The sequence below is a fragment of the Mycoplasmopsis gallinarum DSM 19816 genome (genome assembly GCF_000621085.1).
In the GTDB taxonomy this organism is placed as follows: Bacteria; Bacillota_I; Bacilli_A; order Mycoplasmatales; family Metamycoplasmataceae; genus Mycoplasmopsis; species Mycoplasmopsis gallinarum.
Genome location: NZ_JHZE01000008.1, coordinates 57,672 through 115,342 on the forward strand (window position 1 = coordinate 57,672; position 57,671 = coordinate 115,342).

Genomic DNA, 57,671 nt, shown 5'->3' on the forward strand with positions numbered 1-57,671 from the left:
TGTTGCACAAAATTTAGAAATTTCAGGAGTTGTTTTTCTTGAAAAAGCTAAATTAATTACACAAATTATTAAATAGTATATTTTTATTTATATAATAAAAATATGATTGAATTAAACATAGAAAAAAACGAAGCAAAAAATTTCAATTACGAAAATGAATTTTTAGCTATAGTACAAAACTTAAAAAATTTTTTCAAAATTGATAAAACAATTATTTTAGATGTTTCTATTGTTAACAATAAAGAAATTCAATCTTTAAACAAAGAATATAGAAATAAGGATTACCCCACTGATATTCTTTCATTTGATTTTGGGTTTGATAATTTTAACGACGAATTACCTATTTTACATTTGGGAGAATTGGTAATAAGTTATGAAAAAGTCGAAGAACAAGCAAAAGAATTTGGACATTCAATAAAAAGAGAATATTGTTATTTATTTGCTCATGGTTTAATCCATTTAATGGGTTATGATCATGAAATTGAAGAAGAAAGAATTGAAATGAATAGATTAGTGGATGAAATCTTTTTGCCATTAAATATAACAAGAGGTTAATTATGGAATTTAAAAAGTTACAAGATTTAATGAAATATTCATATGCTCCATGATCAAAATTCAGAGTTGCTGCAATAGCAATTGATTCTGAAGGTAAAGAACACTATGGAGTTAATGTAGAAAATGCAGCATTTCCTTCAGGTTTATGTGCTGAAAGATCTGCTCTTTTTGGTTCAGTTGCTTACGGTGCTCAAGTTGGAACATTTAAAGAAATTCACATTATTGCATCAACAGATAGAATTACTTCACCTTGTGCAGGATGTAGACAAGTTATTACAGAATTTATGCCAGATGATGCTTTAATTTATTTATATAATCAAAATGGAACTGAAGTTAAAAAATTTACAGTAAGTGAAATAGTTCCTTTACCAATTAGAAGTGAACAAATAAAATAATGAAAATTTTATTTGCAAGTATTTTAGGTCGCCCTAATGTCGGTAAATCTTCTTTATTAAACAAAATTTTAAATTATAAATTGTCAATTGTTTCTCCAGTTGCACAAACAACTAGAGATCAAATAACAGGAATTTATAATGATGAAAATTATCAAATTGTATTTACTGATACTCCAGGAATTCACAAAGCAGAAAGTTTATTAGGAGAAGTTTTAAATAAAAATGCATTAAGCACAATAAAAGATGAAGATGTTGTGTTATTTCTTACACCAATAAATGAAAAAATTGGATCAGGAGACGAATTTATCATTGAAAAAATAAAATTAGCAACCAACAAAATTGCTGTTATAACTAAAATTGATTTAGCAAAATCTCCAGAAGAAATTCAAGAGAAAGTAAATGAATTAAATAAATTTGATTTTAATAAAATAATTTCTGTATCAGACAAAAATGAAAAATCTATTGATATGTTGATGAATATTTTAAAGGAATATGCCTATGAAGGTGATCCCTTTTATGATACAGACAGCTTTACAACAACATCAATGAGATTCTTAGCCAAAGAAATTTTAAGAGAATCTGCAATAAATCATTTATATGATGAGCTTCCACATTCAATTGCAATCGAAATAAACGATTTTATTGAATTTGAAGAAGACAAATTCCAAATAACAGCAACTATTTTTGTAAAAAAAGCATCTCAAAAAGGCATGTTAATAGGCAAAAATGGCTCAATGATTAAAAAAATAGGAATGGAAGCAAGAAAAAAAATGCAAATTTTATTTAATGGACAAGTAACTCTTCAAACAAAAGTAAAAATTGCTAATAAATGAATAAACGACGAAAAAGCCTTAAAAAAATTAGGGTATGAATAGAAGGAATAAAATGAATAAACAAATTTTAAACAAAGTATTTCAAAATTCTGAAATAGAAGCTATTGTTTCAGTTGCACCGCAAACTAGATTATGATATTCAGGAGTTCAAACTACTGATGGTTATTTAGTGATTGAAAAAAATGATGCGCATTTATTTGTAGATGGAAGATATATTGAATATGCTCAAGCTAATGCTAAAAATGTAACAATTCATTTATTAAAACCTGGTGTTTTAAAAGAATTTTTTGATAAAAAACAATATCAAATTGTTGCTTTTGAAAAAGATTATTTAATTTCTGAAAACTTTTTTATGCTTGAAAAATTAATACAACCTAAAAAAGTAGAATGAATTTCAGGACAAGAATTAAGAATTATTAAAAGCGAAGAAGAAATTGATTTATTGCAAAAAGCAATTGATATTTCTTTAAAATCTTATGAACAATTATTGAATGAAATAAAAGCAGGAATGACAGAAAAAGAAGTGGCTGCTAAATTGAATTATTTAATGAAAATTAATGGTGCTGACAAAGAAAGCTTTGATGAAATAATTGCAACAGGAGCATTTTCAGCTGAACCACATCATCATCCAACAGATAAAAAACTTGAAGAAGGAACCTTTTTAAAAGTAGATTTTGGCGCCTTATACAAAGGATATAGTGCTGATATTACTAGAACAATTATTTTTGGTGGAAATGAAAAAGCAAAAGATCCAAAAATGATTGAAATTATAGAAATAGTAAAAGCTGCGGCTAAAAAAGGAAGAGATGCTGTCAAGCCAGGAATTAAAGCTTCTGAAATAGATGAAATTTGTAGAAAATATATTGAAGAAAAAGGCTATGGACAATATTTTGTTCATTCAACAGGACATGGATTGGGGATAGATGTTCATGAACTTCCTTATGTTTCTAAAGCTTCAGATTATATTTTAGAACCAGGAATGGTAATAACTGTAGAACCAGGAATTTACATTGAAGGATTCGGTGGGGCAAGAAACGAAGATGACGTTTTAGTCACTGAAACAGGAAGAATTGTTTTATCACAACCAAATGAAAAATAAATTTTTAAAAGAATATGATAGTGTCATATTCTTTTAATTTCACATTTTTTTATTTAAATATTAAAAGGTGTTAAATTGTGTTAATATAATTTAGATTATGAAAGAATTAGAAAAAATTACGCCACTTGAAGTGGATTTTCCAAAATGATATATTGATGTTGTTAAACAAGGTTCATTGATTGAATATGGACCTTTAAAAGGAACATTAATTTTTAAACCGAATTCTTATGGGATTTGAGAACAAATTCAATTAAATTTGAATGAAATTTTTAAAGAAAAAGGTGTACAAAACGTTTATTTACCTTTATTTATTCCTGAAAAACTTTTTGCAAAAGAAAGAGACCATATTAAAGGCTTTAATCCAGAACTAGCGACAGTTACTCAAGTTGGAGATAAAAAACTTGACGAAAAAGTTTATGTGCGTCCAACTAGTGAGGTTTTATTTGCTGATTTATTTAAAAAATCAATCGTATCTCACAAAGATTTACCTCTTATTTATAATCAATGAGCTAATGTTGTCAGATGAGAAAAAACTACTAACCCCTTTTTAAGAAGTAGAGAATTTTTATGACAAGAAGGTCATACTTGCCATGCAAATCCTTTGGAAGCAAGAACACTAACTAAAACAATGATTAGTACATATGCTAAATTTTTAAAAAATTATTTAGCAATACCAACTATTATTGGCAAGAAAACGGCACATGAAAAATTTGCTGGTGCATGTAGCACATACACAATTGAAGCAATGATGAAAGATGGAAGAGCATTACAAGCAGGAACCAGTCATTATTTTGCTCAAAATTTTTCAAAACAATTTGAAATTTCGTTTAAAAACAAAAATAATGTTGAAGAATTCGTTTATCAAACTTCATGGGGTGTTTCAACTAGACTCATCGGTGCAATTATTATGACACATGGTGACAATCGGGGAATTATAATGCCTCCTAAAGTAGCTCCAATTCAAATTGATATTTTAGAGGTTTTTGCAAATAAAAATGCCAAAGTGCATGAAGTAGCTTTATTACTTAAAAAAGAATTGGGAAGAAAATTCAGAGTTCGCCTTGATGAAACAGATAAAAATCCTGGCTATAAAGCTTCTAATTCTGAAATTCAAGGAGTTCCATTAAGAATTGAAATCGGGCCAAGAGATCTTGAAAATAATATGGTTACAATCGTTAGAAGAGACACCCTTGAAAAAATTGTAATTTCAATTGATGATGTAAAAAACGAAGTTCCAATTTTATTAGATGAAATTCACAACAATTTATACGAACAAGCGAAAAATAGATTAGATAACAATCAAGTTCTTGTTAATAATTATGAAGATTTTAAAAAAGAAATTGATAATAGAAAATTTGTTATAGCTCCATTTTGTTGTTCAGGAAAAATTGAAGAGAGAATAAAAGAAGAAACTGGAGCTACAACAAGATGTATCCCTAAAAAAATGGATAAACCAGTTGAATTAGCAAAATGTATTTATCCAACTTGCAATAGAAAAACCAAGAGATATGTTATTTTTGCAAGAGCTTACTAAAATAAGAAGTGAGGTATTTTGCTAAATAGCAATTTAACTGATTTGAATAAATATAAAAGTGTTGCGAGTATTTGTCAACTTGAGATTGCAAGATCAAAAGTTGCAAAACAAGAAAATTTAATAAATGAATATAAAAATTCAAAAAGAGAAGATAAACCGTTAAGCGATTATTTTTCAGAACATTTTAAAAAGACACTTTTATGTTTGTCTGATTTAAGTAAATTAATAATTCAAGAAGAATTTTTAAATGGTTTGCACAAAAAAGAAAATTGTTGATTTGAAACCTATTTTTCTAAATCAACTTATTATAAAAAGAGAAAACAAGCTATTGATGAATTTTTATTTTACTATCTAGATTAGAAAAAACTGCTGTCTTTGGACAGCAGTTTCTTATTATGGAGGAAAAATGAACGACAATATAAAAAGATTTTTACTTTTCGCTAAAGAATTAAATTTGTCTAATCTTGATAAATTATCAAATGTAGAATTATTTGTAAAAAGAGATGAAGTTAGTCAAAAAATTAACTTTACTTTTAAATTTAATAATATTATTTACGCTAAAGATTTTTTCCTCTTTCTTTATGAATTAAGAAACAATAAACAATATGAAGACATAGTTTATAGTTTTGATTTTTGCGATGAGCAATATACAGAAGAATTAATTATTGAATTTTTAATCGCAATAATTAATTCAAAAAAGAAATTCATGAATTTAAAAACCCTTAATTTTTTAAATTCATTAAAAAAACAAGAAAAATTTAATTTTGTTTTTTGAATAGACAAAAAAGACGAAGACAAAAGTGAAATTATTAATTTATTATTTAATAACATAATCAAATATGGATATAAAAAATTAGCTTTTGAAGTTAATTTTAGAAAAGATAGTGAAAATGAAATATTTGATAATTCAGTAAATAATGAAACAGAGAAGAAAATATTTATTGAAAATCTGAAAAAACAAAAAGAAACAAAATCTATTAAATCTAAAGAGAATACTTATAAAGCAAATAATAAGGGTTGAATAAAAGATTATTCTTTTTATGAAAATTATAGTGAAATCCATGAATTGTATGAAAGAAGTTCTCTATCAACTGTTGGAGAAATTTTTGCTTTTGATTCTTCAAAAACTAAAACAGGAAAATTTATTTATTCTATTTCAATTACTAATTTTAAAGATGGATTAGAAATTAAATGATTTAAAAATGATGCATTAAGTGAAGAACAAATTAATGAATTAAAAATTGGTAAAACAATTAAAATTTTTGGAACTAAATCATCAAATAAATTTATTTATTTAGATAAATATAGTATAGAAGAGCCTATATTTAAGGAAAATATCGACTATGCGCCACTTGATGAAAAAAGGGTGGAATTGCATATTAGTTCAAAAATGAATACTATGGATGGTTTAATTGAACCAGAAGATATAATTGCTCAAGCCGAACAATTTAAGATGCCAGCAGTAGCAATAATGGACTTAAATGGCGCACAAGGATATCCTAAATTTTATAGTGCTGCCAAAAAAAGCAGTGTTAAACCGCTATTTGGAACTGCTTTTTCTGTAATTAATAAAAATAATCAAATAGTATTAGGAAATTTAAACAAAAAAGCCAATTTGCGTGATTTAGAATACATTTCTTTCGACATTGAAACAACAGGTCTTAGTCCAAAATTTAATGAATTAATTGAATTTGGGGCTGTAAGAATTAATGAGAATTTAAAAATTTCAGAAAAAACGCAATTTTTTGTAAAAGCTACGAAACCAATTTCAAATTTTATTGTGAATTTAACCAATATTACAAATGAAATGCTTGAAAAAAATGGAATAAGTTTAGAAGACGCACTTGATAAAATATTTAATTTATTAAATAATCAAGTTTTATTAGCCCACAATGCGAAATTTGATTTCAATTTTTTAAAAGAAAAATTTAGGCAAGCAAATAAAACATTTCCAAATATTTATGTAATTGATACTCTTAAAATTTCAAGATTACTTTTCCCTGATAACTCAAAACATAAACTTTCTGATTTAGCTTCAAGGGTTGGTGTAGTTTATGATGCGTCAATTGCTCACCGTGGAGATTATGATGCTGAAGTATTGGCTAATGTTTGAATTAATTTAATTTCTTTATTGGAAGAAAAGGGCTATTTCTCATTAGAACAATTAGTTGCAAGTGAAAATCCTGCTCTGTATAAAAGAGAATTTGCCTTTGAAATAAGCACTTTAGTGAAAAATCAAATCGGATTAAAAGAACAATTTAAAATGATTAGTAATTGTTTGACAACAAATTATTATGATTCCCCCAAAACATTTTGAAGTGATTTAAAAAAATATTCAAATATTTTAATTGGTTCTGGAACTTTGAAATCTAAGTTACTTGAGGATTATTTTTATTCATCACACGAAGAATTTTTAAATACATTGGATTATTTTGATTATATTGAAATACCTGCTCCGCAAGTATTTGAACATTGAATAATCGAAGAAAGATTTACAAGAAAAGAATTGATCGAAGGGTTAAAAGAAATCATTCAAATTGCCAAAAGTAAAAATAAAATTGTCGTTGCAACAGCTGATGTTAAATATAGAGAATTAAAAGATAAACAAATTTATGAAGTTTTAGTTTATTCAAAAGGAATAGGTAACGCAAGGCACTATCTTTACAGTTATAAAAATAGTAACTTTCCTTTACCAACACAGCAATTTTTAACAACAGATGAAATGCTAAGTCAATTTAGTTTTCTTAATGATCAAGAATTGCAAAAAGAAATAGTAATTAAAAATACGCAATTAATTGCTAATATGTGTGAAAAAGTGCAAGTTATTAAAGACGATTTATACAAACCAATTTTTGATGATTCAGCTAATAAATTAAAAAATTTAGTTTATGAAACAGCATATAAAAAATATGGGGAAAATCTACCATCATTAATTGATAAAAGAATAGAAGCAGAAATTAATCCAATTATTAAACATGGATTCGATATAGTTTATTGAATTAGTCACAAATTGGTGAAAAAATCTATTGATAATGGTTATGTTGTAGGAAGCCGTGGATCAGTTGGTTCATCTTTAGTTGCTACTTTATCGAATATTAGTGAAGTTAATCCACTTCCTCCTCATTATATTTGCAATGAATGTAAATATTTTGAAGTGGTGCAAAATCCAAAAACATCAAGTGGTTTTGATTTGCCTGATAAAAGTTGTCCTCAATGTGGAAACATGTTAGAAGCCGACGGACAAACAATTCCATTCGAAACATTTTTAGGTTTTGATGCCGATAAAGTTCCAGATATTGATTTAAATTTTTCTGGTGATTTTCAAGGAGAAGTGCATAACGAAGTAAAACATATTTTTGGCGAACACCATTCCTTTAGAGCTGGTACCATTTCAACAGTTCAAGAAAAAACGGCATATGGATTTGTAAAAAATTATGAAGAAGAAACTAAAAAAATACTTAGCGAAACCTATATTAATTATTTAACAAAACAAATTGAAGGTGTAAAAAGAACCACTTCTAAACATGCAGGTGGAATTATGATTGTGCCAAAAGAATTGGATATTTTAGATTTTACTCCAGTTAATTATCCAGCCAATGATGTCTCTTCTGATTGATTGACTACTCATTTTGATTATCGTGCAATTCATGATAACCTTCTAAAATTAGATATTCTTGGACATGATAATCCTGCTAGAATTACATTATTAATAAAATATACTGGTATAGACTTAAAAGATATTCCTAAAAATGATCCCAAGGTAATTGAAGTATTTTCCGGTTTAAGTACTTTAGGTATTAAGGCTGAACAAATAGGAAATGAACCTACTGGCGCACTCGGTTTACCTGAATTTGGAACACCATTTTCAAGACAAATGCTTTATGAAACCAAACCACAAAGTTTTTCGGATTTGATTGCTCTAACAGGATTAAGCCATGGAACTAATGTTTGATTAGGAAATGCGCAAGACTTATTAAAAGAAGGTTTTTCTTTAAATGATTTAATTTGTTGTCGGGATGATATTTTAAACAAACTTTTAGAAAAAAATGTCCCTAGATCAGACGCTTTTAAAATTATGGAAAAAGTTCGTAAAGGTAAAGGTGTTAATGAAGAAGAAGAAGAGTTATTGCTGGCTCACAATGTACCTCAATGACAAATTGAGAGTATGAAAAAAATTGAATATATGTTCCCAAGAGCTCATGCTGCAGCTTATTCAATTATGGGTTGATGAATTGCTTGATTTAAAGTTTATCATCCATTAGCTTTTTATGCTGCTTACTTAACAACTCATCCTAATGGAATTGATATTGTTAATATGATTGACATTAAAGGCGGCACAAAAGTTGACAAAAGAATAAAAGAACTTAATGCTAATATTCGCAATTTAAATACTAAAGAAAAAACTTCTATTCCAATTTTAGAATTAATTCGTGAAATGTATGCTAGAGGCTATAACATCAGCAATATCGATTTAGAAAAATCTGATAGTCATGAATGAAAAATCGATAATGAAAATAAATGCTTAATTCCTCCTTTTGAAGCAGTCGATGGACTTGGCGAAGCCGTTGCTTTATCAATTGTAAAAGCACGAGATGAAAAACAATTTAAATCAATTGAAGATTTTTCAGAAAGAACAACAGTTAATAAAACAATATTACAAAAATTGAGAGATTTAGGAGTATTTCAAAATCTCAATGAAACTAATCAGTTGACATTATTTGATTTTTAAATATCAAAATATTACAAAATAGTATTATTTTGTTATTTTTTTCTTTTCCTTACAAAAAAAAAAAAAAAAAAACTTACCTATATAATATAGGCAAAGGTATATATATGACAAGAGCAAGAAAAATTAAAATATTTAAAACTACATTATTATTATCGGGAGCTTTAGTTTCTACTGCTTCTTTAGTTAGTGCAGTGTATTTTTCAAGAAAAAAATCAGAGATTGAAAAATACAATACATTAAGTGAAAAAAATGTAACTCCTGCAATTACAAATAAAACTAATATTATTGTGGTTAAAGATTACGACTCGTTAACAGATAATCCTCTTGAAGAAATTATCACTACAATTAAATTTGTTTATGAAGATCAAGAAATTAAAAGAGAAGAAATCGTTTTAGAAGACGATGAAACTACTAAAATTCTTGATGCTGAAAATGAAATTCCTAAAGGATTTGAATTAGATCCTAAATTTCATGACGCAAATAAAGAAATTATTTTAGAATACGGAAAAGTTAATGTAATTCACATTAGACCTATTAAAATTGTGCCAATTACTAAAATTCAATTTAAGGCAAACAATGAAAATGTTGGTGGCGAACTTTCATTTCAAGTTGAAAATTTAGATGAAATTAAAGTTAATTCATATATTCCGGAAGGATATAAATTAATCGATAATTATGAAATTAATTTAAAAATTGGTGAAACCAATATTATTCCAATTGAAAAAATTAAAGTAATAGTAGCAACCAAATTAACTTATAAATTGATTAATGATAGTGTAATTTTCACCAAAGATTTTAAATCTGTTGAAAATACAGAATTTAATGCAAATGAATATATTCCAAGTGGCTATGAATGAGATGATTCTAAAGGAAGTCAAACTTTAGAAAATCTTAAAGCAGGTAAGGAATATACTTTTTACATTAAAAAAACGATTGTAACTTACAATACTAAAATAACTTATACTCATAAAAATAGCGAATTAACATCACATACTTTTACAACTCAAGGCTCAAGATTAATTTCAAAAGAAGAAATTAGTCAATATATTCCAAATTCATATCAGTTGGCAAGCACTTTTGATATTAATTCAATAAGAATTGGACAAGAAAATAGCATTGAATTAGTTAAAAGTCCAGTTGAAACAAAAATTATTTTTAAATTAAATGATAAAAATGGACAAACTATATATGAAAAGACTTTTTCAACTAGTCCTGAAGAACAAATAACTTATAAAAATTTAATTCCAAGTGGTTATGTGTTATCTGAAACTGCCCAACAACCAACTAATGAAGATAATTTACAAGCTGGAAAAACTTATACTTTCTTTTTAAGAGAAAAAATTAAAACTATTTTTACAACATTGGTTATAACCGCTAATAATAAAGAAGTTACAAGAAAAGTGCTAATCTCTGAAGAAGACGAAAAAATAACTATTGAAGATATTAGCAACTCCTTACCAAGAGGTTATAAATTAGATAGTAATTATCAAATTTCTACTTTGAAAATCGGAGAAGTTAATACAATTAATGTTATTAAAATTACTATAAAACATCATACTAGATTGATTTATCAAACTGCTGATGGAATAGTAATGAAAGATACAACAATTGAAACTGTTGATGATCAAGAAATTAATACAAATTTATATATGCCAACAGGATATAAACTTAAATCAGGAGAAAAGCCAATTATCATTGTGGATGATACAACTGGTAAAAATATCATTAAAATTGAAAGAAAAGAAGATGATAAACCAAAACCAATTGTTATTGAACCTGATACACCAGATCCTGAACCAGATCCAAATCCTACTAGACCTGCAGGTAAAAATTTAACTGCTGCTGAGATTAGAAAAATTATTTCTGATGGAGGTTCTACAGTTAATGCTTCAAGCAGAAGATATTCAAAGCCTTCAACTTTACCTACTGTAGAAAAGGCTGTTATTTCAGAAGCTAAAAAAGCAGAAATTAGAAACCAAATCAAAAAATTGCAAGCAATAGCAGAGAGAGTTATTAAAAAACCTGGAACTTTTACAGCTGCAGATTTTGAAGGAATTTTCCCTTACAAACAACCTGACGTGATGGAAAAATTTGTCAAATTAATGAATGGAACTCCAAAGAGAGAAATTGGATATGCTGATGCTTACGGTACAAGAGATATGACTGCTGAAGAAATCGCAATTGCTTTTAGAGATGCTTTAAGAGTAGCAGCTGCATCAGCAGAAAGAGAAATGGCAGAAGGCAGAGTAATTAGATGACCAAGTAATATTGGAGAATTTGTTCCTACTTGAGGATATGATAGTAAATATAATAATCCAACTTTAGTTTCATACATAAAAGCTAATGAAAAATTGGCTTTCCCAATTGCAGATCGTGAATATCCAAGAAATGGAGCACAACAATCAAAAGGGCAATATCCTGGATGAACTGATCAAGATATAAGTGGTACTTATAGAATACCTGGAGGGAAACCTTCATATGGTCAAACATCAAATGGAAGAGATTTCATTGATGGCGGTGGAATTGCAGTTAGAGAATACACTCCAAATAGCGATAATTCAATAGGACAAGAAAAAGGAAAACAAAAAGTTGCCTTTATGGATGCATCTAATCCTAATGCAGTGAACAATATTATTCAATTCCTTAGATCTAATAGAGATATTAGTGGATTGTTCATTAAAAATATAGGGTTGAAAGATGAAAATCAAGATATTTCAAATATTTTGAAACAAATTCCAAGTTCAATTGATAAATTGACTTTAATTTATGACACTGAAAAAATGATTGGAATTTCAGCGCTTAAAAACTTAAGATTAAAACAAGCTGAATTACTTACAACCTTACCTAATACTGACGATAATATCGGAGATGGTAATTTAAGTATTTACAAATTTGGTTGAGGTATTGATCCAATTGCTTTTAAAAACACTGAATTTGTGCCATATGATTTCCAAATGACTAGAGGTTGAGATAACTATAAATCAAATATTGTTTATACAGGGCCAATTCAATTTAATGTAATTAGACCTGATAAAGGAAGTACATTGGATGATATCAAAACTGGGTTTGATATGGTCTTAAGAACCAAAAAAGATTGAAGAGTCTTTAATGGACAATTTGGAGATCAAGGATACCCAATTAAAATCGACTTGTCATTGACTAAGTTTAATTCTTTAAAAGGCATCAATTTAGGTGAATATTACTTCAGAGTTATTAAATTACCTTCAAAAGGAAGCACATTTACCTTTAATATAGCTGATTTAGGAGCTAGCCAATTTAGTAAAGTTTTAGCTGATTGAGGTCCAACTGCTAAACCAATGATTGTATTTGGCGACTTACAAACCAGCAAGATTCATTTAAAAGGAACCGCTCAAGATTTTAGCGGCCAATGAAATAAAGAATTGCAAGGCTTTTTAACTGGAGTCTTAAATAATCAACAAGCAAGAGAAATTATTGTTGATGATAACAATGTTAAACAAATTATTACTGGTTCGCCTGGTTGAAAGAGTGAATTCAAAATCAGTATAGCGAGTGATAATAACGGAGGACTAAATTTTGAATAACACAACAAGGCAGAAAAAGTTTTTTCAACTTGATTGAAATAAAACAGGCTGAAAAACTGTGATATTAATTAGTGTGTTTAGTGTTTTATTATTGATTTTCTTTACATTTAATCGTTATATAGGATCAAGTAAAGTAAAAGAAACCAATGAAGTATTTTTAGGTTATTCAAATTTATTCAATTTTTCAAATATAACTTTCAAAAGTCGAAATTTTGCTGTTTTAATAGCAATTGTTTTGACATTTAGCAATTTAATTTATGCCACTTATAGTGCTTATCGTTTATGAACTAAGCATTTCAAAATAATATATTTAAATTTAATCAATTTCTGATTTTATTTATTAGCAGCAACAAGCATAATTTTGCTTGTAATTATGCCAATTCAATCAAACTTCCAGGTTTTTGGATTGGTATATTTTGCTATTCCTTTATTGATTACATTATTAAGTAATTTAATATTGCAAAGTTTAATTTACAAAGAAAATAAAAAACTAAATCCAAGTCAAAAAGCTTTGGTTTTAATGCCTTTAATAAGTTTAATCATTAAAAATATAATTTTTATAACTGGCTTTGTTTTATTAATTTATATAACAAAGGGAACAAATAAAATCGACACTTTACTAAGTTTAGAAAATGCAAATTACAAAAAAATAGATTTAATTTTTAACACAAAAAATAACACAAGTTGAATCTTTATTTCTTGAATCGCGATTTTCTTAATTGCAGCATTAATTTTAAATTTGTATCCACTTTGAAAGAAAAATAATAAATTTGAAAATAATTTATTATTTAAAGATTTATTATTATTCGGACTAACAACCTTATTAGCAACTTTAATTTTTGCAGCTGCAAATTTAATTAATTTAAAAAATGCTAATGGAATTTTTACTCAATTTAATACTAATCATTTAGTTTATGGGCTTTCATTATTATTCTTTATAGTAATATTTGTCGGCTATATATTGGTGGATAAATTAGTAATTAAAAACAATCAATTAAAATTAAATTCGTTTATTTTCTTAATCGCAAATTTCATTGTAATTGTTTACACTTTAACAATAAGAATTATTAATTTTGACAAAATAAATAATTATTTAATTCCTTTATTTTTAGCTCTTTATTTTATTGGAGTATTTGTTTATAAAAAATATTTCAGTAACCAAAAAGAAATTTTCACTTTTGTATTGATTACAACTTTATTAAGTTTTATTCTATTTTTCCAAACTCTTGATTTATTGATGTCAAATCAAGAAAATAACTTACTTTCTTCAATTTTTGTTTTATTCAACTTAATTGATTTACTTTTACTTGCATTGGCTTTGATAATTTTCATTCCTATTCTAAGTTTAATAGCAAACTGATTTAAGTTATTTATTTATGTGTTAATCAATCAAAAAAGTCAAAAATCAAAAAAGGAAGTAGGTAAAAATGTTTAATAAAAATAAAAAAAATACAGATCAAAATAATTATGAACAATTAATTTTTCAAAATTTTAATACTGTTAAAAACAGTTCAAATTTTATTGATTTTCAATCTTTTTTAAACCAAGTTTTAATTGTGTCTAATTTAAGTGAAAATGATGAAAATGTGCAGAAAATGTTGCAAAAAAGTCAAGAAGCAATTGCAAATAAAAATGAAATTGCATTTAAATTATTTGTTTTATCTTTTATTAAAGACACAAGATTTAGTGAAACTATTTTAGTACCTGAAATTTTAAAAGAAACGAATAGTAGATTAATAACAGTTAATTTTAAAGACTCAAAAAGTGTAAAAGAAGATTTATTTATTACAATTTATAATCAAACTTTAGAAGAATTAATTATAAAAAATAATAAATGAGTAGAATTCTTACCAAATTTAATTATTAATTATGACAATGTTTTAGACAAATACACAATTTTATTTAGTCAAGAAGTTTTGAAATAGTAGCTAATGAATATTAAAAAAATAAAAAGCAAAATTGAAAGTTATAATAACTTACATAATATTTTAGAATCGCAAAAAAACATTACTTTAATTAATATTTTAAAATTAACTAGAGAAATTGCTTCTTATTATTCAAGAGCAATTGAATGCAAAAAATATATTGATGAAATTAAACATAATTATTTAATTAATTCTCCTTTTTTAAATAATTCTAAGCATATATTTTCTAAATTTAATAATGCAATTAATACAATCTGAATTTACATCACGGAAGAAGAAAAATATGCAACTAATTCTTATGAAAGACATGAAAAATTTTTAACTGAAAACTATAAAAAAAATGATTTAATTATCGCAATTGGAGAAAAAGCAATTGAATTTGCAAAAGAAAATAAAATGCAAATTTTGCTCGCAAGATCAAAAAATGAAGTGGAAACCTTAGCTGAATTTCTTCCTAATCTTTTAGAAGATTTCATAACAAAAAAAGGATTTCACAAAATTAAATTCGTTTTAAATTCATCTAAATTAAAAACTCCGTTCTTAACTGTTTTGCCCTTTTCTGAATTAAACTTCAATTTAAATCAGAAAAACATTCATTTTGAAGATGAAATCGAAATTAGAAAAGTAAATATTTTTCCAAATATTGAAGAGTTTATTAATTCAGAAATTAATTTATATTTAACATATATAACATTAACTTTGCTTAATGAATCGGCTCTAATTTTTGAAAAATATAAATTGGTTGCAGAAACTCAAAAAATTAATAACCTTGAAAAAACTTTGCAAAAATTAAATTTAAGTTTAACAAGAAAAATCAGAGAACATGAAATTGAAGAAATGTCATTGCTAAATCCAAAGAAAGACTTATTACATGAAAAATAATAATCAACTTGTTTTATTAAAATTTATTTCTAGAAATTTAAAAAGTTTTACCTTAAAAATTAAGGAAATAGAAATTAATAATAAATTAGAAGATAATTGAGGAAAATTAGAAATTAATTCAATCGCTTCTTTAAAACAAAATCTTTTAAAAATCAAAACCAGCGATGACAAAATACTCTATTTGATTGCAAAAAATGTTTTCATGATTTATAAAAGTGAACATGAAATTGAACTTAGATATAAAAATATGCCAAAATTTTTTGAAGAAACTAATTTAAGCAAAGAAGAAATTAAAGAATTAAAGACACAGATTCAAAATTTAAAAAGAGAATTAGAATTAAATAAACTTTATGATTTAAATGATCTTTCAACAATTGAATTAAATTATTTTGAAAAACAAAATAATTTATTTGAATTAGAAGCAATTAGAAATTTTAGTTTAAAGAGAAAAGAGGCTCATTATGAAAATTAAAAAATTAAAATTAATAAGCCCCTTTATCATTAGTGCTCCTATATTTTTTAGTATTTCAGCAACAGAAAATGAAGAATCAACTCCAACTGTTGATCCTGATTTTGCTAATTTTAATAATGCAGTTAATGAATTAATAACTTCAAGATTATCTGAATCTTTGGATGCTAAAATTGAAGAACTAAAGACAGAAGCCAAAAATTTATTAGCTTCAACTAATGCAACTAGTCAAACTTTAGTAAACGCAGTTTATTATTTAAAAGTTGCAAACTTTTTAAAAGAAAATAAGGATAAAATAATCGCTAATCCTGCTCAATATGGATTAAATATTGTTTATCCAAAAGTTTTATCTAAAAATGAAGATATCTATAAAAGAGATATTACGTTTGATGGAATTACTTATGAAGGAGTAAGTGTAGGAACTCAGGATGGTACAAATTATGCTGATTTAACTGCAACTGCTCCAACTAATAAAAATGTTAATAGCATTAATTTAGAAGAATTAAAAACTAAAACCAATAATTATTTCGATGATATGCTTGGTTCATTTAGTGATATTTTTGCTAATGAAGAAGATGCGCCCGTTTTAGATGTTTCAGACAATCCATCTAGAGATAAAACTACTTTAGATTTCAACGAAGCAACTAATTCACTTTCAATTTCTTTACCTGAAAATTACAATAGTTGAGATGATTATATTAAAAGCAAAATTAACAAAAGATTCACTGCTTTTGATTTGTTAGAAAATACTAAAGATAGTGAAGAAGAGGAACCAGAAGTTCCATCAGTAATTCCTGACGAACCAATTGAAGATGAATTTGAAAAAGATGATGTAATTCAAAATATACCTAATTTAGTTCCTTATATTAATTATGAATATTATGATGAATTTGAAAGCAGCAAATATGACTTATTTATAAGCGAATTAAATACAGATCCAAATACATTAAATTCTAGATTTTTCTATAATAACCCAATTTTTACTAGATTTAATTATCGAATTGTTGCTTTAAATAAAACAGCTGATGGCAATTTAGAAGCAACAGTTAGAATAGAAGACAAAAATCAAATTTCTTCATATAGAGTTTACAATGTGAATGTTGGTAAATTAGAAAGTAAAAATTTTACTAAAGCTCGCGAAGCCCAAATTAATTTTATCGAAAACACAATGTTTAAATTTTATGATGCCTTAGGAATTGGCGAGAAAATCACACTTATTAAATTAGCTAATAATGATTTAATTCGTACAGTTTATAACTTAGTTCTAGAAGCCCAAAAAATTATTGAAGATCAGAAATTTCAAGATAAATTAATTGAACAAGCTCATCAAATTGAAAATAAATTGGCAGTAGCCCAAATTGAGAACGAAAGCGATCAAAATGATTTATTTAACTTATTTATAGGCTCATTAAATAACATTAATCTTAATTTTAAAACTGTTACCTATGGTTATTTTGAATATTTAGCTGCTACATATGCAAATTTATTAATTAAATATAAAAATTCATTGTTAGAGAATGAAGAACTAATGTCAATAATTAAAAGAAACTTTGACAGTTTACATTTTGATATTGAAAACTATGATAAAGCCTTAAGGGTTTTAAATTCAGATATTAGTTTAACCAAAGGAATTATTAATTCAAGTGAAATTAAATTAGAAAATAAATTTACTTCATTTTTACAAGTAGTTAGACAAATTCAAAAAACTTTTATTAATCTATCTTATTTATCTATTAATAAGCAATTTTCTAATGAGGAAATTGAAAAAGCTAATACAGAGGAAGCAACCAAAGAAATTCTTAATTTTGTCAATTCATATAATGAAATTGCCAAATTAGAACCAATTGGTCAAAAGGCTAAAAAACAAACTATTTATATAGTGTTAGCAAGCATTTTATCTACCGTTGCCTTACTTTTATTAGCTTTAACTGGTTTATTGTGAACAATTAAAAAGCTAAGAGAAAAATTAAATAAAAAACAATTAATTATTTTTGCTGGAATCTCGGTTGCCACATTAATAATTTCAATTTTATTAATATTACTAAGTCTTGGAGGATTATAATGAAACAACCAATTATTACAGCAATTTTTGATTATGTAGTTGAATTAAGTGGTGAATTCAAATACGAACAAAATCAATTTTTTAACCTTAAAAAAGATAATAGCATTCAGATGATGTTAATTTCAGCAACCGAAACTAAAGCTTATGCGTTAGTTAATAAAAAAATTGACAAAATCCAAATCGGTTCAGAAGTTGAAATAGCTAACCAATCAAATCAAGTTAAAACTAATAGAAATATGTTTGGAAAAATTGTAGACATTCAAGGGAATGTTTTATATCCAAATAATAATTTCTTAATTCCAATGCCATATGAAAAAGGACATGATATTTTTAATTCAACCAATACTTTATTAGATTATCAGCCTTTAAATGAACCTTTATATACAGGTTTAATTAGTATTGATTTATTAATTCCAATTGGTAAAGGGCAAAGAGAATTAATTATTGGAGATCGTAAAACTGGAAAAACTCAAATTGCATTAAATACAATCATTAATCAAAAAGGCAAAAATGTTAAATGTATTTATGTAGGAATTGGACAACAACAAGCACAAATTGCTAATGTGTATAAAACTTTGAGTGAACATAATGCAATGGAATACACAATGATTATTGATGCTAATTCAAGTAATCCATATGATCAATATTTGGCTCCATATATTGGAATGGCACATGCTGAAAATATCTCTTATGAGGAAGATGTTTTAATTATTTTTGATAATTTAACTAATCATGCGAATATCGTGCGTGAATTAGCTCTTTTAATTAATAAACCTGTAGGTAAAGAGGCTTTTCCAGGTGATATGTTCTACTTACATTCAAAACTACTTGAAAGAAGCGGTAAATTTAAAAATAGAAAATCAATTACTGCCTTCCCAATTATTCAAACAGTTGAAAATGACATTACATCTTTAATTGCTTCAAATGTTATTTCAATTACAGATGGACAAATTGTAACTAACAGTGACTTGTTTGCGTCTGGAAAATTACCAGCTGTTGATATCGATCTTTCTGTAAGTAGAATTGGTGGTAGCGTACAGAAAAAATATGTAGCTAAAGTGGCTGCACAAATTGCTAAAATTTATAAAACTTACAAAAAACAAATTAAATTAGCTTCATTAAAGAGCGATTTAAATGATGAAATGATTAAATTAATTAATGCTGGAGAAACTATTGAAAAAATGTTTGTTCAAAGAGGAATTTCATCATATTCTGAAGAATTAATGTATCTTACTTCAAAATTGATAGCATGAAATGCTTTAACAAATATTGAAGATACTGATTTAGCACTAAAATTTGTTGATTTATTTGCAAAAGAAAATCAATTAATGAAACAAATCGTGCAAAATTTAATTGAAAATAAACAAGAAAGCGATTTAATGGCAAAAAATTTCTTCATGTTTTGCCTTAAATCATTTGCTCAAGCAAATAACTTAAAATGAAATATTGAAGTGGATGCAAATTTTGCTCCTTTAAATGAAAAAGAATTGCAAAATATTTATGCACAAATTACTAAAGGAGTTAAATAATGGCTAAAATTACCAAACTTTGATCTGATGTGGTTGAAATTGAATTATCAAACAATGAAAAAGTTAAAATTGATTGAATTTTAGAAACTAAAAACAAACTTTCGGTTTTAATGATTAAAAAAATCATTAATGAAACTAAAATTTTGGCTGTTATTGTAAAAAGCGATGAAAATTTAATAATTGGTCAAGAATTAACAATTAAAAAACATTCATTTATGACTCCGATTGGCCAAAAAGCCAAAGGCAATATTTTCAATATTGAAGGTGAATCATTGAATACCAAAGGCAATGATTTTGATTTAGTTGAAATGAATTCAACAATTACAGTAAATGATGATTATGCATACAAACCTGAAATTTTAGAAACTGGAATTAAAGCCATTGACTTCTTTATTCCTATTTTAAAAGGTTCTAAAATCGGAATTTTTGGTGGAGCTGGAGTTGGAAAAACTGTTTTAATGAAAGAAATGATTTTCAACTTATCAACTAATCAAAAAAGAACTTCTTCAATTTTTGTTGGAGCAGGAGAGCGTTCACGTGAAGGTGTTGAATTATATGATGATTTAAAAGAATCAGATTTAATGAAAAATTCGACTATGTATATTGCACAAATGAACGAAAGAGCTGGGGCAAGAATGTCAATTGTTTCAGCGGGAGTAACTGCTGCTGAATATTTAAGAGATAATGAAAAAGAAAATGTTCTTTTATTTATTGATAACATTTTCCGTTTTCTTCAAGCAGGAAGCGAAACAGCTGTTTCGCTTGATAAAAAAACTTCTGTAGGTGGATACCAAGCAACATTAAATACAGAGATTTCACAAATTGAAAATAGATTATTTTCAAATCAAAATGGATCAATAACATCATTTCAAACTGTATTTTTACCAATGGATGATTTATCAGACCCTTCTGCAGTTGCGGTTTTCAGCCATTTAAATGGTTCATTAGTTTTATCTAGAGAAATTGCCGCTAAAAATATTTATCCATCATTCGATCCGCTTGAATCTAATTCTGATAGTGTAAATCCTCAAATTATTGGTGATAAACACTTCAATGCAATCTTAGAAGTTAAAAAAATCTTACAAAGATACAAGGAATTAGAAGATGTTATTTTAATTTTAGGATATGACGAGCTTGATGCTGAAAGCAAAAAAGTGGTTAAAAAAGCATTGCAATTACAAAACTTTTTCTCACAATACTTTTCTGTGACTCAACATTTTACAGGAGAAAAAGGGGTATTTGTTCCATTAAACAAAACAGTTGATTCTGTTATTAAAATTTTAAATGAAGATTTCATCGATATTGAACCAGAAAAATTCTCATATATTTCAACAACAGATGATTTATTAAAATAATTGAATTAAAAAATCGCCTAAAAGCGATTTTTTATTAACAAACATGTGAATTACTTGGAGAAGCTTCTAAATAATTGCCATCTTTGTCAAGATTATATTTATAAACATTAATTAAATCATGATTATCTAACACAATTTTGCATTCATTAGGATCGGCATACGCGCGAGTGTTATTAAATTTAATTCTAAATATTCTCTTCAAATATGGTTTTGTTTTATTAGAAACTTCAACAATCACTTCAGCTTTGTGATAGGCTGTATTAGCAACCCCTAAAATTTTAAAATTGTAGTCATTTTTGAGTACAATTTTTTTATTTTTAAAAATAAAACTTCAATTAACTCTTAATAAATTTCTTGCATATAAATAGTCAATAGTGAAATTACTAATATATGAATCAAAAGGTATCTTATCTATTAAATCAGTAACAGGGAAGTCAAAATTAAATTCTTCTGGATTATTCATTGCTAATTCTTTTAAAGTTTCTACATCCTTATTTAAAGTTTTTTCATCCACTCCAACATGTAAATCTTCCAATTTTAAAGAATCTAATTCTTGCTTTTCAAGCGAAATTTTCTCCACTTTTGGTTTATTAGAATCTGTATTTAATGAAAAATATTTCTGCTTTTCTGTATCAATATTTTTATTAGTGCAAGCCATTGAAAAAGCAGGCAAAAGGCTTAACGAAGCAAAAGAAGACAATAAATATTTAATTTTAAATTTCATATTTCAATTTTAACAATATATATAAAATAAATTGAAAATAATTTAGTGTAAAATATTTTGTCCTTTTTTTATTGACTTTTTAATAGGACAATTTATAATTAATTAAATCAAAGGAGTAAATATGAAAAAATTATTAATTATTAATGGTTCAATTACTAATGATAAACAATCAATGAGTTTAAAAGTTTTAAATAAATTGATTGAAGAATACAAAAAAAACAATCCAAATGATGAAATTGAAATAATTGATGCTAATAAAACTCATAACGAATTTTATGTAAATGCCAATAATATAGATTCATATTATAAAAATATTAAGTCTGACGAATGAATTGAAAAAGTTAAAAATGCAGACAAAATTATTATTACAAGCCCAATGATCAATTTTGGTCCTGCACCAGTTATTAAAAATTTCATGGATTCAATAATGGTGCCAAACAAAACTTTTACTTACAAAGTAGAAACTAATAATGGTAAAAATGGATTACTAAGAAATTTAAAGGTTCTTGTATTAACTAGTCAAGGTTCTGCCAAAGGGACTTATGAATGAGGGAACTTGAATTCATGATTAACTGGAATTTGAAAATTTTTAGGGGCTGAAGATGTGAGATTACTTAATATTCATAGTACAGATTTAGAAAATAATAGAGATAAAGATTTTGATGAAGTATTTAATGAAATTTATAAAGATGATTTTGATAAAGTTTTAAATAACTTTTAGGAGAAAATATGAAAATTGAATTAGGAATTAGCACTTTTGGAGAAACTACTCCATTAGCAGAAACTAAAAAACTAATTTCTCATCCAGAAAGAATTCGAAACATGATTGAGGAAATTGAATTAGCTGATAAAGTTGGTTTAGATATTTACGCAATTGGCGAACATCATAGAGAAGATTTTGCTGTTTCAATGCCAGAAATAATTTTAGCTGCGGGTGCAGTGAATACTAAAAATATCAAATTATCATCAGCTGTTACTGTGCTTTCTTCTTCAGATCCAATTAGAATTTATCAAGCTTTTTCTACAATTGATGCCTTAAGCAATGGAAGAAGTGAAATAATGGTAGGACGTGGTTCATTTACTGAAAGTTTTCCACTTTTTGGTTATTTTTTAAAGGACTATGATGAATTATTTGAAGAAAAATTAGATATGTTACAAGCAATTAATGCTAATGAAAAGTTGGATTGAAAAGGTAGATTAACTCATGATGTAAATAATCGCGGTATTTATCCAAGGGTAGAAAATGGATTACCAATTTGAGTAGCAACTGGTGGCAATCCTCATTCAATAGTAGCAATTGCGAGAAGAGAATTACCGATTGTTTTTGCAACAATCGGTGGCGATCCATTAAGATTTAAGTCATTAGTAACTATTTATCGTAGCGCTTGAAAATCTTTTGGCAATGACTGAAGTAAATTAAGAATTGCAGGTCACTCATGGGGTTGAATTGAAGAAGACGATCAAAAAGCAAAAGATAATTATTTCATTCCAGTTAAACAATTAGTAGATACTATTGCTAAAGATAGAAGAACATGAACTGAAATGACAAGAGAACAATATGATTTTGAAGTTTCTGAAGAAGGAGCCATTTTTGCAGGAAGCCCTGAAACAGTAGCTAAAAAAATTATTAGAATTATGGAAGGATTAGAATTAGATAGATTCATGCTACATCTTCCAGTGGGTTCAATGGCACACGAAAAAACATTAAAAGCAATTGAATTAGTTGGAACCAAAGTCGCACCAATTGTTAGAGAATATTTTCAAAATAAGGAATTCGTAAGAGAAATAAAATAAAGCTAAAATTTAGATAGCTTTATTTTTTTCATTTTTTATATAGCAAGGATGTTTTTTAATTCTTTTAACTAAACATTCATATGAAATGTTTTTATGTTCAGAACTGTTTAAATAAATTTGATTATAGTAACTTTTGAAAAATTTAATTTTGCCTTGTTTTTTTGCATTTAAATAATCAAGATAAATGTTTTGAATTTCAATATCCGAAATAGATAAAGCATTTTGTTTCTTTAAATTTTTATGATGAAAACAAAAAGCATCTTTTTTCATAAGTTGCTTTTTTCTTTGAATAGTTTTAGTTGAACAATTTAATAATTTAGCCAATTCATTATTGGTTAAGTCTGGGTTATTTTCTATCGTTTCAAAAATCAATTGATTTTTTTTATAAAATTTTGTTTCAGAAGACATAATTAAAACTTTCATTAATAAAAAATATTAAATAAATTATTACATATTTTTAGCAATGTATTAAAATATATATGCGTGGTCGCGTAGCTCAGCAGGATAGAGCACAAGCCTTCTAAGCTTGTTGTCAGAGGTTCGAATCCTCTCGTGATCGCCATTTTTTTTATTTCATTATTCCAAAAAATGTTTAAAATTTATTTAGGTTGTCCTTATAGCTCAGTTGGTAGAGCACAAGCCTCCTAAGCTTGGGGTGAGAGGTTCAATTCCTCTTAAGGACGCCATTTTTTTTATCAAAATATGAAAAAAATAATTAAAATTTTCATATTTTGATTTTTTGATAATTTTTTTCATAATTTCAAAATGTTCTATTTTTATCTATAATAAAAATATATGCATAAGGAGATCAAACAAATGAAAAAATTTAAAAGATTTTTATCAGCTTCAATTATAGTTGCTGGTTCTATCTTACCATTAACAGCTTTATCAGCAGGATGCGATAAAAAGGAACCAAAACCTCAACCAAAAGAAGAAACACCATCAACAGGTTCTGGAACAAGTACTTCAACACCATCTCAACCTACAACAGATTCTGGAACAAGTACTTCAACAACTACCCCTTCAACAGGTGAATCTTCAGGAACTAACACACCTGCTACTGGAACAGAAAGTGGTACAACAACTTCACCTTCTACATCAGAAAACAATCCAAGCGGAGATACTTCAACCGAAACAGTAGATCCATTAAATAAAACAGCAGATTTCACAATTTTAGGTGATGCAACAGCAACTAAAGCTAAAATTGTAGAAGCAGTGGATGCCATTGCTGCAAGTCAAGAAGCTAAAAAACCTTACACCTTTACTTATGATTACAATACCAAAAAAATAGTTCTATTTAAAGGTGCAATTAACTGAAAAACAGGCGAAAAAACTGAAGTATTTTCAATTAGTGCCCAATTATTGGCAGATGAAAAACAAGTTGTTAATGCAACCAATCCTACATATGACAAAAATGGTCAAACCAGATTCAGTGGTATCATTGATGGTGTCAAAGAAGGAAATAAAATTAAATTTACTTTTAAATTAGGAAACTTCAAAACAAAAGCAATTGATAATGAAATTTACTACTTTGAAATTCCTTTAAATTAGTTTGATTTAAAAAAAGTCGCGTTTGAGCGACTTTTTGTTTACTCTTATGAACGGAAATATCCAATGATTCTAATTAGATAATAAACTAGAATTAAATAATCATAAGCGAGTTTAAAACCGTATCAAAGAGAAATTCTGGCTATTTCTAAATGATGATTACTTTTTTGATTTCCAATTTCTGAATTAAGAAAACCATCAACATAAGCACTTTCATTATTAATTAATGCAAAATCAAACATCAAATAAACAATACCTAAAAACATTCCTAAAAGGCCATATAATGAGATTACTCAACTTTTTACTATGAAAAAAGAAGTTATAAAAAGAATAAACATTGCACTAGCTACAATTAATAAAAATGGTCAGATTTTTTGAATTTGTAATAAATTAAAATATCCTAGAATACCAATTAAAATGAAAAGAGCGGTGGCAATTCCAAGAATGCCTAAAAGTTTATATGCGCTTGCAGTAAGCAAAAAACTAAATAAAATAGGGCCCAAAACAGAAAATCCTAAACTCAATGATAAAACTGAACTAAGTGGTAGTAAAACTCAAAAATTAATTTTTCTTCCTCAAATTAATAAAACAAAAATAAAAACAGAGCTAAATATTCCTGAAATTATATAAGTAATGAGAGCAGCAGTGTTATTTGTAGTAAATACTAATTTAGTAAATGAAGACCCAATAAAAATTAAGCCAACAAAAAAACTAAATCAAAGAGTAGAGGCACCAAAAAGAATAGAAGTTCCTCTACTTTTAATATTCTTCAAATTTGTACTAAAAATACTTGAAGAAGTTTTTATATCATTTGTATTATTTGTATTCATAATTATTAATTTTAGCAAAAAAATAAAAAAATATCACTCCGAAGAAGTGATATGGCTGCCCCAGTTAGATTCGAACTAACGCATGACGGAACCAAAACCCGTTGCCTTACCGCTTGGCTATGGGGCAATGGTGGAGGGGGAGGGATTCGAACCCCCGAACCGTGAGGAAGTGGGTTACAGCCACCCGCGTTTGGCCGCTTCGCTACCCCTCCATTGCCTTACAATTATATATTATTTAAAACTTTAAGAAACAAAAATTAAATATTTTTTAAGAAATATTTTTTTGCTATTTTTAGCATTTCATCGTTTTTTTTGATTTCTCCAGCTTGAATAGATTTAATTTTATTTTTAATATAAATTTTGCAATTTTCATTAATAGATTCTTTAAACTTAATATCGATTGCATGAAATTCTAAAATAGAATTTTGTACAGTTAATAAGCCACGATAAATGATTTCATTTAATTCTAAATATGCCACATAGTAAGCATCCGGTAAAGCAATTATTTGATCACTGTGTTTGAGAAGTACATTTTCATTTTGATTTTTGATAAACTTAGCAGAAAATCCATAATCAAATTTTAAATAAGAATTAACTAAATCTAATTCTCCTAAATTAATTAAGTCTTTTAAAAAACTAGTTGAAAGCTTGTTGCCATTTGGTAATTTTAAGGGCTCAACCACATATGTAGAGTATTTTTGTTTAAGTCAATCAATATTGCCTCTTGCTTGTTTGCCAAAACGGAAATCCTGGCCAACCACAATAGAAAAATCTTCCTGATTAGAAAATAGAGTATCTAAAAAAACTTGAGCCTCTTGATTGTGTAAATTTTTAAATTCCAGACGACAAGCATATTTGAAATCTAAATTTGCGAATACTTGTAGTCTAAAATCCTCATCAGTGAATAAATTAGGGTTTAATTTTGGTAAATTTTCGCAATCAGCAAAATAAACTAAAACAATATCCCGATCAGGTTCAGTTTCTTTTAGCTCCAAGGCTTTTAAATAAAGCAAATAATGTCCTAAATGAAAAGACTCAAAAGCACCAATTAAATAAATTGGTTTATTAAATTTAGGTTGATTATGAATTGAATAAATGTTTAAGCTCATAATGATAATTATAATAAAAAAAGCAAGTCTTTGACTTGCATAATTTAAGCAACAAAATCATTGATACCAGGGAAAATTTGTTCACTTGGACCAGGTAAAACTCAGAATTTGCTATCTTCACGTTTTTTAATGCCTTTTTGTCTTGCTAATTCTAATTTGCTTCATACTCATGTACATATAAAGATAGAACTATATGCGCCAATTGCAAGTCCAAAAATCATTACGATGTTAAAGGTTAAATTAGTTGCGTTTCTAAATAATAACAACACTAAAACAGCAACAATTGTAGTTAATGATGTATAAAGACTTCTTTTAATTGTTTCTGCAATTGATAAATTGGCAATATATTTAATTTTTTTAGCATCTAAAATTTCATTGTGATATCTATTAGTAATATTTTCTCTAATTCTATCGAAAACAACAATAGTGTCATTAATTGAAAAAGCAATAATTGAAAGCATTGCAGCGACAATAATTGGTGAAATTTGTAATCTGGTAATTACAATAAAACCAATTGTCATTAAAATATCATGAATTAAACCAACGATTGCTGCAATTGAAAAAGTTCATTTTAATCTTATTAAAGTATAAACAATGATACCCACAAAAGAAATTGCTACTGAAAGTAAAGCATTTTTAACTAAATTAGCAGCTTCGGTTGAAGAAATTCCATATGATCAAATTGAAACATCTGGATATTGAGTTTGAATAAAGTTTTTAATTGATTCAATTTCTTGACTTAAATCTTGGCTGGTTTCAATACTTAATTTAAAAGCTGTATTATTATCATTTATTGAAAAAATTTGAATATGATTTCCAATTTCATTAATACCTAAATGATTTTGATTAGCAATTAAGAATTGTTTCATTTCGTTTGCAATATCTTTGGTAATTAAAAATGTATCTTTACCTTCAATAGAAATATTAATTCCACTTTCAAATTCAATTGAACGGTTAAATCCAGCTCAAAAACTTTGATTAATGCCAGCAAAAGAACCAAAAACAATTCCGGCAATCAACACAAAAGCAATTGAAGCTATAATAAATCATTTAGCATTTTTTAAATAATCAAATTTTTTATAAAAAATTTCAGGATTTAAATGATTAATTTTTTTTCATTTTATGCCAATTAATCATAAACGTTTATTAAATCATCCAGTATTTATTAATAATGAACTAATTCCTCTTGTGAAAATTAACATTACTAATAATGTAAAAATAACTGAAAACACAAGTGAAAGACTGAAACCTCTAACTGAACTAGTTCCAAAATAAAAGAGAATAAAGGAAACAATTAAAGTGGTTAAATTAGCATCAATAATTGATGAAAGTGAAAGCCGATTGGAATTTTTTAAAGCCTTTTTGAGTTTTTCTCCCATATAAACTTCGGATTTCAATCTTTCGAAAGTAATGATATTAGCATCAACACTAATTCCAATTCCTATAATTAAAGCCGCAATAGTAACAGGTGAATATTCACCCCTTAAAATAGTGAACATTAATAAGGTTAAAAACATATATAATGCCATTGAAATTGTGCTTAAAGCCCCTAATAAGCCATAATTAACAATCATAAAAATAGCAATTATTCCAAATACAACTGTTCCAGCTAATAATGCACTTTCAAAAGAACCTTGCACACTAGATGCTTGAATGTAATTAGATGATAAAACTTCCAATGAATATTTTGAAACACCATAATTAATGTTAGCTGCTAATCTTTGAGCGCTTTCTGCATTAATATTAGCGCCACTAATGGTAAATGATTCACCAGTTAAAGTAGATCTAACTACACCAGTACTTACTAAATAATTTTCCGCATCAATTTGATATTTTTTATAGACATTACTTTTGCCACTAGCATCAACAGGAGTTTCGTTGACAAAAGCAAAATTATATGGATTTTCTTTTGCATTTATTCACTTATTAGGGAACTCGGTTTTAGCAATTTCTACAAATTTATCTAAATTAAGTCACATTAAAACAACTTGTGATGAATTAGCTAAATACTCAGTCGCATTAGTTCATTGTACTTGTGCATCGCTATCTTTTAAAGTAACATTTACAGCATAAGTACCATTTTGCATAAATTCAACTTTAGCAGAATTGCTTGATTTTAATGGAGGAATATAACGATTAATTTGACTATAATCAATATCTTGCATGGTTGAATTGAATTGATTATCAATGAAAAGAGGTTTCATATTGATATCAGTTAAAACTAAAGTCGGTTTATTTGTAATAATTCCTTCAAAATTTTTTCTTTCGATATCACTCATTGCCCCATTTCGAGTAATGAGAATCTTGCCTTCTCCTTGATTTTCAACTTTGGTTCCATTAAATGCTACACCACCAGTTAATCTTTCATCAATTGATTTACTTACACTATCTGTAAACGAATCATCAACGGCGCCAGCTTCATTTTTAACTTGTACTAAAAATTCAACACCACCACCATATTCAACAGATTTATTAATATTTTTAGAGATATAGAATAATGAACCAAAAACAATAGAAGAAATAGCAGCAATTAGAGTAATTGCTGCAATAGTAATTCTTTTTCAATTAGTAATTGAAAAAATCTTTCTAAAAACTTTTTTAATTCACTTAAACATATTTTTTAATTATATATAAATAAATGTTTTATAAATACATTTAATATTACATAATAATTTTTTTCTACCAATTTTTATTTAATTTAGCAATTTAAAATTATGAATAAAAATCGCGGGATGTTACTAGAAACAATCATTAATAACACAATTCAATATTATTGAACAAATAATTTAGCCTATATTGAAAAGAAAAATTTAAATATTAAATTTAAAAATGTAAGCAAAGATAAAACAATTACAGATGGATATATAGCTAACAAAAGCACAGTAGATTATATTGGATGTTTAAAAGGCAAATTTATCGCGTTTGAAGCAAAAAGTACTTATCAAAAATATTTACCGGCCAATAATTTAAAATTGCATCAGAAAAATTATTTAAAGCAAATTGAGCAAAATGGCGGGATTTCATTTTTAATTGTCTTTTTTCATTTCACAAATGAATTTTATTTGCTTCCAACTTTTAAGATTATGACAAAATGAGAAACTAATATTTCAATTGAAGAAATAAAAAAAATAGGGTTCAAACTCGAATTAACCTTTCCAGGTATCATCGACTTTTTACCCTATATTAAAGTGAATTAGAAATTAACAATATCTCTTAAGTATTTAGAAGGTTTAAATCTAACAACACGCTTTTCAGGAACAATTAATTCTTCATTTTTCTTGAATGGATTAACAGTTTTACGTCCTTTTCTAATAATTGTTTCAAAAGTTCCTAAATTTGATAATTGCACTTTGTTTTCAGCAATCATTTCTTCTTTTAAAACAAAAACAAAAGCATCAAAAAACATTTCAGCTTCTTTAATAGAAACTTGTTTTTCTAATTTATTTGACATTTGTTCAGCAACTTGTGAAATGAATTCTTTTTTTGTCATTTTGTCCTTTCAATAAGCCATATTTATATTATATATGGCTAAATTATAGTATTTTTATATTATTCTAAACCATTTTTATTTTTAAAAATTAATTTAAGTGGGCAACCGGTAAAATCTAAAGTTTTTCTTATTTCTTTTTCTAAATGTCTTTGGTAACTAAAATGAAGAAATTTTTTGTTATTTACAAAGAAAACAAAAGTTGGAATTTTACCCATTACTTTTTTAACAAAGTAAATATTTAATCTACCACCATTATAAGGAGCAGCTGGTTGTATTAATTGTGTTTCACGAATAAAATTAGATAAAATTGAAGGCTTAATATCTCTTTCTAAGTTTTCTTTAACATGCAAAATAGTTTCAATTAATTTATGCATTCTTCAATTTTCTTTAACAGAAACAAAAACAATAGGAACTCAAGGAACGAAATGAAAACGATTTCTCAACATTTTTTCAAAATTTGCCATTGTGTTAGTTTCTTTTTGAATTAAATCTCATTTATTTACAACAATAATAATTGGTTTGGGATTATTTTCATCAAGTGCATATCCAATAATTCTTGCATCGAAATGAGATAACTCTCTAGTGGCATCAATCATAATAATTGATAAATCAGACTCATCTAAAGAATTGAATGCCCTTTTTAGTGCATATTTTTCAACTTGATCTTCAATACTGCTTTCTCTTGTAATTCCAGCGGTGTCTATTATTTCAAATTCTTGGTTATGAATTTTTATAACGCTTGAGACACTATCTCTTGTTGTTCCTGCTATTTCAGAAACAATAGAACGATTTTCGTTAGTTAAACGGTTTAAAAGAGAACTTTTTCCAGAATTAGGACGGCCTAAAATTGATAATTTAAAAATCTTTTTACTTTCTTGTTCATTTAAATTTAAATACTCTAAACATTTATCAAGTACATCTCCAACACCATTACCATGTTGAGCTGAAATTTGAAATATTTCATCCCCAAGTGAATAAAGAGAATAATCGAAATCTTTTGGATTATCCAATTTATTAGCAACCAAGACAATCGGTTTACCTGATTTTTTTAATTTTTGTGCAATCATTAAATCATCATTAGTAACATCAGATGTTCCATCAACCATGAAAATTATTACATTTGCATCAGCAATAGCAATATCAACTTGAAGTCTAATTTGTTCTTGAAATGGACGATTTTCAATCTCAATTCCGCCTGTATCAATTACTCTGATTTCTTTGCCATTTCAAACCAATGTTTCGTAAAGTCTATCTCTTGTGACACCTGGACGATCATAAACAATTGATTTTCTTTTGCCAATTAATCTATTAAATAGTGTGCTTTTTCCAACATTAGGTTTACCAACAATTGCAATTACATTATTTTTCATTTTTTACCTTTAAATTAACAATTTCAATGATTTGATTTACCACTTGTTCAAATGTCATATTGGTGCAGTCAATTTCTGTTGCATCAGGAACTTTATGTAAAGGATCATTTGCACGATTCATATCTTGAAAATCTCTAGCTAAAACATCCTTTAAGACTTGTTCATAATTTTGCTCATATCCTAATTTAGCATTATCTAATTGTCTTCTTCTAGCACGCTCTTCTGGTTTGGCAGTAAGAAAAATTTTAACTTCTGCATAAGGCATAATTTTAAAGGTTGTATCTCTTCCATCCATAATATAACCTTTGCCTTTTTTAGTAATATGTTGAATAATATCTACAACATATTGACGAACCAATTTGTATTTAGCAATAGTAGAAGCCGCTTTAGAAATAACGTCATCTCTTAAAACTTCTGGATTAATAATTTCATTGTTTAAAATTAAATTACCATCAGTGTGGATCGAAATAATATCCGGTATTAAAATTGAATCAACTTGTGTTTCATTTAAAACATCAACATTTTGTTTAAGAGCATTATAAGCAACAAGACGATAGAAACTGCCAGTATTAATAAAAGTGTATCTTAATCGGTGTGCAATTTCAGCAGCAACTGTTGACTTACCAGCGCCAGAAGGTCCATCGATAGCAATATTAATTTTTTTCATAGAAGCTCCAAATATAATATTTTTATATTTAATAATTATTTATTTTATATTAAATTAGTTTAAGAATTAAAAAAGAAAGACTAGAAATTGAAATTTTTATCAATTGCAATTTCTATAGTTTGAGAATGTTCAAAATCACTAGTTTTATTTGCGATATCTAAATCAAGGCTTTTAGACTCATCATTAACATTTTCATTTTCACTAATAAGTAGGTAATCTAAATCGCCAGATTCAAAATTCAAGTTTTTAAAAATGTCTATTTTATAATCATTTGCAGTATTTTCAAACTGTTCAATCTGTTGAATAATTTCCATAATTTTTTTGGTCTCAATAATTTTTTTTAAATTATCAAATTGATAATTATTTAAATCGAAAAGTTCATCAGCAAATTCATAAATTAAATTTTTGTTATTGGTTAATTGCATAAAAAAATCTAAATCATTACTTAATTGTGATTTTTTTTTAATTAAGCTTTTAATCAAATTAATTTGTTTAAAAGCTGATTGATTATTTAAAACTATGTCTTGATCTGTCTTTTTTTTCTTTTTCATTTCTCAATATTACATTAATTAATTTTTTTTAATAGCACTAATAAAAAAAATAGGAATTTATCCTATTTTGCTTTGTTAATTTTCTCAACAATTTCGATATTAGATTTATCTGAAAAATCAGTTAAAGTTTCTGCCATTTTTTTGATTTCTTTTTCTTTAATATCAGGAATAATTACTTTCAATGATAATTTCAAGTCACCTACAAAGTTACCTTTTTTAATTCCTTTTCCTTTTAGAGTTAAAATTTTGTCAGTTTGATAAGTTCTTTTCATTTGAACTTTTTCATTACCATAAGGAGTTGGAATATAAATTTCATTTTCTTTAATAATATCTAAAAATGAAATAGGAAATTCGGGAATATAAATATCCAAACCATTACGTTTAAAATACGGATGCTCTTTAACTGTATAAACTAAAATTAAATCACCTGGTACACCGCCATTAATTCCAGGTTCACCATAACCAGTTAAAGTAAATTGATCGCCAGTTTCAACTCCAGAAGGAATACTTACAGTTACAGATTTTAATTTTTCAATATATTTATTACCTTTACATTCGTGACATTTATTAGTTATTTCTTTACCTGTGCCATGGCAAACATCACAATTAACAATACTTTCCATTTGCCCGAAAATAGTATTTTTAACTTCTTTTATGTGCCCAGTCCCTTTACATTTGACACACTCTTTGATATCAGATGGATTTTCTGCTCCAGTCCCATGACAATGTGAACAAAGTTCATATTTTTTTAATTTGAAAACTTTTTCAACGCCTTTTACGGCCTCATCAAAAGTTAATTGAACTCGCATCTGAAGGCTATCACCATTTCTTTTACCACTATTTTTAGTTCTTCTTCCCCCACCAAATGAACTAAAAATATCGCCAAAAATATCACCGAAGTTACTAAAACCACCGGCAAAGTCGCCCATATTGAAGTGCATTCCCCCAAATCCTCTTGGAGCTTCAGCACTTCCATATTTGTCGTAATTGCTTCTCTTTTCTGGATCACTTAAAACTTCATAAGCTTCATTAAGCTCACGCATTTTTTCATCACTTGAGCCATCTTTTAATTTATCAGGATGATATTGTAAAGCAAGCTTGCGATATGCGGCTTTAATTTCTTTTTGATCAGCGGTTTTACTTACTCCCAAAATAGCATAATAATCTTTTTTACTCATGATATTTATTTTAGCACATAAAATGTTAAAGTGCTAATATTATTTTTTTATATTTACTTATTTTGTTTTTTATAGTAAAATATCAAAGTATGCCATCATAGCTCAGTCGGCAGAGCACATCCATGGTAAGGATGGGGTCGCTGGTTCAAGTCCAGTTGTTGGCACCATTTATAAATTTAGAATTTATGCCAAATATAACAAAACCAAAAACATAAAGAGTTGTTTTTGGTTTTTTATTTTAAAAAGAGTATAATAAAACACATTTTATTAAATAGAAAGGAAAGAAAATGAAAACCAAAAACGATACTCGAGCACAAGAGTTGTTTGGTAATACAGCGGTCAAAAAAGCAATTTGAATAGTCACTATTCCTTCTTTATTAACTGCAATGATGGCTGGTTTGTATTCATTTGCTGATCAAATTTTCATTCAACAATTTGTGCCGCAGACAAGACAAGTTTTGATTAATAATCAAATTGGTGAAATTGCATCATATATGACAAATCAAAGCTTAACATTTAATGATTATTTTAGCTTATTTGAAAAATATAATCAATTGTTGCCAAATGAAAATTTAGCTAGAATTACTGCAAATTCCGTGGTATCAACCACCAATGCTGCATTTCAACCCTTAATTATTTTTTCAAATTCAATAGTTTTTTTAGTTCCTGTTGGTGCATCAATTTATTACACAAAATGTATTTCTAAAAAAATGGAAATAACTGCCAAAAATTTATGAGCAACTATGTTTTGAGCAACAGTAGTTTTGGCTTTGATAGCTACTTTAATGTCTTTTATTTTTGTTGGTGCCGGATTATTAAAATTATTAGCTGGTAAAACTGAATTGAATTCGACTAAGGCTATGGCTTTAGGAATGAGTCAAAGTGAAATTGATAATTTACAAGATTTTTACAATGCGGCATATAAATTAAGTTTAAAATGAGCTGCTAATTATATTTATATTTATGCTTCTGGCACTATTTTACAAGGTCTTTCATGGTTATTTGCTTATTTTATAAGAGCTGAAGGATATAACTCTTTTGTTATGTGAATTGGAATTATAGCTAATGCAATTAATATTTCACTCGATGCTTTATTCATCATTGTATTTAAAATGGGTGTGCTTGGAGGAATTTGAGCCACAATTATTGGATGAATATTTAATTTATCCGCTTATGTAATTTATACAGCCATTCAACACAAAAAGGGCCGTTTATGAATGTCATTAGGTCAATTGTTTAAATTTCAATTTAGTTCAAAAATGCTTTTACCAACTTTCTTGTTAGGTTTTAATGGATTTATTCGTTCTTTTGGAGTGGCTTTCGCATTTGCAATTATCAATATATTATTATCTAAACCAGGATTTGCCGACCCTGGACATTTCCAATTTTATTGAGCAAAATCAGCCCCAATCATCACATTGTTTGCAATTTCAATTTTTGGAATTAATGATGGAGCAAGAAGTTTATTAGCCTACAATTACACTTTGAGAAATTTTAAAAGATGTAAAGAAATTTACTTATGAACTCTTTTAGTAGCTGTTTCTTATTCATTAATCGTTTATGTTTTTGTTTTCTTCACTGCAAATAATTTATGAGTTATTGCTTTAAATGTAAATAATGAATTAATTCCTGCTACAAGCCGATTTATTCAAATTATGACTTTAAGAGTAGTGGCCATTTCCTTTTCTATTAGTTCATTATTGGTCTTTCAAGCAACTAATGACGTTGAAAAATCAATTTTGGCTTCAATGTGAGAAAATTTTATTTGTTTTGCTGTAATTATGCCAATCGGTTTAGGATTAGCTTATTGAGCGTTTCTTGGACAAAATAACGCTTTAGCTGCAAACTGAATTATTATTAGTGCTTATATAATAAATAGTTTGATTGCTTCTTTAACTTTATTAGCTTGATCATGACATTATTTAACCAAAAAATTACCAAAAATTGATCAAAGCAAGGTTTCTTGATCAAGAAAAATTGAACATCAATTTTTTGCTAATGCACAATTAGCGGAACAAAAAAATAGCCAATAATTTGGCTATTTTTATTTTAGAACAACTCTTTTTTTACTATCAAACATATAATCAGTCAAATATATAACCCCATCTTTTAAATTTATTATAGGAGCATTTTTAGTGAATTCTTTAGTAGCAAAAAATATTTTAACTCTTTTGTTATCAATATATGAATATGCGCAAGGATTTGAAGAATAAGCACGAATTATATTTAAAGCTTCATCCACATTTAAGCTTGAATTAATAAAGCCTTTTCCCTTTTCTAATTTGGGGCTAAAACTAACTTTAGCAGAATCTTGTACAATTCTTTGAAAATCACCTTGAATAATTTCGTTAATTCAATTTGTGATATTTTTTGCAGTGGCTTGAGAAAGTTTTGCCATTAAAATATCAGAAGTATCAGAAGGATCAATAGATATTTTTAAAGTTTTAAAAATATCTCCAGCATCCATTTCTTTAATCATTTCCATCAATGAAATACCAGTTTCTTTATCACCATTTAGGAGTGAATATTGAATCGGACTTGCTCCTCTATATTTAGGTAAAAGTGAACCATGAATATTTAAATTTAGTTTTTTAGCTAAAGATAAAACTCTAGAAGGAATAAATTGTCCAAAAGCAGCAGTAATTAAAAAGTCATAATCCAATTTAGCTAAATCGTCATAAATTTCACCAATTTTTTCAGGTTGATAACAAGGAATGTTATATTTTTCTGCTAACTGTTTAGTTGGAGTAGGTATAAATTTATGCCCTCTTCCACTTGGCCGATCAGGTTGAGATATGATAGCAACAACATTAAAATTTTTAATAATTTCTTCAAAAATAGGCACTGCAAAATTAGGTGTACCAGCTAATACAATTTTTATCATAAATTTCATTATAATTTATATATTTAAAAACAAAAGGAGTCTTATGTTTAAAGATACAATTGCAGCAATTAGTTCAGGTGGAAAAATTAATCAAGCAATTTCGATTATTAGAATTAGTGGATCTGAAAGCTTCGAAATAACTAAAAAGTTTTTTGATGGTAAAGTTCCAAATGAAAGTCAAAAAATCACTTTTGGAAGAATTTTAGATAATTTAAATAACAATGAATTATTAGATGAAGTTTTAGTATCTTGATTTAAAGGGAAAAACACTTTTACAGGTGAAGACACAGTAGAAATTGCTTGCCATGGTGGAATTCTGATTACGAATAAAATCTTGGAACTTATTTTAGCAAATGGAGCACGACTTGCATTACCCGGAGAATTTTCAAGAAGATCATTTTTAAATGGAAAAATGGATTTAATTAAAGCTGAATCAATCAACGAATTAATTCATGCACAAACAGAACAACAAGTAAAATTAGCAGTTAAAAAGTTCAATAATAAAACTTCAGATTTATTGGATAAATTAATAAAAGATCTTGTTTATATAATTGGTGCAATTGAAGTCAATATTGATTATCCAGAATATGATGATGTTGAAAATGTTTTAACTAAAGAATTAATATTTAAATTAACTAATTTTTCAGAAAGATTAGCACAAATAATTAAAATTAGTGAAAATTCAAGATTAATTTTTGAAGGAATTAAAGTTGCAATTGTAGGAAAACCTAATGTAGGTAAATCATCAATTTTAAATTTGCTTTTAAATGAAGAAAAAGCAATTGTTACGGATGAAGCAGGAACAACAAGAGATATTGTAGAAGCTTCATATCAAATAAACGGAATTTTATTTAAACTAATTGATACTGCTGGAATAAGAGAAACTGACGGTAAAATAGAAAAAATAGGAATCGAAAAATCATTTGAACAAATTGAAAAAGCCGATATTGTGCTTCACATCGAAGAACCAACACAGCAAAGAAATCATTTTGATGAAAAAGTCGATGAACTTGCAAAAAAATTTAACAAATATTTAATTAAAGTTGTAAACAAGTCAGATTTATTAGAAAAAAATATTAATAATTTTAACGATGAATACATTTATATTAGCTCTAAAAATAAAGAAATTAATCAACTTGAAGAAAAAATGACAAGTTTTGTAAACTTAAATGAATTAAATAATGATGAGTTTTTAAACAATACAAGACAAATTTCATTAATTAAACAAGCAAAATTAAATATTGATGAAGCAATTAAAACTTTAAATAACAATAATGATCCTGATTTAACCATAGTTGATATTAGAAGAGCTTGAGCTAATTTAGAAGATATTTCAGGTAGAGCAGATAACGAAAATTTATTAGATGAAATGTTTAAAAACTTTTGTCTTGGAAAGTAGAAAAAAATGTCAATAAAATATGTAGATGCCCATTGTCATCCAATTAAACAATATTATAAAGATAATTATCAATCAATAGAAAAAGCTTATAGCAAAGGCGTTAAAGTAATGATGATTACAGGCTGTAATTTAGCCGAAAATGAAGAAGTTATTAAAATTTGCTCACATTTTGATTATACATTTCCGGTTATTGGAATTCACCCAACAGAAGTAAATGGTGCAACAGACGGAATTAATTTAAAAAAACAAATCACAAAAGAAGTTAAAGGAATTGGAGAAATAGGACTAGATTATTATTGAAAAGATAAAACACCAGAATTGCAAAAAGAATCTTTAATTTCTCAAATAAAAGTAGCTGAAAAATTTAATTTACCTGTTGTTATTCATATGAGAGACGCTTATGAAGACCTATATGACATACTAAAGAAATTTCCAAATGTGAAATTTATGATTCACACATATAGCGGAAATTTAGATTGAGCCAAAAAATTTTATGAATTAGGATGCTATTTTAGTTTTAGCGGAGTTAGCACTTATAAAAACGCAAAAGAAACAATTGAAGTTTTAGATTGATTACCAGTAGATAGAATTTTAACAGAAACTGATGCGCCATACTTAAGTCCAGCCGCTAAAAGAGGAAATATAAATTATTCTAATTATGTTATTTTCACTACTCACTTTATTGCTGGAATTAAAAAAATGCCAATTGAAAAATTTGCTGATCAAGTATTAAAAAATGCAAAAGGATTATTCAAATTAGATGTATCAAGAAAATAAAAACATTAAAGCAAAAAAATATTTTGGACAAAATTTTTTAAAAAATAAAGCAATAACAAAAAAAATAGTTGATTTAGCAAAAATAACTTCAACTGATTCAGTGATTGAAATAGGACCAGGCAAAGGTGCTTTAACAAAAGAAATTTTAAAAAAAACAAAAGATTTAATTGTTTTTGAGATTGATAAGGACATGCAAAATTATCTAATAGAAAATGATATTTTAAAAACAGAGCAAATAATACTTGGTGATTTTTTAAAAGCCGAATTAAGCGATTTTAAAAATTCTGTTGTTATAGGCAATATTCCTTATTACATAACCAGCGAAATAATTTTTAAAATTTTAGATAATAGATTTTTATTCAAAAAAGCGATTTTAATGGTACAAAAAGAAGTGGCAGATAGAATAGTTGCAAAAGCAAACTCAAGCGAATATTCTAAACTTTCTGTCACTTGCCAATATGTAGCAGAAGTTAAAAAATTATTGGTTGTGCCTAAAAAAGAATTTGATCCGGCGCCAAATGTAGATTCCGCAATTATTAGTTTCAATTTTTACCAAAAAGAAAACGATAATTTTGATGAATTAAAAAATTTTTTTAAATTAATTTTTTCAACCAGAAGAAAAAAATTAAGTTTTTCGTTAAAACAACACTTTAATAAAGAAAAAATTTTAGATTTATATAATAAAATGAATTTATCAGAAAATATCAGAGTTCAAGAATTGAGCTTGAATCAAATGGTAGAAATGTACTATTTGTTAAACGAAAAATAAGGAGAATGAATGATTTACAATTACATTTATGAATACAATTTTCATGAATTAATTTCATCTAAAAAAAGTAAAGATGAAAAGGAAAATAAAAAGTTTAAATCTTTTGTTAAAACAAGAGTAATTTGAGGAACATTGCTTTTATTACTAGGAATTGTTTTAATTGTTGGAACTATTATTGCGAAATATGCATTTAAATCAACAGAAATTAATTTGGCTAGTGAAATACTACTTTACATCTTGGGAATAGTTATTATTTTCGTTGGAATTGATTTTTTTGCAGGATTTATTTTAATAATCAAAGCAATAAAACACCAAGAAAACAAAAATATTGAAAAAGCATTAAAACTTTATAAATTGTCTCAAATTTTAAGTTTTAATTTTGCAAGCATCAAAAAAATTAATTTTTAAGGAAAAAAATGCAGAAAAGAATAACTTTTATTGGTACAGGAGCTTGAGCAAGTGGGCTTGCAACAGTTTTAACTAAAAATAATCATTTTGTTACAATGTGAGGAATAGACCAAAAAGAAATAGATGATATTAATAATGGTTTAAATACAAAATATTTTGGCAATTCAAAATTTAATAATCCAAATTTATTACAAGCAACAAACGATTTAAAAAAAGCGTTAGAGGGAACAGATTTAATAGTTTTAGCAGTTCCTTCAGCCGCTTTTGATTCTGTAATTCCTAAAATTTTAGAAAATTCAGATTCTAAAAAATTAAATATTTTAAATGTAGCAAAGGGAATTGATTCAAAAACAAAAAATTTTTTTTCTGAAGTAATAAAGAAAGAATTCGGTAATAGATTGGAAAATTGTGCTACTCTAATTGGTCCTTCATTTGCTGTTGAAGTATTTCAAAATGTAATGACAATGGCTAATATAGTTGGTATAAATCAAATATTTCTTGAATGAGTAGCAGCATTATTTAATAATGACAAATTTAAATTAGTTATTAACACTAATGAACAAGGAGCAGAATTATTTGCTGCACTTAAAAATGTTTTAGCAATTGGTCTTGGAATTAATCAATATTCAAATCCAGATTTAAAAAATCCGCAAGCCGCTTTATTATCAATAGGAGTTAAAGAAATAAATAAAATTTATAAAGCTCTTTTTGAAAAAGCAGATGATGAAATAGCCTTTGATTTAGCAGGAATAGGGGACATCTTTTTAACTTGTTCTTCTGAAAAAAGTAGAAATTTTTCTTTTGGACTTCAAGTCGGAGAATATGGGGTACAAAAAGCTCTAGAAATGAATACTAAAACAGTAGAAGGTTATAGAACGGCAAATATCTTTAAATCAATTTTAAAAGATTTAAAAATTCATGTTCCCTTTTTTGAAAATATAATTGATGTTTTATTCAATAATAAACCTCAAACAGAGCTGCTAGATTTCATTAAAAAATATTAATTTAAATAAATTGCACTAATTTAGTGCATTTTTTATTCGAATAAAAGAAGGTTATAATTAAAAAATAAAAATAATTATATTTTTTTAATAATGTATATAATTGTATTAGTTTTTAAGACTTATGTAATATAATAAAGTACGTATGGCACTATAGCCAAACGGCCAAGGCATAAGTCTGCAAAACTTTGATTTACGGGTTCGAATCCCGTTAGTGCCTCCATATGCGCCCATAGCTCAATTGGACAGAGCGTTTGGCTACGGACCAAAAGGTTAGGAGTTCGACTCTTCTTGGGCGCGCCAAATCATTTATTTGACCAAACACGATTATTCGTGTTTTTTATTTTTATTAATATGAAAACAAAAAATCAAAAGGACATTCATAAATATAAAAATTGAAAGTCAAAAAATCCAAAAGGAATGAAAATAGAAATTTTTAAACTAATAGAAATTAAACTTTGCAAAATAAAATAAATAAAATTCAGAACATAAGGTAATCAAAAAAGAAGAATCGAACTTAAATAAACAAATTCAAAGACAGGCATAAATATTAAAATTCAAAATACAGAAAATAAATTGTATTTACCAATAGAATAAATAATGAAAAAAGAATTAAAAATATTTAAAATGAAAAATAATTTTATTTTTTGCAAAAAATTATTAGGTTTTTTATTCAACTTTATAATGAAATAATTACCAAAACTAAGTAAAAATCCTAAATTTAAAAAAATTTTTGTTTGCAAAATGAATAAAAAAATAAGTGAGAAAATTAAACCGTCAAAATTTCTAGCTTTTTTATTGATTTTTTCATAAAGTTTAACTAATAAAACTCTTATTGGGGAAATAAAAGAGAATGTAAAAAATATATAAAACGAAACTATAATGAAAGCAAAATAAAAAGAATCAATTTTTATTTTAAAAATTGAGAAAACTTTTTTCAACATTCAGAAAATAATATCAATGTGTAGCCCTGAAATTATTATTAAATGAATAATTGACAAATAATGAGTATTTTTTATTAATTCTCCATTCGTTTCTTTTTCTCCAAAAACAAAAATTTTTCAATAATTATCAAAGATTTCTCCTTGTTCCCTACTAAAAATATTGATTAAATTGAAAATCGAAATATTAGGTTTTTGAATATGGTGAATTGTTGTATCAGAAAGAATATATTTAACATTTTTGTTGATTGCTCATAAACTGTTGCTGTTTTGAAATTTAAATATTGTTCCTTCGATAACAATTTTGGAACCAATTTCAACTTTATTAAATTGAGAAAAATCATGCTGATAAGAAATTATTCTTTCGTTTTCAAAATTGATTAAAAAATATTTTTGATTTGCTTCTGTAATATTAGTTTCAAATAGATATTTTTGCCCAATCTTTAAAAAAGAATTTTCTGAATTTTTCAAAAAAAATTCAGAAAAAATTAAAAGTAAAATAATAAAAATTAATATTTTTCAATATTTAATTCAATAAACAAAAAGTAAAATCAAAAAAATAGAAATTACACTCAGAACTATTCAAAGACGTTCGAACAAAATATGACAAAATGTTTTACATAGAATATAAAATAAAAATATTCCAAAAAAAGAACTTAAATAATTATTTGACTTTTCAAAATTTTTAAAGTTTTTGAACTTAGTGAAGAAATTGATTCAATATCTTTTCAAGATTTAATTTTATTTTGTTTGTGTAAATTAAATAATTTTAATGCGCTTGTTTTGGAAATTTTTAAATTTTGTCAATCTTTTAACGATTTTATCTTATTTATAGATATTTTTGTTTGTTTATATGGTATTTCAAGTTTGAAATTTTTATTTATAGTTGAATTTAAATTTATTGTTGATAAATCTGATTCTAGCAAGGGTTTGCTAAGAGAAATTAATTCTTTCAACTTAATTGATCTATTAAATGAAAGATCAATTGGATTTTTAACAGCTCCATAAATTTTGACGGTAAAAGGTTTAATTCCCTCTTCTTTTTTTATTACTGTGGTTTGTTTTGTGTTAAATGCAATAGATGAACCAATGATAAATAAGGAAAACAAACCAACAAAAAGCCAAAAATATTTTTTCTTTCTCATACATTATTAAATTAATTTTTCATTTAAAACTTACTATTTAAAAAATAAAAAAATAAAATAATGCTTTTTTCTTTTTGTAATAGAATTAAAAAGCAATACGTGAAGAAAGCAACGGCCTAGCTTAATTATGTTGCCAAATGTATATTTAATCTTTTCTTTGTTTGTATTGCATTAAAATGAAAGGAGAAAAAATGAGCGTAAATCACAAATCTGCTTTAAGAATTGCAAAAGAACAAACAGTTCAAGAAATTAAAGATTTATTATCTTCAAAACAAACACTTCTTGTTGCGGAATATCGTGGTCTTTCAGTGGCTGAATTAACTAAATTACGTGTTGAAGCTAAAAAACAAAATTTACAAGTTAAAGTTTTTAAAAACCGTTTATTAAAATTAGCTGCTAAAGAATTAAACATTGATTTAGATCAATTTTTAACAGGACCAAACTTATTTATTTTTGGTGATGATACTAATGCTGTTTTCAAATTAGGTGTTTCTTTTGCAAAAGAAAATAAATTATTTGTAAACAAAGCAGGTATTTATGAACAAAATGTTATTGATGCAAAAGGTGTTCAAGAAGTTGCTACTTTACCAAACTATGAAGAAGCACTTACAATTCTTGCACGTTCACTTATGTCACCATTACAACAACTTTCTCTTTCATTAAAAATGTTTAGTGAAAAAGAATAATTATTAATTAATATTTGTTATAAACGAAAGGAAAATTATGGCTAAATTAGAAAAACAAACTTTTATTGAAGCTTTAAAAGAAATGTCAATTAAAGAAGTTATGGAATTAGTAGAAGCAATGAAAGAAGAATTTGGTATCGATCCTTCTGCAGTTGCTGTTGCTGCTGCTCCTGCTGCTGCTGAAGCTGAAGAAAAATCAACAGTTTCAGTTGTTATTGTTGCTGACAACGGTAAAAAATTACCAATTGTTAAAGCAGTTAAAGAATTATTAGGTTTAGAATTAATGGCTGCAAACAAATTAGTTTCTTCATTACCAGCAGTTGTTAAAGAAAACATTTCATCAGCAGAAGCTGAAGACATTAAAGCTAAATTAGTTGAAGCTGGTGCTTCAGTAGACATTAAATAATTTTAATGAAACTAAAAAATAAACACGAAAGTGTTTATTTTTTTTCTTCGTTTTGACAAAAAACGGCAACCAATTCAATGTGATAAGTATTAGGAAACATATCAACAGATTGCATAAAATTAATGCGATAATTATGATTAAGCAAAATCTTTGCATCTCGAACAAAAGTGTGCGGATTACAACTAATATAACCAATTTGTTTTGGTTTAAAATCAATAATAGACTTGATTGTTTGTTCACTAAGCCCTTCTCTTGGTGGATCTACAACAATAGTTTGAACATCATTTTTAACAAATTTTATTGTTTTTTCAACATCACCAGCAAAGAAAAATAAATTATTTATTTGATTTAAAGTAGCATTATTTTTTGCAAATTGAACTGCTTCAGGAATAATTTCTAAACCAATTACTTTTTTGGTTTTAAGAGCCAAAAATGAAGAGATAGTTCCAACTCCACAATATAAATCTAATAATGATTGATTTTGGTTTAAATTTAAATTTTCAATTAATAAATTATAAAGATTAAAAATCTGACTATTATTGATTTGGAAAAAGCTATTTCAAGAAATTTCAAATTTAAGATTTTCTATATTCATTAACAAATTAGTATGAGAATCAAATTTATTATAAATTTCTACTGTATTTTTTGAAACACAAACAATTTGCTCAATTTTAGTATTATTGAAAATTAAATTTTTTGTTTTATTCAGATTTAAATGTTTTTTTGATTTAATAATTAAAATTTGAGCTCCATTCAAATTAGACTCTCTTATTGTTATTTCTTCAACAGAAGAAAATAATGATAATCAATCATTAAAAATATTTTTAATGATTTGAATACTGCGATTTATTCCATCGGTTGCCAAAATAAAATCAGAAACAAGAACTAATTTATTTGTTAATTTTTCATATCTGCCAAAATTAATTTGATTATTTAGGACTTTAACAAAAAATTTAATTTTATTTCTATATTTTAGAATTAAGGGACTTGGAACAATAAAGTTATCTAGTTTGAAATTCAAATTCCTTTTCACAAGGTTACTTATAATTCCTTGTTTAAATTCTAATTGCCTTTGATAAGGCATTATCAACAATGGAGCATCATCTTGATAGTCTAAATTTGTTCTTTCTTTCGACCTTAAATGAAATTTTATAACTTCAGCGTAAGCCACTTTGGATGTAACTTTTGTGATTTTAATATCAGCTATTTCATTTGGCAAAACATTTTTAATCAAAATTGTTTTATTTTGAGATTTTAAAATCCCATATCCTTCGTAAGAAAGTTCTGTAATTTTTACGTTTTCAAAAATTTGTTCTACTTTTAACATTTATTAATTTTAATATAAAAAAAGAGCTTTTTTAGCTCTTTTAAAGATTAACATATAAGATATTAGAAAATAAAAGTTTCACGCATAAAACTTTTAAAATTATTAAATGAAAGGAGTATTAAACTCTTAAGCAACTATCCTCATTAATCGGACTAGTAATCATTCATCTCGAATGCATTGTGTATATTATATACTAAAATTGAATTTATAATTATTTTTTAAATTTTATATTTAATAAATAATTGATTCCTTTAGTTGTAATTTTTCTACCCCTTGCATTTTTAATTATAAATTGATGAAAAATTAACAATGGTTCAATATCATTTATTAAATTATTTTTATCGGCATTTAATATTCCACAAATTGTATTTATTGAAGCAAATTTTTCATTAAAAAGATCATTTAATACGTTTAAATAATCAATATGCTCACGAGTAAGTCCGAGAGGAAATAATTCAAGATGTTTAAAAGTTTCTATTATTAAATTTTTATTAATATTAGTTAATTTATTAAATTGAGCAAAATCGTCAATTCTTTTTAATAAATGGTTTGCAATTCTAGGCGTATTTCTTGAATACTCTGCAATTACAAGCAAATTATTATCATCAATTTTTATATTTAAAGTCTTTGCGCTTTGTTTTAATATTTCTTTTATTTCTTCTAATTCATATATATTGAATTTAGCTTTTAAGCCGAATCTATCTTTTAAAGGTTTACTAATTAAATTAATTTGAGTTGTTGCGCCGAGAAGTGTAAATTTCTTCAAATTCATACGCATAACTTTGGAATCGCCTTCTGGACCAATTATGATATCAATTTTAAAATCTTCCATTGCTCCATAAATTAATTCTTCTACATTTTTGTTTATGCTATGAATTTCATCAATAAATACTATATCTCCTTCATTTAAAACTGAAAAAACGGAAAGAATATCAGACTTTTTTTCAAGTAATGAACCTTGTAAAAAATGAATTTTTCTTTCGGTTTCATTCGCAATAATTGTAGCCAATGAAGTTTTTCCAACGCCTGGTGGGCCATAAAAAAGTATATGATCTAATGGCTCTTTTCGATTTTTAGAACCTTCAATCATTGCTTTTAAAGTTTTTATTAATTTTTTCTGTCCAATAAATTGTTCAAAAAATCTAGGCCTTAATATTAGGTTTTTCATATTCTTTGCTTATATATCGAATTGCTTGATCAATATTAGTTTCGATATCTTTATCAAACTCAATGTTGTTTATCGCATTTTGAATTTGTTCATTTTTGAAACCAAGCATTTTAAGTGTATCTTTAATAGTATTTATTTGTTCTTTTTGTTCATTGTTATTATTCGAAGTATTGATGTTTTTATTCATCATTTTGCTTCATTTATTTTTTAATTCAAAAATAATTAGTTTTGCAGTCTTAAGACTTAAATAAGAAATTTTAGTTAAATTTTCCATATTTTCATTAATTATTCAATCAACAATTTTCTCTCAATCGTTATCTAAAATATTAAAAGCTAATTTTGGCCCTATGCCATTAATTGAAATTAAATCTTGAAATAATAATCTTTCTTTAAATTCCTTAAATCCATAAGTGTTCTTTTGATATTCATTATTAATTTCTATTAAAAATAATTTAATTTTTGTTTTAGCTTCAAATCTTTCATGATTTGGAACCATAATAGAATATCCAGTTCCATAAGATTCTAAAATTAAATTATTATTGTTTTTATGTACTATTTCACCAAATCTATATAAAATCATTTTTTCTCCTACAATTTTTAATTGAAATTAATCGAAAAATGAAGAACAAAAGAAAAAAAATAAAAAATTAAGCAAAATTTTGTAAAAAAAATCAGCCGTAGCTGATTGATGCATTTGCAATTGGTGCGCAAAGAGGGACTTGAACCCTCACGCCGTAAAGCACTAGAGCCTAAATCTAGCGTGTCTGCCAATTTCACCATTCGCGCTTATGCTCGTAAAGGATTTGCACCTTCAAGTATAACTTCTATCTATAGTTAAGCATATGGTGCCGGCTATAGGACTCGAACCTACGACCTACTGATTACAAGTCAGTTGCTCTACCAACTGAGCTAAGCCGGCGTGTTTGCTAAACAATTATACACAATAAAAAATAAAGTCAATATTTTTTATAAAATAAAATTTAATTAAAATCACAACATTAATAAACGTTGTGATTTTAATTAAATACTATTTTTTATTGATTGACTTTTAAAATTTTAATTTTGTAAATTCCTTTTCACATTCAAGCAAATGCATATGGAATAGTTAAACCCATTACAACTACAACTATATTAAGAAAAATAGTTAAAGTTAAATTTTCTCCATTAGTAAATAATGGTTTTAAGAAATTTAAAAATGGGTAAATTACTAATCTTGTATCATTAAAAACTCTGGCTGAAACATTAATTTCTTCAACAGCCTGAGTAACTGGTAATCCAATAAAATAAATTACAAGAGCAATTAAATAATAACCTAATAAAGTTAAAGGGGCTAAATTAATAGTTCATTTACTTAAATTAATTTCTTTTCTATTAATGCCTAATAAAATAATTCCAATAGTTGGATTAATTAAATGCACAAGCAGTGAAGCAAAGAAACTTCAAGGGTTTAATTTTCCATTAAAACTCTCTGGAAAAATTAAAGTTCAAAAAACACTAAATGTAATTGTTATATAAACTGTGGTTAAAAAAGCAAATCTTTGCAAACTTTTTTTGTTAGTAAATAATGCAAATAAAAAGAAAGCAACAATCAAAAGAAAATTTGAGATATAAGTAAAATAAGAAGTAATATCTCAAAACTCAGGGATTATACGAGGAAAATAACCAGCTTGAAAAATAAGTGTCTTTTCTTCTAAAGTTAATTTATTTAAATTTTTTAACATTAAGTTTCTTGTAACAATTCAACTAATAATTATTGCACTTAAAAAAAATAAACCCATTACAATTGAAAGTGAAAAAGTTGTCTTTTGTTTTCAATTTAAATTTTTTATTTTTTGTTTAAATTTTAATATTTGTTCCATAATGAAAAAATTTTATAAAAAATATTTTGATTTACCAATTTATTATGGTAATATATTTATCGAAGTGGTTATAGCAAGATGGTACACCTGATCCCATTCCGAACTCAGTAGTTAAGCATCTTAGTGCCGACGATAGCCGAAAGGTGAAAATAGGGAGCTGCTTTTTTTATTTTCTTTTTTATATAAAAAAAATAAAACAAGCTTGCGCCTGTCATATTAATAATTATCTTCTTAAATTAATTTTGAGCTTGAAGTCTTTCTGCTCTTCTTTTATCACGTGCTTGTTCTAATTGGATTTTGTGTACTCTTTTAGCAGCACGTTCTTTATTTTTTCTTCTAGTAATTTTTCTCACAATAAATTCCTTTATACGTAATAAATATAGGTTATTTTACCATAAGTTGATTAAATTTTGTTTTAATTTCTTCAACTTTGTTCAGTCTTTCTCAAGGTAAATCTAAATCATTTCTGCCAAAGTGTCCAAAAGTAGCTGTTTGCTCGAAAATTGGTTTACGCAACTCTAAAGCTTGAATAATTCTGCTTGGTCTAAGATCAAAAACATCATTAATTACTTGGATAATATTTTGTAAATATTGATTATCACCATAGCCAAAAGTATCTACATAAATTGAGGTTGGTTCAGCAATCCCAATAGCATAAGAAACTTGAATTTCAACTTTAGGTAAAATACCGGCAGCTACTAAATTTTTTGCTATTCAACGGCAAGCATAAGCTGCAGAGCGATCAACTTTAGTTGAATCTTTTCCACTAAAAGCACCTCCGCCATGTTTTGCTGCTCCTCCATAAGTATCCATAATAATTTTTCTACCAGTTAAACCAGTATCTCCAACAATACCACCGATTACAAATTTTCCAGTTGGATTAATTAAAATTCTTTTCGCTTGTTCAAAACCATATTTGTTTAAGACAACTTTAATAATTTTATTGCTAATAAAATTTTTAAATTCTTGTTCTTCATTATCATTTGCAAAATCAAGATGTTGAACTGAAACTAAAACAGTATCAATAATAGGTTTTGAACCACTATAGTCCACTGTTACTTGACTTTTCATATCACTTTTAATTTGTTGATGAAATTTTTGATTTTCTTGATTTAAATCAGCTTCATTGATACGATAATTTTCAATTTCTTTTAATATCGCATGACTTAAAGTTAGGGCTAAAGGCATATATTCAGCAGTTTCATTTGTCGCAAAACCAAACATAATTCCTTGATCACCTGCTCCAATTTCACCATTAGATAAGTCAACACCTTGAGCAATATCTGGACTTTGTTTTTGAATATTGATCAAAATTTGAATTTCATCATTTCATTGATTAGCTCTTTGAAAAACATCTTTAACAATTTTTTCAATATCAACATTAGCAGTTGAAGTAATTTCTCCAGAAACGACGATTAATTTACCAGAGGCCATGGTTTCAACAGCTACTCTAGCATTTATGTCTTGGGTTAAATAGGCATCAAGCACAGCATCTGAAATTTGGTCACAAAGTTTATCTGGATGTCCGACACCGACAGATTCACTTGTAAATAAATTTTTTATTATCATAATAGCTCCTCATGTTATTTTAAAACACAAGAGACTGAAATTTCATGAGACATGTTAGGTAAATACCCCTCATCTTCCACCTTGCTTTTATTGTAGGTTGGCATGCTTCACAGTGATTAACTCAGCAACTCTAAATGTTTGAATTTATTATAACTATCAAAATGAAGAAGCAAAACAAAATTAAAATTTTTAATTTTTTACGAAAAAAGTTAAAAATATGCTAATATTATTTTGCATTAAGCGGAAACGTAATTTAATGGCAAAATATCAGCTTGCCATGCTGACTATGGGGGTTCGATTCCCCTCGTTTCCTCCATATGTTTAATCACCTAAATAAAATGTTAAAAAAATTATTTAATAAAAATAAATTTATGTATATAATTAGTTAGCATTTTATAAGTGCCGATTTAGCTCAGCGGTAGAGCAGCTGGCTGTTAACCAGTTGGTCACAAGTTCGATCCTTGTAATCGGCGCCATTATGGTCTGTTGGTGAAGCGGTTAACACACATGGTTTTCATCCATGCACGCACGGGTTCGATCCCCGTACAGACTGCCATTTTGGAGAGTTAGCTCAGTTGGGAGAGCAACGCCCTTACAAGGCGTGGGTCATGGGTTCGAGCCCCTTACTCTCCACCATATGTCAGAAAGCAACCAAAAGTTGCTTTTTTTCTTTTTTAATTTTTAATTGTCAATTTTTTTAAACATTTTTTTGTGTTAAAATAAAACTTATGTTTAAAAAATCAGGAAAAGACGCATGAAATGTTGTTAAACGTGGCAACATGTTTATGCTTGCAATCGGTTTATTATTAGGTACAGCTTTCAACGCAGTTGTTAGTTCATTAGCTAATGATGTGATTATGGCAGCAATTGCTGCTTACTTCAAAGTAGCATCAGTTGCTGATTTAACTGCAGGACCAGTTTTAATTGGTAAATTCTTATCTGCTTTAATTTCATTCTTAATTGTAGCAGTAGTTATTTTTGTTGCATTATGATTTGGTTTTTACATTGTTAATTTAGTAAAAGCTCATAAAGCAAAGAAAAATCCAGCTCCTGTTGTTGAAGTAAAACCTACAACCGAAGAATTAATTCTTGCTGAATTAAAAGAACTTAATAAAAAATTAGAAAACAAAAAATAGGAAAGTGAAAGACGATGCAAATGCATCGTTTTTATTTTCCATTCGTAAAAATAATGAAAAATAAAAAACTGCATAAAGCAGTTTTTGTAAGTAAGATTATTTTTTTTCTTTGTGATTTGTATGTTGGTTGCATTTTGCACAATATTTAGAAAGTTCTACTTTTTCAGGATGATTTTTTTTATTTTTTTTACTGATGTAGTTTTCCATTTTGCAGTTAGCACACGCTAATGTAAATCCTTCTCTTGCCATTTTTAAACCTCCTATATTTGCTAAATAATGCCATAATTATAACATTAAGAATGTTTATTTAATATTAATAAGGACATTTTACATTTTTTTTAATTTTTGTTGAATATTTTGCAATTTTTTAATTGCTTTGTTAACGCTATCATAAGCAGCAGAACGAGAAGTAGCAGTTTCATTTGCTATTTCTTGATATGATAAATTTTCATAAAAATATAAAATGAAAGCTTGTTTTTGAATTTGAGTTAAAAAATCTTGGTAAGTTTCGAATAAAGTAATAAGTTCTTCTCTTTTAATTAAATCATTAATATTATCGTTCATGATTAATTTATTAAATCTCTTGTCATTGCATAAATAAATTTTTCTAAATCAAATTCAGCTAAATCTTCAACACCTTCACCGAGTCCAATATATTTAACATTTAAGTCAAATTCATCTTTAATCGATAAAACAATTCCACCTTTAGAAGTTCCATCCATTTTGGTTAAAATAATTCCTGTTAATTTAGCAACTTCTGAAAAATGTTTAGCTTGACTAATACCATTTTGTCCTGTTGTTGAGTCTAAAACTAAAAGACATTCATGAGGCGCACCGGATTGAAAACGATTAATAATTGCATAAATTTTTTCTAATTCACGCATTAAATTAATTTTATTTTGCAATCTGCCGGCTGTATCAATTAATAATAAATTATAATTCTCATTTTTAGCTTTTTCTAAAGCTTGATAAACAACACTAGCTGGATCAGCATTTTCTTTTTCACTTTTAACTATATCTGCACCCACTCTTTGCGCTCAAATTTCTAATTGGCTGACCGCACCAGCTCTAAATGTGTCGCCAGCAGCGATTAAAACTTTTTTACCTGCTTGAATATATTTATGTGCAATTTTAGCAATTGAAGTAGTTTTGCCAGATCCATTAACTCCAATAAAAATGAAAACATTTAAACGGTTATTTTCATAATTTAAATTAGTATCAACGATAGAATTATTGGTATAAATAACAAACATTTGATCAGCAACTAATTCACCAATTAATTTAGGATCAGTTAAATTCCTTTTAGAAACTTCATTTCTAATATGGCTAATGATTGCATAAACTAATTTAGCATTAATATCAGACATAATTAAAATTTCTTCAAGTTCTTCATAAAAATCTTCATTAATCTTATTGTGTTTTTGTTGTAATTCTAAGATTTTTAAACCAAGTGAGCTTGATTTTGATAAACCAGTTTTGTATTTATCTAATTTTTCACTTTCAGCTAATTCAATTTTGGCTTTTTCTTCAATTTGTGCAGATTTCTTTTCTAATTCTGCGCTGTCATCATCTTTTTTCTTAAATAATTTATTTTTCAAATAATTAAAAAAACCCATCATAACTCCTTGAGTAATTTATGCATTAATTATAAATTTTATATATAAAATTTAATTATTAATATATTACAAAGGATTAAAAAGATGAATAAAGAAGAATTATTAGTCGCTTCAATGCGTGGAATCGCTCTCGATTCAATTAATAAGGCAAAAGGTGGGCACATCGGAATGGCAATTGGTGCTGCCAATATTACTTATAGTTTGATTGCAAAAACTTTAAATTTTTCAGTTGATAACCCTAAATGAATTAATAGGGATAAATTTGTTTTATCAGCTGGACATGGTTCAATGAGTTATTACTCAATTATGCACTTTTTAGGTTTATTATCTTTAGAAGATATGCAAAATCATAAATTATTAAATTCTAAAACCCCTTCACATCCGGAAACACATAATTTTAGTTATGTTGATGCAACTACAGGTCCTTTAGGTCAAGGAATTGCAATGGGTGTAGGAATGGCTTTGAGTGAAAAATATTTGGCTCAAAAATATAACCGTGCAAATTATGATTTATTTGATCACTATGTTTATGTATTGCATGGCGATGGATGTTTACAAGAAGGTGTAGCTTTAGAAGCCTTACAATTCGCTGGTACTAATAAACTTGATCGTTTAATTTTGATTCACGATTATAACAATATTCAAATGGACTCAAAAGCTGAAGAAGTCAATGGAATTAAATTATTGAATTATTTTAAAGCAATGAATTTTGCGACTTTTGATGTAGAAAAAGATGAACCTAGCGCTATTTTAGAAGCTATCAAAGCAGCTAAAGAATCACAAAAACCATCATACATTAGAGTGCATACAAGAATTGCCAAAGCCACTGAATTTGAGAATCAATCTAAAGGTCATCATGGAACACTAGATGAAGAAAAAACAAAACTATTTAAAACCAAATTAGGCTTAAATAATTTTGAACCATTTGTTTATGATAAAGAAGCTTACGCTTATGCAGAAAAATTGTTAAAAAATAAGCAATCTAAATATACAGATTGATTGAAATTATTTAAAAAATATCAAAATCAATATCCAAATGAAGCTAAAGAAATCAACAATTTAATTCATGGAGAAATTGAAATAAATTTCGAAAATTTAGTTTTTGATAAAACTAATCGTCCAACTAGAGATTATATTACCACTATTATGCAACATTTAACTAATAATCCTTATATAGTAGGGGGCTCAGCTGATTTATCTAAACCAACTCAAGTTGCCTTTTCTAAAGATATTTGAGAAGGAGGCCAAAATATTAAATATGGAATTAGAGAATTTGCAATGGTGGCAATTAATAATGGAATTAATTTGGCTTCAAATTTAAGAACGATTGATTCAACTTTCCTTTCTTTTGCTGACTATGCCAAAGCAGCAATTAGATTAGGAGCCATTATGAATTTAAATGGCGTACATATTTTTAGTCATGATTCTTATCAAGTGGGTGGGGATGGTCCAACACATCAACCTTATGATCAATTGCCAATGTTAAGAGCAATGGACAACGTGAATGTCATTAGACCTTGTGATGAATCTGAATTATTAATGGCTTTCAAAGAAGCATTTAATCCTCTTAATAAAGATAGTCAAACTTGCATCATTGTAACACGTCAACCACTTAAAAGTTTTAATTTAGTGGCAAACAATAAAACTGCTTATGTAATTCATAGAACTAATGCTAAAAAATTAGATTTATCATTGGTTGCATCAGGTTCAGAAGTTGAATTAATTTACAATGCAGCATTAGAATTAGAAAAAGAATATAACTTAAATGTACAAGTAATTTCAGTTCCTAATTTAAAAAGATTAGTAAATGATCAAGAAAGAATTAAAAAATTAGAATTAAATAAAGCTCCAATTTTAGCAGTAGAAGCTTCAAGTGATTCAATGTGATATCAATTAGCAAAATATGCTCCAATGGATGCACAATTAGCAAGCGGCTTTGGATATTCAGCACCAGGCCAAGAAGTTTATGAATTAAAAGGTTTTAGTATAAAAAATATAATTAAAAAAGTTAAAAAATTATTAAATATTGATTAATTACGTTTGTTTAAAGAGGAGGTGTCAAGCACCTCTTTTTATTAACCCAAAAAAATAAAAAAATTAGCACTTTTTAGTTTGGAGTGCTAAAAAGTGTGCTAAAATAATTTACATAAATATCAAAATTTCATTATGAAAGGCGGAATATTATGGCTAAAGAAATTATTTTAGGTATTGACCTTGGTACAACAAATTCAGTTGTAGCAATTGTGGATAATGGTCAACCAATTGTATTAGAAAATTTAAATGGTAAAAGAACTACTCCTTCAGTTGTAAGTTTTAAAAACGGAGAAACAATTGTTGGAGATAATGCTAAAAATCAAATCGAAACTAATCCAGACACTATTTCATCAATTAAAAGATTAATGGGTACTAATAAAACTGTTAAAGCAAATAATAAAGATTGAAAACCAGAAGAAGTTTCAGCAATTATTTTAGAACACTTAAAAAATTATGCGGAAAAGAAAATTGGACAAAAAATTACTAAAGCAGTTATTACTGTTCCAGCTTATTTTGACAATGCACAACGTGAAGCTACTAAAATTGCAGGAAAAATTGCTGGTTTAGATGTATTAAGAATCATTAACGAACCTACTGCTGCAGCTTTAGCATTTGGTTTAGATAAAACTGATAAAGAGAAAAAAGTTTTAGTATTCGATCTTGGTGGTGGAACATTTGACGTTTCAATTTTAGAATTAGCTGGGGGAACTTTTGAAGTTTTATCAACAGCTGGAGATAATCATTTAGGTGGTGATGACTGAGATCATGCTATTGTAAATTGATTAGTTGAAAAAATTGAAAGTGAATATAAAACTGATATTAAAAATAATAAAATGGCAATGGCTCGTTTAAAAGCAGCTGCTGAAAAAGCAAAAATTGATTTATCATCATCAATGACTGCGAATATTTCATTACCATTCTTATTAGTTACTGAAGCTGGTCCTGTTAACTTTGAAACTGAATTAAAACGTAGTGAATTTGAAAAAATGACAGAAGGTTTATTAGAAAGAACACGTAAACCAATTGAAAGAGCATTGGCAGATGCAAAATTAAGTGCATCCGATTTAGATGATATTTTAATGGTTGGTGGATCTACAAGAATGCCAGCTGTACAAGAATTAGTTGAAAAAACATTAGGTAAAAAACCAAATCACTCAGTGAACCCTGATGAAGTGGTTGCTTTAGGTGCTGCAATTCAAGGAGCTGTATTAGCTGGTGATATTGATGATATTTTATTAGTTGATGTTACTCCATTAACTTTAGGAATTGAAACAGCAGGAGGAATTTCAACTCCTTTAATTGCAAGAAACACAAGAATTCCAATTACCAAAAGTGAAGTATTTTCAACATATCAAGATAACCAAACAGAAGTGACAATTAGAGTTGTACAAGGTGAAAGACCAATGGCTTCTGAAAACAAATTGTTAGGTCAATTTAATTTAACAGGTATTGAACCAGCACCTCGTGGAGTACCTCAAATTGAAGTTATTTTTAAAATTGATGCAAATGGTATTACTACAGTAACAGCCAAAGATAAAAAAACAGGCAAAGAACAAAGTATCACTATTGAAAATTCAACTAAATTATCAGATGAAGAAATTCAAAAAATGATTAAAGAAGCTGAAGAAAATAGAGAAGCAGATGCTAAAAAAGCAGCTGATGTTGAAATTTTAGTTAAAGCAGAATCATTATTAAATACTTTAGAAAAATCATTTACCGAAAATAAAGATAAACTTCCTGAAGAACAACAAAAACAATCACAAGAACAAATTGACAATCTTAAAAAAGCAATTGAAGCTAAAGATTACGACAAATTAAGAGAAATTGTTAATACTTTTAACCAAGCATTTGAACAAATGCAAAATCAAGGTTTTAAAGAAGAAGACGCAAAATAACAAAAAAATGAATCGAATATCGATTCATTTTTTTCTTACAAATTAAGCCTTAATTTCTTCCTCCAGCTCAAATAATATTTTATCTACATTAAGCTCGTCTAACTTATTATAATAATCAATTTTTAATTTATAATCTCAAGGTTTTTTTAATTGCGATTTTGATATTTTAATATATGTAATTTTCATAAACAAAATAGCAGTAGTATAAATTTCTATAAACAATAAAACACCAAGAATAGAAATTACAGAAATAAAAAGATTCAGTTCATATTTCATAAATCAAAATATAAAAATAAGGATAATCAAAATGGAAAGCATTGATTCAATCAGATTTAAAAAAATAAATTTGAAAGAAAAACTTTTTTTCACTAATGTTAAATAACGAATAGCATGAAAACGATCATTTCATTCATATAATTTAAATTTATTTCTAATAAGTGCGTATTCTTTTTTTGTTTTT

At 26.6% G+C, this 57,671-nt stretch carries 52 protein-coding genes, 13 tRNA genes and 1 rRNA gene (2 of these 66 cut by a window edge); 41 read left to right on the forward strand and 25 right to left on the reverse strand.

Annotated features, from left to right (window positions below; genetic code table 4):
• From Q346_RS0101350 to Q346_RS0101425, 16 genes are all read left to right on the forward strand, one after another.
• On the forward strand, positions 1-76 hold the end of the coding sequence (locus Q346_RS0101350) for an MAG1140 family protein (protein WP_027332743.1). The gene continues 302 nt to the left of window position 1, outside the view; only the last 76 of its 378 coding nucleotides appear in the window; its start codon lies beyond the left edge, outside the window; it ends in the stop codon at positions 74-76.
• Positions 77-102: 26 nt separating this feature from the next.
• On the forward strand, positions 103-555 hold the full coding sequence (ybeY, locus tag Q346_RS0101355; RefSeq protein ID WP_027332744.1) for an rRNA maturation RNase YbeY: 453 nt from the start codon (positions 103-105) through the stop codon (positions 553-555).
• 2 nt (positions 556-557) lie between these two features.
• The gene (gene cdd, locus Q346_RS0101360; protein WP_027332745.1) at positions 558-950 is read left to right on the forward strand and encodes a cytidine deaminase; all 393 of its coding nucleotides are present in this window, start codon (positions 558-560) and stop codon (positions 948-950) included.
• The gene (gene era / locus Q346_RS0101365; protein WP_027332746.1) at positions 950-1,825 is read left to right on the forward strand and encodes a GTPase Era; all 876 of its coding nucleotides are present in this window, start codon (positions 950-952) and stop codon (positions 1,823-1,825) included. Before cdd ends, era begins: the two co-directional genes overlap by 1 nt.
• A gap of 10 nt (positions 1,826-1,835) precedes the next feature.
• Positions 1,836-2,882, forward strand: coding sequence for an aminopeptidase P family protein (locus Q346_RS0101370; protein ID WP_027332747.1), 1,047 nt, complete (start codon positions 1,836-1,838; stop codon positions 2,880-2,882).
• A 97-nt stretch (positions 2,883-2,979) separates the two neighbouring features.
• Positions 2,980-4,416 (forward strand): proline--tRNA ligase, encoded by a 1,437-nt coding sequence (gene proS, locus Q346_RS0101375; protein ID WP_027332748.1) that lies wholly within the window; start codon positions 2,980-2,982, stop codon positions 4,414-4,416.
• Positions 4,417-4,434: 18 nt separating this feature from the next.
• A complete protein-coding gene (locus tag Q346_RS0101380; RefSeq protein ID WP_081774424.1) occupies positions 4,435-4,776 on the forward strand; it encodes an MG284/MPN403 family protein in 342 nt (113 codons plus the stop codon).
• 46 nt (positions 4,777-4,822) lie between these two features.
• On the forward strand, positions 4,823-9,145 hold the full coding sequence (locus Q346_RS0101385) for a PolC-type DNA polymerase III (protein WP_027332750.1): 4,323 nt from the start codon (positions 4,823-4,825) through the stop codon (positions 9,143-9,145).
• A 104-nt stretch (positions 9,146-9,249) separates the two neighbouring features.
• Positions 9,250-12,708: a putative immunoglobulin-blocking virulence protein gene (locus Q346_RS0101390; RefSeq protein ID WP_027332751.1), complete on the forward strand. Its 3,459-nt coding sequence runs from the start codon at positions 9,250-9,252 to the stop codon at positions 12,706-12,708.
• Positions 12,701-14,143 carry an MSC_0624 family F1-like ATPase-associated membrane protein gene (locus Q346_RS0101395; RefSeq protein ID WP_027332752.1) on the forward strand — a complete coding sequence of 481 codons (1,443 nt, stop codon included), beginning with the start codon at positions 12,701-12,703 and terminating at the stop codon, positions 14,141-14,143. The genes Q346_RS0101390 and Q346_RS0101395 overlap by 8 nt, the downstream gene beginning before the upstream one ends.
• Positions 14,136-14,633 (forward strand): MSC_0623 family F1-like ATPase-associated protein, encoded by a 498-nt coding sequence (locus Q346_RS0101400; protein WP_027332753.1) that lies wholly within the window; start codon positions 14,136-14,138, stop codon positions 14,631-14,633. Before Q346_RS0101395 ends, Q346_RS0101400 begins: the two co-directional genes overlap by 8 nt.
• A 6-nt stretch (positions 14,634-14,639) precedes the next feature.
• On the forward strand, positions 14,640-15,515 hold the full coding sequence (locus Q346_RS0101405; RefSeq protein WP_027332754.1) for an MSC_0622 family F1-like ATPase gamma subunit: 876 nt from the start codon (positions 14,640-14,642) through the stop codon (positions 15,513-15,515).
• Positions 15,505-15,987 (forward strand): MSC_0621 family F1-like ATPase epsilon subunit, encoded by a 483-nt coding sequence (locus Q346_RS0101410; RefSeq protein WP_027332755.1) that lies wholly within the window; start codon positions 15,505-15,507, stop codon positions 15,985-15,987. Before Q346_RS0101405 ends, Q346_RS0101410 begins: the two co-directional genes overlap by 11 nt.
• Positions 15,977-18,046, forward strand: coding sequence for an MSC_0620 family F1-like ATPase-associated subunit (locus tag Q346_RS0101415; protein ID WP_027332756.1), 2,070 nt, complete (start codon positions 15,977-15,979; stop codon positions 18,044-18,046). The genes Q346_RS0101410 and Q346_RS0101415 overlap by 11 nt, the downstream gene beginning before the upstream one ends.
• Positions 18,046-19,575, forward strand: a complete 1,530-nt coding sequence (locus tag Q346_RS0101420; RefSeq protein WP_081774425.1) for an MSC_0619 family F1-like ATPase alpha subunit — start codon at positions 18,046-18,048, stop codon at positions 19,573-19,575. The genes Q346_RS0101415 and Q346_RS0101420 overlap by 1 nt, the downstream gene beginning before the upstream one ends.
• Positions 19,572-20,930 carry an MSC_0618 family F1-like ATPase beta subunit gene (locus Q346_RS0101425; protein WP_027332758.1) on the forward strand — a complete coding sequence of 453 codons (1,359 nt, stop codon included), beginning with the start codon at positions 19,572-19,574 and terminating at the stop codon, positions 20,928-20,930. Before Q346_RS0101420 ends, Q346_RS0101425 begins: the two co-directional genes overlap by 4 nt.
• A gap of 34 nt (positions 20,931-20,964) precedes the next feature.
• On the opposite strand, the gene Q346_RS0101430 is transcribed toward Q346_RS0101425, so the two are convergent.
• On the reverse strand, positions 20,965-21,654 hold the full coding sequence (locus Q346_RS0101430; RefSeq protein ID WP_027332759.1) for a hypothetical protein: 690 nt from the start codon (positions 21,652-21,654) through the stop codon (positions 20,965-20,967).
• Between the two features lie 121 nt (positions 21,655-21,775).
• On the opposite strand from Q346_RS0101430, the gene Q346_RS0101435 reads away from it, so the two are divergent.
• Positions 21,776-22,375 carry an FMN-dependent NADH-azoreductase gene (locus tag Q346_RS0101435; RefSeq protein WP_027332760.1) on the forward strand — a complete coding sequence of 200 codons (600 nt, stop codon included), beginning with the start codon at positions 21,776-21,778 and terminating at the stop codon, positions 22,373-22,375.
• Positions 22,376-22,383: 8 nt separating this feature from the next.
• Complete coding sequence (locus Q346_RS0101440; protein WP_027332761.1) at positions 22,384-23,448, forward strand: LLM class flavin-dependent oxidoreductase; 1,065 nt, start codon at positions 22,384-22,386, stop codon at positions 23,446-23,448.
• A 9-nt stretch (positions 23,449-23,457) separates the two neighbouring features.
• Here Q346_RS0101440 and Q346_RS0101445 read toward each other — a convergent pair whose 3' ends face one another.
• On the reverse strand, positions 23,458-23,871 hold the full coding sequence (locus Q346_RS0101445) for an HTH domain-containing protein (protein ID WP_155946925.1): 414 nt from the start codon (positions 23,869-23,871) through the stop codon (positions 23,458-23,460).
• Positions 23,872-23,933: 62 nt separating this feature from the next.
• Between Q346_RS0101445 and Q346_RS0101450 the strand changes: the two genes are divergently transcribed.
• From Q346_RS0101450 to Q346_RS0101460, 3 genes are all read left to right on the forward strand, one after another.
• Positions 23,934-24,010, forward strand: a tRNA-Arg gene (locus tag Q346_RS0101450).
• A 48-nt stretch (positions 24,011-24,058) separates the two neighbouring features.
• Positions 24,059-24,134 (forward strand) — tRNA-Arg (locus tag Q346_RS0101455).
• A gap of 130 nt (positions 24,135-24,264) precedes the next feature.
• Positions 24,265-24,999, forward strand: coding sequence for a hypothetical protein (locus Q346_RS0101460; protein ID WP_027332763.1), 735 nt, complete (start codon positions 24,265-24,267; stop codon positions 24,997-24,999).
• A gap of 44 nt (positions 25,000-25,043) precedes the next feature.
• On the opposite strand, the gene Q346_RS04140 is transcribed toward Q346_RS0101460, so the two are convergent.
• From Q346_RS04140 to secDF, 5 genes are all read right to left on the reverse strand, one after another.
• Entirely contained in the window at positions 25,044-25,826 is a 783-nt protein-coding gene (locus Q346_RS04140; RefSeq protein WP_036437914.1) for an MAG0110 family membrane protein, read from the reverse strand.
• Between the two features lie 52 nt (positions 25,827-25,878).
• A tRNA-Gln gene (locus tag Q346_RS0101480) sits at positions 25,879-25,953 on the reverse strand.
• A gap of 1 nt (position 25,954) precedes the next feature.
• Positions 25,955-26,038: transfer RNA gene (locus Q346_RS0101485), tRNA-Tyr, on the reverse strand.
• Between the two features lie 45 nt (positions 26,039-26,083).
• Positions 26,084-26,935 (reverse strand): FAD synthase, encoded by an 852-nt coding sequence (locus tag Q346_RS0101490; RefSeq protein WP_027332767.1) that lies wholly within the window; start codon positions 26,933-26,935, stop codon positions 26,084-26,086.
• Positions 26,936-26,979: 44 nt separating this feature from the next.
• Entirely contained in the window at positions 26,980-29,550 is a 2,571-nt protein-coding gene (gene secDF / locus Q346_RS0101495) for a protein translocase subunit SecDF (protein ID WP_036437915.1), read from the reverse strand.
• 99 nt (positions 29,551-29,649) lie between these two features.
• Here secDF and recU point away from each other — a divergent pair, with 99 nt between their 5' ends.
• Positions 29,650-30,132 (forward strand): Holliday junction resolvase RecU, encoded by a 483-nt coding sequence (recU, locus tag Q346_RS0101500; RefSeq protein WP_027332769.1) that lies wholly within the window; start codon positions 29,650-29,652, stop codon positions 30,130-30,132.
• Here the strand turns inward: recU and Q346_RS0101505 are convergent.
• The 5 genes from Q346_RS0101505 to Q346_RS0101525 form a co-directional block, all read right to left on the reverse strand.
• Positions 30,129-30,425: an HU family DNA-binding protein gene (locus Q346_RS0101505; RefSeq protein ID WP_027332770.1), complete on the reverse strand. Its 297-nt coding sequence runs from the start codon at positions 30,423-30,425 to the stop codon at positions 30,129-30,131. The genes recU and Q346_RS0101505 overlap by 4 nt on opposite strands.
• Positions 30,426-30,484: 59 nt before the next feature.
• Positions 30,485-31,795 carry a ribosome biogenesis GTPase Der gene (gene der / locus Q346_RS0101510; RefSeq protein WP_027332771.1) on the reverse strand — a complete coding sequence of 437 codons (1,311 nt, stop codon included), beginning with the start codon at positions 31,793-31,795 and terminating at the stop codon, positions 30,485-30,487.
• On the reverse strand, positions 31,785-32,462 hold the full coding sequence (gene cmk / locus Q346_RS0101515) for a (d)CMP kinase (RefSeq protein ID WP_027332772.1): 678 nt from the start codon (positions 32,460-32,462) through the stop codon (positions 31,785-31,787). Before cmk ends, der begins: the two co-directional genes overlap by 11 nt.
• Positions 32,463-32,542: 80 nt before the next feature.
• Positions 32,543-33,013, reverse strand: coding sequence for a hypothetical protein (locus Q346_RS0101520; RefSeq protein WP_027332773.1), 471 nt, complete (start codon positions 33,011-33,013; stop codon positions 32,543-32,545).
• 62 nt (positions 33,014-33,075) lie between these two features.
• Positions 33,076-34,191: a J domain-containing protein gene (locus Q346_RS0101525; protein ID WP_027332774.1), complete on the reverse strand. Its 1,116-nt coding sequence runs from the start codon at positions 34,189-34,191 to the stop codon at positions 33,076-33,078.
• Positions 34,192-34,282: 91 nt separating this feature from the next.
• Between Q346_RS0101525 and Q346_RS0101530 the strand changes: the two genes are divergently transcribed.
• A tRNA-Thr gene (locus Q346_RS0101530) sits at positions 34,283-34,358 on the forward strand.
• Positions 34,359-34,478: 120 nt separating this feature from the next.
• Entirely contained in the window at positions 34,479-36,224 is a 1,746-nt protein-coding gene (locus Q346_RS0101535) for an MATE family efflux transporter (protein ID WP_027332775.1), read from the forward strand.
• Between the two features lie 11 nt (positions 36,225-36,235).
• Here Q346_RS0101535 and fmt read toward each other — a convergent pair whose 3' ends face one another.
• On the reverse strand, positions 36,236-37,075 hold the full coding sequence (gene fmt, locus Q346_RS0101540) for a methionyl-tRNA formyltransferase (protein ID WP_198763695.1): 840 nt from the start codon (positions 37,073-37,075) through the stop codon (positions 36,236-36,238).
• Between the two features lie 43 nt (positions 37,076-37,118).
• Here fmt and mnmE point away from each other — a divergent pair, with 43 nt between their 5' ends.
• The 7 genes from mnmE to Q346_RS0101575 all read left to right on the forward strand — a co-directional run bounded on the left by mnmE (position 37,119) and on the right by Q346_RS0101575 (position 41,732).
• The gene (gene mnmE / locus Q346_RS0101545) at positions 37,119-38,474 is read left to right on the forward strand and encodes a tRNA uridine-5-carboxymethylaminomethyl(34) synthesis GTPase MnmE (protein ID WP_027332777.1); all 1,356 of its coding nucleotides are present in this window, start codon (positions 37,119-37,121) and stop codon (positions 38,472-38,474) included.
• Positions 38,475-38,480: 6 nt separating this feature from the next.
• Positions 38,481-39,251, forward strand: coding sequence for a TatD family hydrolase (locus Q346_RS0101550; RefSeq protein ID WP_027332778.1), 771 nt, complete (start codon positions 38,481-38,483; stop codon positions 39,249-39,251).
• Positions 39,235-40,020 (forward strand): 16S rRNA (adenine(1518)-N(6)/adenine(1519)-N(6))-dimethyltransferase RsmA, encoded by a 786-nt coding sequence (gene rsmA / locus Q346_RS0101555; protein ID WP_027332779.1) that lies wholly within the window; start codon positions 39,235-39,237, stop codon positions 40,018-40,020. The genes Q346_RS0101550 and rsmA overlap by 17 nt, the downstream gene beginning before the upstream one ends.
• Positions 40,021-40,029: 9 nt before the next feature.
• Positions 40,030-40,428 (forward strand): hypothetical protein, encoded by a 399-nt coding sequence (locus Q346_RS0101560; protein WP_027332780.1) that lies wholly within the window; start codon positions 40,030-40,032, stop codon positions 40,426-40,428.
• Between the two features lie 8 nt (positions 40,429-40,436).
• Complete coding sequence (locus Q346_RS0101565) at positions 40,437-41,432, forward strand: NAD(P)H-dependent glycerol-3-phosphate dehydrogenase (RefSeq protein WP_027332781.1); 996 nt, start codon at positions 40,437-40,439, stop codon at positions 41,430-41,432.
• A gap of 144 nt (positions 41,433-41,576) precedes the next feature.
• A tRNA-Cys gene (locus Q346_RS0101570) sits at positions 41,577-41,652 on the forward strand.
• 3 nt (positions 41,653-41,655) lie between these two features.
• Positions 41,656-41,732, forward strand: a tRNA-Arg gene (locus tag Q346_RS0101575).
• A gap of 1,294 nt (positions 41,733-43,026) precedes the next feature.
• On the opposite strand, the gene Q346_RS0101590 is transcribed toward Q346_RS0101575, so the two are convergent.
• Positions 43,027-43,515, reverse strand: coding sequence for an MAG0490 family ComEA-like DNA-binding protein (locus Q346_RS0101590; protein WP_027332783.1), 489 nt, complete (start codon positions 43,513-43,515; stop codon positions 43,027-43,029).
• Positions 43,516-43,706: 191 nt separating this feature from the next.
• Here Q346_RS0101590 and rplJ point away from each other — a divergent pair, with 191 nt between their 5' ends.
• The gene (gene rplJ, locus Q346_RS0101595; RefSeq protein ID WP_027332784.1) at positions 43,707-44,201 is read left to right on the forward strand and encodes a 50S ribosomal protein L10; all 495 of its coding nucleotides are present in this window, start codon (positions 43,707-43,709) and stop codon (positions 44,199-44,201) included.
• A gap of 37 nt (positions 44,202-44,238) precedes the next feature.
• Positions 44,239-44,607 carry a 50S ribosomal protein L7/L12 gene (rplL, locus tag Q346_RS0101600; protein WP_027332785.1) on the forward strand — a complete coding sequence of 123 codons (369 nt, stop codon included), beginning with the start codon at positions 44,239-44,241 and terminating at the stop codon, positions 44,605-44,607.
• Between the two features lie 34 nt (positions 44,608-44,641).
• Here the strand turns inward: rplL and rlmD are convergent, their stop codons facing one another.
• From rlmD to Q346_RS03795, 6 genes are all read right to left on the reverse strand, one after another.
• Complete coding sequence (gene rlmD / locus Q346_RS0101605) at positions 44,642-45,934, reverse strand: 23S rRNA (uracil(1939)-C(5))-methyltransferase RlmD (RefSeq protein ID WP_081774426.1); 1,293 nt, start codon at positions 45,932-45,934, stop codon at positions 44,642-44,644.
• Positions 45,935-46,145: 211 nt separating this feature from the next.
• Positions 46,146-47,102 carry a Holliday junction branch migration DNA helicase RuvB gene (gene ruvB, locus Q346_RS0101610; RefSeq protein WP_027332787.1) on the reverse strand — a complete coding sequence of 319 codons (957 nt, stop codon included), beginning with the start codon at positions 47,100-47,102 and terminating at the stop codon, positions 46,146-46,148.
• Positions 47,077-47,682, reverse strand: a complete 606-nt coding sequence (gene ruvA, locus Q346_RS0101615; RefSeq protein WP_027332788.1) for a Holliday junction branch migration protein RuvA — start codon at positions 47,680-47,682, stop codon at positions 47,077-47,079. The genes ruvB and ruvA overlap by 26 nt, the downstream gene beginning before the upstream one ends.
• 121 nt (positions 47,683-47,803) lie before the next feature.
• Positions 47,804-47,888: transfer RNA gene (locus tag Q346_RS0101620), tRNA-Leu, on the reverse strand.
• A 57-nt stretch (positions 47,889-47,945) separates the two neighbouring features.
• Positions 47,946-48,021: transfer RNA gene (locus Q346_RS0101625), tRNA-Thr, on the reverse strand.
• Between the two features lie 115 nt (positions 48,022-48,136).
• Positions 48,137-48,961 (reverse strand): MAGa3780 family membrane protein, encoded by an 825-nt coding sequence (locus Q346_RS03795; RefSeq protein WP_051521789.1) that lies wholly within the window; start codon positions 48,959-48,961, stop codon positions 48,137-48,139.
• A gap of 60 nt (positions 48,962-49,021) precedes the next feature.
• Here Q346_RS03795 and rrf point away from each other — a divergent pair.
• Positions 49,022-49,127: ribosomal RNA gene (rrf, locus tag Q346_RS0101635) — 5S ribosomal RNA — on the forward strand.
• Between the two features lie 218 nt (positions 49,128-49,345).
• On the opposite strand, the gene metK is transcribed toward rrf, so the two are convergent.
• Positions 49,346-50,530 (reverse strand): methionine adenosyltransferase, encoded by a 1,185-nt coding sequence (metK, locus tag Q346_RS0101645; protein WP_036437920.1) that lies wholly within the window; start codon positions 50,528-50,530, stop codon positions 49,346-49,348.
• 242 nt (positions 50,531-50,772) lie between these two features.
• On the opposite strand from metK, the gene Q346_RS0101650 reads away from it, so the two are divergent.
• The 5 genes from Q346_RS0101650 to Q346_RS0101670 all read left to right on the forward strand — a co-directional run bounded on the left by Q346_RS0101650 (position 50,773) and on the right by Q346_RS0101670 (position 51,666).
• Positions 50,773-50,846, forward strand: a tRNA-Gly gene (locus tag Q346_RS0101650).
• An 85-nt stretch (positions 50,847-50,931) separates the two neighbouring features.
• Positions 50,932-51,006: transfer RNA gene (locus Q346_RS0101655), tRNA-Asn, on the forward strand.
• Positions 51,007-51,010: 4 nt separating this feature from the next.
• Positions 51,011-51,086, forward strand: a tRNA-Glu gene (locus tag Q346_RS0101660).
• A gap of 4 nt (positions 51,087-51,090) precedes the next feature.
• A tRNA-Val gene (locus tag Q346_RS0101665) sits at positions 51,091-51,166 on the forward strand.
• A gap of 92 nt (positions 51,167-51,258) precedes the next feature.
• Positions 51,259-51,666 carry a large conductance mechanosensitive channel protein MscL gene (locus tag Q346_RS0101670; protein WP_027332791.1) on the forward strand — a complete coding sequence of 136 codons (408 nt, stop codon included), beginning with the start codon at positions 51,259-51,261 and terminating at the stop codon, positions 51,664-51,666.
• A gap of 96 nt (positions 51,667-51,762) precedes the next feature.
• Here the strand turns inward: Q346_RS0101670 and rpmG are convergent, their stop codons facing one another.
• The 3 genes from rpmG to ftsY all read right to left on the reverse strand — a co-directional run bounded on the left by rpmG (position 51,763) and on the right by ftsY (position 53,282).
• Entirely contained in the window at positions 51,763-51,915 is a 153-nt protein-coding gene (rpmG, locus tag Q346_RS0101675; protein WP_027332792.1) for a 50S ribosomal protein L33, read from the reverse strand.
• Positions 51,916-51,993: 78 nt separating this feature from the next.
• Positions 51,994-52,230, reverse strand: a complete 237-nt coding sequence (locus tag Q346_RS0101680) for a sigma factor-like helix-turn-helix DNA-binding protein (RefSeq protein ID WP_027332793.1) — start codon at positions 52,228-52,230, stop codon at positions 51,994-51,996.
• 2 nt (positions 52,231-52,232) lie between these two features.
• Entirely contained in the window at positions 52,233-53,282 is a 1,050-nt protein-coding gene (ftsY, locus tag Q346_RS0101685; RefSeq protein WP_027332794.1) for a signal recognition particle-docking protein FtsY, read from the reverse strand.
• A 66-nt stretch (positions 53,283-53,348) separates the two neighbouring features.
• On the opposite strand from ftsY, the gene Q346_RS0101690 reads away from it, so the two are divergent.
• Entirely contained in the window at positions 53,349-55,316 is a 1,968-nt protein-coding gene (locus Q346_RS0101690; protein ID WP_220094507.1) for a transketolase-like TK C-terminal-containing protein, read from the forward strand.
• A gap of 149 nt (positions 55,317-55,465) precedes the next feature.
• Positions 55,466-57,211: a molecular chaperone DnaK gene (gene dnaK, locus Q346_RS0101695; protein ID WP_027332796.1), complete on the forward strand. Its 1,746-nt coding sequence runs from the start codon at positions 55,466-55,468 to the stop codon at positions 57,209-57,211.
• A gap of 42 nt (positions 57,212-57,253) precedes the next feature.
• Here dnaK and Q346_RS0101700 read toward each other — a convergent pair whose 3' ends face one another.
• Positions 57,254-57,671 carry the 3' portion of a hypothetical protein gene (locus Q346_RS0101700; protein ID WP_027332797.1) on the reverse strand. Its footprint extends 89 nt past the window's final position, so only the last 418 of its 507 coding nucleotides appear in the window; the start codon falls outside the window, past its right edge; it ends in the stop codon at positions 57,254-57,256.